General features: G+C 56.0%; 56 protein-coding genes and 1 tRNA gene (1 of these 57 cut by a window edge). 27 read left to right on the plus strand and 30 right to left on the minus strand.

The window, feature by feature from the left end; translation table 11 throughout:
- The first annotated feature begins 282 nt into the window (after positions 1-282).
- The 5 genes from RDV48_09490 to RDV48_09510 all read left to right on the plus strand — a co-directional run bounded on the left by RDV48_09490 (position 283) and on the right by RDV48_09510 (position 5,375).
- Entirely contained in the window at positions 283-777 is a 495-nt protein-coding gene (locus RDV48_09490; protein MDQ7823013.1) for a DinB family protein, read from the plus strand.
- A 153-nt stretch (positions 778-930) separates the two neighbouring features.
- The gene (locus RDV48_09495) at positions 931-1,479 is read left to right on the plus strand and encodes a hypothetical protein (protein ID MDQ7823014.1); all 549 of its coding nucleotides are present in this window, start codon (positions 931-933) and stop codon (positions 1,477-1,479) included.
- A gap of 462 nt (positions 1,480-1,941) precedes the next feature.
- Positions 1,942-4,533, plus strand: a complete 2,592-nt coding sequence (locus RDV48_09500) for an HNH endonuclease (GenBank protein ID MDQ7823015.1) — start codon at positions 1,942-1,944, stop codon at positions 4,531-4,533.
- Positions 4,534-4,746: 213 nt separating this feature from the next.
- Entirely contained in the window at positions 4,747-4,977 is a 231-nt protein-coding gene (locus tag RDV48_09505; GenBank protein ID MDQ7823016.1) for an AbrB/MazE/SpoVT family DNA-binding domain-containing protein, read from the plus strand.
- Entirely contained in the window at positions 4,974-5,375 is a 402-nt protein-coding gene (locus RDV48_09510) for a type II toxin-antitoxin system VapC family toxin (GenBank protein ID MDQ7823017.1), read from the plus strand. The genes RDV48_09505 and RDV48_09510 overlap by 4 nt, the downstream gene beginning before the upstream one ends.
- A 39-nt stretch (positions 5,376-5,414) precedes the next feature.
- Here RDV48_09510 and RDV48_09515 read toward each other — a convergent pair whose 3' ends face one another.
- Positions 5,415-6,632, minus strand: coding sequence for a GTP-binding protein (locus tag RDV48_09515; GenBank protein ID MDQ7823018.1), 1,218 nt, complete (start codon positions 6,630-6,632; stop codon positions 5,415-5,417).
- A gap of 28 nt (positions 6,633-6,660) precedes the next feature.
- On the minus strand, positions 6,661-6,843 hold the full coding sequence (locus RDV48_09520; protein ID MDQ7823019.1) for a hypothetical protein: 183 nt from the start codon (positions 6,841-6,843) through the stop codon (positions 6,661-6,663).
- A 102-nt stretch (positions 6,844-6,945) separates the two neighbouring features.
- Here RDV48_09520 and RDV48_09525 point away from each other — a divergent pair, with 102 nt between their 5' ends.
- Positions 6,946-7,161, plus strand: coding sequence for a hypothetical protein (locus RDV48_09525; protein ID MDQ7823020.1), 216 nt, complete (start codon positions 6,946-6,948; stop codon positions 7,159-7,161).
- An 88-nt stretch (positions 7,162-7,249) separates the two neighbouring features.
- Here RDV48_09525 and RDV48_09530 read toward each other — a convergent pair whose 3' ends face one another.
- Together RDV48_09530 and RDV48_09535 are read right to left on the minus strand one after the other, a co-directional pair.
- Positions 7,250-9,859, minus strand: a complete 2,610-nt coding sequence (locus RDV48_09530) for a diguanylate cyclase (protein MDQ7823021.1) — start codon at positions 9,857-9,859, stop codon at positions 7,250-7,252.
- 58 nt (positions 9,860-9,917) lie between these two features.
- The gene (locus tag RDV48_09535) at positions 9,918-10,787 is read right to left on the minus strand and encodes a hypothetical protein (protein ID MDQ7823022.1); all 870 of its coding nucleotides are present in this window, start codon (positions 10,785-10,787) and stop codon (positions 9,918-9,920) included.
- 256 nt (positions 10,788-11,043) lie between these two features.
- On the opposite strand from RDV48_09535, the gene RDV48_09540 reads away from it, so the two are divergent.
- Positions 11,044-12,108, plus strand: a complete 1,065-nt coding sequence (locus tag RDV48_09540; protein MDQ7823023.1) for a hypothetical protein — start codon at positions 11,044-11,046, stop codon at positions 12,106-12,108.
- A gap of 192 nt (positions 12,109-12,300) precedes the next feature.
- The gene (locus RDV48_09545; protein MDQ7823024.1) at positions 12,301-12,849 is read left to right on the plus strand and encodes a hypothetical protein; all 549 of its coding nucleotides are present in this window, start codon (positions 12,301-12,303) and stop codon (positions 12,847-12,849) included.
- On the opposite strand, the gene RDV48_09550 is transcribed toward RDV48_09545, so the two are convergent.
- A complete protein-coding gene (locus RDV48_09550) occupies positions 12,850-13,128 on the minus strand; it encodes a hypothetical protein (GenBank protein MDQ7823025.1) in 279 nt (92 codons plus the stop codon).
- 167 nt (positions 13,129-13,295) lie between these two features.
- Between RDV48_09550 and RDV48_09555 the strand changes: the two genes are divergently transcribed.
- The 4 genes from RDV48_09555 to RDV48_09570 are packed head-to-tail and all read left to right on the plus strand — an operon-like array spanning position 13,296 to position 16,635.
- Positions 13,296-14,333, plus strand: coding sequence for a serine hydrolase (locus tag RDV48_09555; GenBank protein ID MDQ7823026.1), 1,038 nt, complete (start codon positions 13,296-13,298; stop codon positions 14,331-14,333).
- Between the two features lie 9 nt (positions 14,334-14,342).
- Positions 14,343-15,503, plus strand: coding sequence for a homocysteine biosynthesis protein (locus tag RDV48_09560; protein ID MDQ7823027.1), 1,161 nt, complete (start codon positions 14,343-14,345; stop codon positions 15,501-15,503).
- Complete coding sequence (locus RDV48_09565; protein ID MDQ7823028.1) at positions 15,500-15,913, plus strand: 4Fe-4S dicluster domain-containing protein; 414 nt, start codon at positions 15,500-15,502, stop codon at positions 15,911-15,913. Before RDV48_09560 ends, RDV48_09565 begins: the two co-directional genes overlap by 4 nt.
- Positions 15,859-16,635, plus strand: a complete 777-nt coding sequence (locus RDV48_09570) for a UPF0280 family protein (GenBank protein ID MDQ7823029.1) — start codon at positions 15,859-15,861, stop codon at positions 16,633-16,635. The genes RDV48_09565 and RDV48_09570 overlap by 55 nt, the downstream gene beginning before the upstream one ends.
- 13 nt (positions 16,636-16,648) lie before the next feature.
- Here the strand turns inward: RDV48_09570 and RDV48_09575 are convergent, their stop codons facing one another.
- The 9 genes from RDV48_09575 to RDV48_09615 all read right to left on the minus strand — a co-directional run bounded on the left by RDV48_09575 (position 16,649) and on the right by RDV48_09615 (position 25,346).
- Entirely contained in the window at positions 16,649-17,965 is a 1,317-nt protein-coding gene (locus RDV48_09575) for a serine/threonine-protein kinase (GenBank protein ID MDQ7823030.1), read from the minus strand.
- Positions 17,966-17,972: 7 nt separating this feature from the next.
- On the minus strand, positions 17,973-18,659 hold the full coding sequence (locus RDV48_09580) for a VCBS repeat-containing protein (GenBank protein ID MDQ7823031.1): 687 nt from the start codon (positions 18,657-18,659) through the stop codon (positions 17,973-17,975).
- Between the two features lie 86 nt (positions 18,660-18,745).
- Positions 18,746-19,282, minus strand: coding sequence for a zinc ribbon domain-containing protein (locus RDV48_09585; protein ID MDQ7823032.1), 537 nt, complete (start codon positions 19,280-19,282; stop codon positions 18,746-18,748).
- Positions 19,283-19,317: 35 nt separating this feature from the next.
- The gene (locus RDV48_09590) at positions 19,318-19,698 is read right to left on the minus strand and encodes a hypothetical protein (GenBank protein ID MDQ7823033.1); all 381 of its coding nucleotides are present in this window, start codon (positions 19,696-19,698) and stop codon (positions 19,318-19,320) included.
- A 10-nt stretch (positions 19,699-19,708) separates the two neighbouring features.
- On the minus strand, positions 19,709-20,671 hold the full coding sequence (gene cdhD, locus RDV48_09595) for a CO dehydrogenase/acetyl-CoA synthase subunit delta (GenBank protein MDQ7823034.1): 963 nt from the start codon (positions 20,669-20,671) through the stop codon (positions 19,709-19,711).
- A gap of 57 nt (positions 20,672-20,728) precedes the next feature.
- A complete protein-coding gene (locus RDV48_09600) occupies positions 20,729-21,214 on the minus strand; it encodes a hypothetical protein (protein MDQ7823035.1) in 486 nt (161 codons plus the stop codon).
- A gap of 70 nt (positions 21,215-21,284) precedes the next feature.
- A complete protein-coding gene (locus RDV48_09605; protein ID MDQ7823036.1) occupies positions 21,285-23,180 on the minus strand; it encodes an ASKHA domain-containing protein in 1,896 nt (631 codons plus the stop codon).
- Position 23,181: 1 nt separating this feature from the next.
- Positions 23,182-24,528 (minus strand): acetyl-CoA decarbonylase/synthase complex subunit gamma, encoded by a 1,347-nt coding sequence (acsC, locus tag RDV48_09610; protein MDQ7823037.1) that lies wholly within the window; start codon positions 24,526-24,528, stop codon positions 23,182-23,184.
- A gap of 20 nt (positions 24,529-24,548) precedes the next feature.
- Entirely contained in the window at positions 24,549-25,346 is a 798-nt protein-coding gene (locus RDV48_09615) for a dihydropteroate synthase (GenBank protein MDQ7823038.1), read from the minus strand.
- Positions 25,347-25,448: 102 nt separating this feature from the next.
- On the opposite strand from RDV48_09615, the gene RDV48_09620 reads away from it, so the two are divergent.
- From RDV48_09620 to RDV48_09650, 7 genes are all read left to right on the plus strand, one after another.
- Positions 25,449-25,937: a hypothetical protein gene (locus RDV48_09620; GenBank protein ID MDQ7823039.1), complete on the plus strand. Its 489-nt coding sequence runs from the start codon at positions 25,449-25,451 to the stop codon at positions 25,935-25,937.
- Positions 25,903-27,342: a 23S rRNA (uracil(1939)-C(5))-methyltransferase RlmD gene (rlmD, locus tag RDV48_09625; GenBank protein ID MDQ7823040.1), complete on the plus strand. Its 1,440-nt coding sequence runs from the start codon at positions 25,903-25,905 to the stop codon at positions 27,340-27,342. The genes RDV48_09620 and rlmD overlap by 35 nt, the downstream gene beginning before the upstream one ends.
- Positions 27,343-27,447: 105 nt before the next feature.
- Positions 27,448-29,865 carry an AAA family ATPase gene (locus RDV48_09630; protein ID MDQ7823041.1) on the plus strand — a complete coding sequence of 806 codons (2,418 nt, stop codon included), beginning with the start codon at positions 27,448-27,450 and terminating at the stop codon, positions 29,863-29,865.
- On the plus strand, positions 29,855-30,145 hold the full coding sequence (locus RDV48_09635) for an FHA domain-containing protein (GenBank protein MDQ7823042.1): 291 nt from the start codon (positions 29,855-29,857) through the stop codon (positions 30,143-30,145). The genes RDV48_09630 and RDV48_09635 overlap by 11 nt, the downstream gene beginning before the upstream one ends.
- A 21-nt stretch (positions 30,146-30,166) precedes the next feature.
- Complete coding sequence (locus RDV48_09640) at positions 30,167-32,146, plus strand: tetratricopeptide repeat protein (GenBank protein ID MDQ7823043.1); 1,980 nt, start codon at positions 30,167-30,169, stop codon at positions 32,144-32,146.
- Between the two features lie 12 nt (positions 32,147-32,158).
- Positions 32,159-33,208, plus strand: coding sequence for a response regulator (locus RDV48_09645; GenBank protein MDQ7823044.1), 1,050 nt, complete (start codon positions 32,159-32,161; stop codon positions 33,206-33,208).
- Between the two features lie 109 nt (positions 33,209-33,317).
- Positions 33,318-33,830: a ferritin gene (locus RDV48_09650; protein MDQ7823045.1), complete on the plus strand. Its 513-nt coding sequence runs from the start codon at positions 33,318-33,320 to the stop codon at positions 33,828-33,830.
- A 29-nt stretch (positions 33,831-33,859) separates the two neighbouring features.
- Here the strand turns inward: RDV48_09650 and RDV48_09655 are convergent, their stop codons facing one another.
- Positions 33,860-34,273 (minus strand): PilZ domain-containing protein, encoded by a 414-nt coding sequence (locus RDV48_09655; GenBank protein ID MDQ7823046.1) that lies wholly within the window; start codon positions 34,271-34,273, stop codon positions 33,860-33,862.
- 223 nt (positions 34,274-34,496) lie between these two features.
- Between RDV48_09655 and RDV48_09660 the strand changes: the two genes are divergently transcribed.
- Entirely contained in the window at positions 34,497-35,414 is a 918-nt protein-coding gene (locus RDV48_09660; protein MDQ7823047.1) for a hypothetical protein, read from the plus strand.
- Between the two features lie 5 nt (positions 35,415-35,419).
- Here the strand turns inward: RDV48_09660 and RDV48_09665 are convergent.
- The 3 genes from RDV48_09665 to RDV48_09675 all read right to left on the minus strand — a co-directional run bounded on the left by RDV48_09665 (position 35,420) and on the right by RDV48_09675 (position 37,284).
- Positions 35,420-35,492 (minus strand) — tRNA-Arg (locus RDV48_09665).
- A 16-nt stretch (positions 35,493-35,508) separates the two neighbouring features.
- Positions 35,509-36,360: a class I SAM-dependent methyltransferase gene (locus RDV48_09670; protein ID MDQ7823048.1), complete on the minus strand. Its 852-nt coding sequence runs from the start codon at positions 36,358-36,360 to the stop codon at positions 35,509-35,511.
- Between the two features lie 33 nt (positions 36,361-36,393).
- Positions 36,394-37,284, minus strand: coding sequence for a site-specific DNA-methyltransferase (locus RDV48_09675; GenBank protein MDQ7823049.1), 891 nt, complete (start codon positions 37,282-37,284; stop codon positions 36,394-36,396).
- Between the two features lie 253 nt (positions 37,285-37,537).
- On the opposite strand from RDV48_09675, the gene RDV48_09680 reads away from it, so the two are divergent.
- Genes RDV48_09680 through RDV48_09690 form a run of 3 tightly spaced genes read left to right on the plus strand, consistent with a single transcriptional unit; the run spans position 37,538 to position 41,250 of the window.
- On the plus strand, positions 37,538-38,212 hold the full coding sequence (locus RDV48_09680) for a zinc ribbon domain-containing protein (protein ID MDQ7823050.1): 675 nt from the start codon (positions 37,538-37,540) through the stop codon (positions 38,210-38,212).
- A gap of 25 nt (positions 38,213-38,237) precedes the next feature.
- Positions 38,238-39,743: a hypothetical protein gene (locus RDV48_09685; GenBank protein MDQ7823051.1), complete on the plus strand. Its 1,506-nt coding sequence runs from the start codon at positions 38,238-38,240 to the stop codon at positions 39,741-39,743.
- A gap of 31 nt (positions 39,744-39,774) precedes the next feature.
- Positions 39,775-41,250: an aminoacyl-histidine dipeptidase gene (locus tag RDV48_09690; GenBank protein ID MDQ7823052.1), complete on the plus strand. Its 1,476-nt coding sequence runs from the start codon at positions 39,775-39,777 to the stop codon at positions 41,248-41,250.
- Positions 41,251-41,302: 52 nt separating this feature from the next.
- On the opposite strand, the gene RDV48_09695 is transcribed toward RDV48_09690, so the two are convergent.
- The 3 genes from RDV48_09695 to RDV48_09705 all read right to left on the minus strand — a co-directional run bounded on the left by RDV48_09695 (position 41,303) and on the right by RDV48_09705 (position 43,121).
- Positions 41,303-42,127: an alpha/beta hydrolase gene (locus tag RDV48_09695; GenBank protein MDQ7823053.1), complete on the minus strand. Its 825-nt coding sequence runs from the start codon at positions 42,125-42,127 to the stop codon at positions 41,303-41,305.
- 12 nt (positions 42,128-42,139) lie between these two features.
- Positions 42,140-42,607 (minus strand): hypothetical protein, encoded by a 468-nt coding sequence (locus tag RDV48_09700; GenBank protein ID MDQ7823054.1) that lies wholly within the window; start codon positions 42,605-42,607, stop codon positions 42,140-42,142.
- A gap of 85 nt (positions 42,608-42,692) precedes the next feature.
- Positions 42,693-43,121 (minus strand): hypothetical protein, encoded by a 429-nt coding sequence (locus tag RDV48_09705; GenBank protein MDQ7823055.1) that lies wholly within the window; start codon positions 43,119-43,121, stop codon positions 42,693-42,695.
- A gap of 213 nt (positions 43,122-43,334) precedes the next feature.
- On the opposite strand from RDV48_09705, the gene RDV48_09710 reads away from it, so the two are divergent.
- A complete protein-coding gene (locus tag RDV48_09710) occupies positions 43,335-44,003 on the plus strand; it encodes a hypothetical protein (GenBank protein MDQ7823056.1) in 669 nt (222 codons plus the stop codon).
- 30 nt (positions 44,004-44,033) lie between these two features.
- On the opposite strand, the gene RDV48_09715 is transcribed toward RDV48_09710, so the two are convergent.
- Entirely contained in the window at positions 44,034-44,597 is a 564-nt protein-coding gene (locus RDV48_09715) for a DUF1287 domain-containing protein (protein MDQ7823057.1), read from the minus strand.
- A gap of 182 nt (positions 44,598-44,779) precedes the next feature.
- Between RDV48_09715 and RDV48_09720 the strand changes: the two genes are divergently transcribed.
- Complete coding sequence (locus RDV48_09720) at positions 44,780-46,204, plus strand: amino acid permease (protein ID MDQ7823058.1); 1,425 nt, start codon at positions 44,780-44,782, stop codon at positions 46,202-46,204.
- Here the strand turns inward: RDV48_09720 and RDV48_09725 are convergent.
- From RDV48_09725 to RDV48_09735, 3 genes are read right to left on the minus strand one after another with little or no spacing between them, the layout of a single operon-like run.
- Entirely contained in the window at positions 46,162-47,700 is a 1,539-nt protein-coding gene (locus RDV48_09725) for a polysaccharide biosynthesis C-terminal domain-containing protein (protein MDQ7823059.1), read from the minus strand. The two genes, RDV48_09720 and RDV48_09725, sit on opposite strands and share 43 nt — an antisense overlap.
- On the minus strand, positions 47,697-48,365 hold the full coding sequence (locus RDV48_09730; GenBank protein MDQ7823060.1) for a class I SAM-dependent methyltransferase: 669 nt from the start codon (positions 48,363-48,365) through the stop codon (positions 47,697-47,699). Before RDV48_09730 ends, RDV48_09725 begins: the two co-directional genes overlap by 4 nt.
- A gap of 32 nt (positions 48,366-48,397) precedes the next feature.
- Positions 48,398-49,096: a PilZ domain-containing protein gene (locus RDV48_09735; GenBank protein ID MDQ7823061.1), complete on the minus strand. Its 699-nt coding sequence runs from the start codon at positions 49,094-49,096 to the stop codon at positions 48,398-48,400.
- Positions 49,097-49,305: 209 nt separating this feature from the next.
- Between RDV48_09735 and RDV48_09740 the strand changes: the two genes are divergently transcribed.
- Positions 49,306-49,944, plus strand: a complete 639-nt coding sequence (locus RDV48_09740) for a cyclic nucleotide-binding domain-containing protein (GenBank protein MDQ7823062.1) — start codon at positions 49,306-49,308, stop codon at positions 49,942-49,944.
- A 21-nt stretch (positions 49,945-49,965) separates the two neighbouring features.
- Here RDV48_09740 and RDV48_09745 read toward each other — a convergent pair whose 3' ends face one another.
- A complete protein-coding gene (locus RDV48_09745) occupies positions 49,966-51,063 on the minus strand; it encodes a hypothetical protein (GenBank protein MDQ7823063.1) in 1,098 nt (365 codons plus the stop codon).
- A 134-nt stretch (positions 51,064-51,197) separates the two neighbouring features.
- Positions 51,198-52,322 carry a hypothetical protein gene (locus RDV48_09750; GenBank protein ID MDQ7823064.1) on the minus strand — a complete coding sequence of 375 codons (1,125 nt, stop codon included), beginning with the start codon at positions 52,320-52,322 and terminating at the stop codon, positions 51,198-51,200.
- Positions 52,323-52,540: 218 nt separating this feature from the next.
- On the opposite strand from RDV48_09750, the gene RDV48_09755 reads away from it, so the two are divergent.
- Positions 52,541-53,002 carry a hypothetical protein gene (locus RDV48_09755; protein MDQ7823065.1) on the plus strand — a complete coding sequence of 154 codons (462 nt, stop codon included), beginning with the start codon at positions 52,541-52,543 and terminating at the stop codon, positions 53,000-53,002.
- A 9-nt stretch (positions 53,003-53,011) separates the two neighbouring features.
- On the opposite strand, the gene RDV48_09760 is transcribed toward RDV48_09755, so the two are convergent.
- The 3 genes in view from RDV48_09760 to RDV48_09770 are tightly spaced (at most 17 nt apart) and all read right to left on the minus strand, a layout consistent with a single transcriptional unit that may run on beyond the window.
- Positions 53,012-53,716: a hypothetical protein gene (locus tag RDV48_09760; GenBank protein ID MDQ7823066.1), complete on the minus strand. Its 705-nt coding sequence runs from the start codon at positions 53,714-53,716 to the stop codon at positions 53,012-53,014.
- A 17-nt stretch (positions 53,717-53,733) separates the two neighbouring features.
- Positions 53,734-54,456 (minus strand): HAD family hydrolase, encoded by a 723-nt coding sequence (locus RDV48_09765; GenBank protein MDQ7823067.1) that lies wholly within the window; start codon positions 54,454-54,456, stop codon positions 53,734-53,736.
- Positions 54,457-56,272, minus strand: the 3' portion of a protein-coding gene (locus tag RDV48_09770) for an autotransporter (protein ID MDQ7823068.1). It continues 623 nt past the right edge of the window; 1,816 of the gene's 2,439 nt are visible here — the last part of the coding sequence; its start codon lies off the right edge, out of view; it ends in the stop codon at positions 54,457-54,459.

The raw sequence follows: 56,272 nt of genomic DNA on the forward strand, positions 1-56,272 counted from the left end.
ATCAGTGATCGGCTTGCCCTGGAATTGGCGATCGATTATCTCTGGAATACGCAGCCATGAGGTGATGACTTGTGCTAGGATTCAAATAATTCAGTATCTCACTGTCGTGGCTTCCTGCGATCCGGCTCTGCGCATTTAATATCCGCTGTTCCAGCTCCTGTCTCCCGGCCAGTTCCCTCTGGAAGCGGGGAGCACTCTCCAAAATCCGGCAATTTGATGGCACATGGCGGGTATGATATACTTATCGGGCAGCACATGCAATAGAAGGTGGTGAGGAATGTGATGATGGATGATTCTTTGATGAAGCAGCTCCGGGAGCACCTGGTGAAGCTCCTTCGTAGCTCCGAGGCCCATATCGGTTTCGATAAAACTTTGGCCGACCTTCCTCAGGAGCTTCGTGGAGCCAGACCCGATGGATTCGCCCATTCCATATGGCAGCTTTTGGAGCATTTGCGTATAGCCCAGTGGGATATCCTGGAATTCAGCAGGGATGCCGGCCATATTTCACCGAAATGGCCGGAAGGCTACTGGCCGGAGCGTGAGGCTCCCGGCGACGAGGCTGCCTGGAATGAGAGCCTCGCGAAATTCCGCGCTGATCTGCATACGATGGAGGAGCTTGTTGCAAGTCCCGAAAACGATTTGTTCATTCCCATCACTCATGGCAGCGGGCAGACCATCCTCCGTGAGGCGTTGCTCGTTGCAGACCACAATGCGTATCATCTGGGGCAGGTGATGCTTGTGCGCAAGATGCTCGAATCGGGAGCCTTCATCACATGACTGAATAAGCTGCCACTTCAAAAGCCTTAGCTCTGAAAGAGGGCACCAACCACCCTTCACTGCTTCCTGAGCTTTTCTCTCCACGCATCCTTTTCCCCATGAACAGGATTGCCTGAGAGGGCAGCGAATACCTAATTGCTACGCAGGGGGGTAATGAAATTGAATGTAAATCCGTCCATCCATCCAAAATATTTTCTTTATCTCGGAGTTTTCTGTCTTTTGCTCGTGCTTTCAGGCGATGTGATTGAGTATCTTGCATGGCGGGGAGAGAAAGAGGTCACCGCGGGGACCGTTCTCCAGGATACCGCGGCGGGAAGACCCTCTTTTTTTTCCCACCCTGTGAGAAATGCCTCACAGGAGCGCTATGCCACGCTCATCCACGAGGTCACCTACCGCTTCACCCCGCCAGGTGGAAAAGAATACCGCGGTACCTCGTTTTATCACAGACAATCCAGAGTAAATTCGTCATTTGAAGAGAAATCCTTGGCCGGGGACCAGGTGAATGTTGAATATATGAAGAATCGTCCCTCCGTGTCGCGCATCCAGACCATGAGCAGGCGGAAAAGGCAATACTTTTATGATTTACTGATCCCCTGCATCATCGTCATCGCGCTGAGCGCCCATGGAATATACTGCAGGAACAGGGAGATCCGCAGCGGAATCAGGCCTTTATCTGATGGTCCCGGGCCTGAAGAGGTCTGATCATACAGTGGATCAAGCCCCGATTGCCGCAAGGCGGATCAGATTGAAATTACCTGAGGATCAACGCTGATTGACTTTCCTGGCAGGAGTCTTTTCTCTTGAACCGAAAGCCGGCAAGACAGGCATTTTGACTCATTGAGCACCAGGCTGTCCCTGAGGGCAGAGCCCGGAGAAGCCTTATAAAATATTTTTCAGCGCCCCACCTTTCACGGAGACTCCTTCCGGCACTCTCATATCAAGGGAAAATCCCCCATCTGGCAGGCTTTTCACGGCATTTGACAGAAAAAACTGCAAAAAATCACTTTCAGGCTCCCTGGAGGCCATCCTGTGAAGGCCTCAAAACCCTATAACCACAAGCAAATATGCTGCAAGCCATTTTGACTTATTCCTGATATTTCTGTATAATAGAATCAAGAGATACAAATGTTTCCCATAAAGATAACCTTTGAAAGGAGGATCATTGTGAATACCACGGCAGGAGGTCACCTCGGCGAGGTCTCTCACCGGGAGGCTGAAACAGCCACTCAGGCTGTTCTTGCCGCCCAGGCTGCTAAGCCTTATCCCGGGGTTATCCGCGAGTATCCCGGCTACGAGGCCGTCATGGAGGGCGGGCAGGTCTTCAATGCTTGCCCCGGCGTCCCTCTTGTCACGTACGGCGCCGACGAGGTGCTCTCGCGGTCGAACTGCCGCCACATTTTCCGCGACCTTACCGCCGAGGTCCTGGACTGGAACCTCTGGTGCCTCTCCCAGGCCGGTGGCAAGCTCGATCTCCTCATAGGGGAGGCCCTTCTCTCCCTCAACGGGAGGCTCGAGAAGCTCGGCTATGTGCGTGTTGGCGATTTTGTGCGCGAGGAGCTGGGCATCTCGTCAAGGAGCGGCTATGAGATGATGCGGAACGCGAAGGAGCTTCAGAAGCTCCCCCTCATCAGGGAAGCCCTTGAGAGCGGGAGGCTCCGCAAAAGCTCGCTGCGGTATCTTTTCCAGGTCGTCACTCCTGAGACTGAGTCAGAGTGGCTCCGAAAAGCCATGCATTCCACCATAAGACAAATTGAAGAGGAGGTGAAGCGTTTTAAAGCCGGGGAGGCCGGCACAGATGCTTCGGGGGCACCTTCGGAGGGCTCCGGAGCTCAAGAGGCAGGAGGCTGCCAGGGCAGTCTCGAAGGCGGCCCCGGGGGGAGCGGCATCAGGGCATTCGTCGCCGGGGATGACAACGAAGAGGAAACAGGGAGCCTCGCGGTGAGCGTGCGGGTTCCTTTTTCCGTTGCCGCGAAGTGGGACCGGGCTCTCGAGGTCTTCCGCAGGATGGAGGAGGCGGAGCTCCCTTCGGAGAGCTTCGTGGAGGCTCTTCTTGCCGAATTTATCGCTTCGGCGCCGTCTGAGGGTCAGGGCTCCGGGGCACAGGGCTCCGGTGAGCAGGGGACGGAGGGTCCCGGATTCCCGGCGGAGGGTTCAGAGCCCGGGGTTCCCCCGATGGCTTCTGAGGCCGCGGGAGCTTCTCTCTGCAACGCGCAGGGGGCGGGCTCACGGGGCACGGGAAACCCCGGCTGCTCCTGTAAAGGGGTGGGGCCCACCGTTGCACAAGGCGCTACGGCGGCAGCAGGCCACGGGCTTCAGCGCCATCACGACGCAGGGGAAAAGGTGCTCCTCCTCGGCGCACTGGCAGGGGCCATCGGCGCTCTTGATGACGAGGCTTCTCTCTCCAGCGAGAAAGATCTTGCCCGGCAGGTCCACAAGGACCTCGAAGAGGTCTCTCATCTTTGGGCGTTTTTGCCCTGGAAGCCCGTCACGGTGGAGCTTCCCCCGGAGTTCCAGGCTACCGCAGGCTGCTGTTCCGCCGCCGATACCGCTGTCGGGGCTCCTGACGGGGGTCCCCTGGTGCATCCTCCCGCCGATCCCTTCGAGACCGTTGCACGGCTCAGGAAGATGGCGGCGCTCCGCCACTCCCTCTCCTTCTACCAAGGAAGGCTCCTGCGGACTCTCAACAATTTCGGGCTATACAAGGACATGCTCTTCCTGAGCCTGGGGCACTACACCAGGGAGCGCCTGGGAATGTCCCGCAGCGCCGCATATTCTCTTATTTCATTAGAAAGGAGTTATTTGGAATATCCCGATATGCTCGACCTTGTGCAGGAGGGTAAGCTCACCCCCGAGCAGGCGCGGCATCTTGCCAGGGTCTTCATTGAGGGGACCCGCGTCAAGGGTGCGTGGCTTTCATACGCCCAGCAGGTCCCTGTGGCCACCCTCATTCAGGCCGTCGAGGGATTTCTACGCTTTGCGAAGAGGGCTGTCCACAAAAAGTGGGATATCGCTCCCGAGGCCTTCGAGGTGGCCGTCACGGGAAGGTCCGTCAAGAGGGTTTTCCCCGCACTCTCTAATGCCACGGAAACCTTTGGGGATAAGGGTTTTGATGCCGCAGTCCAGATGTTCGCACAGCAAAAAACCATGCAAGGAGGTTCTTGGTCTGCATCCGGGGAGACTCCCGCGGTCATCTGGAAGGTCACCTGTGGCGGTACCCACCCTGAGCTCCCCGAGATCCTCTCCATTCTCTCGGGAGAGACTCCTAAAGAAGGAACCTTCGGGTCAAACCCCCAGGACCGGAGCGCCCTTATCCGCTTCTTCCTGAAACGGGACCTCATCCCCCTCTGGAACCATGCCGTGAGGCTCTGGGAAGCATCGCGGGGCGCTCACGCATCCCAGGGAGACCTCGGCCCCGAGGCTTCAGATGCGGCTCTCCTTCCCCTCTTCATCGAGGCCCTCCTTGACACCTTCCTCTCAGCCTGGGACCAGCCCGAGAAAAAAGACCTCCACAGCCGCGTGCTCGCCCGGGATAACCACCAGTGCCAGTTCCCCGGCTGCCGGTGCCGGCGCAACCTCCACGCGCATCATATCAAATACCGCTCCCATGGAGGCCCCGATACCGAGGGCAATCTCATCACCCTCTGCATGGCCCACCACCTCAGGTGTGTCCACGAAGGCCACCTCGTCATCAGGGGCACGGCGCCTCACAGTCTCACCTTCATCTTCCCCCGCGGCAGACAGGTATTTGCCACCTGAGGCCAGGAGAGATTCTCCTTTTCCGCAGGTATTTGGGATTTGTGTCAGAACGGCTTTCAGAGCCGAGACAAATGCCCGCCGGCCGGGCGGAGAGCCCCAGGCCTCACGACTGATGCCGGCTGCCTGAAACAGGATCGATTGTAATACTCAAAAATTTTGACTTACTTTCTTATATATGATATAATAAAGAAAAAAGTAAGAAGGAAGTTCCAGATGCATACGTCAAAAGTGACTTCAAAAGGGCAGATCGTGATTCCTTCGAGGCTCAGGAAGAAATACGGGATAAGGGAAGGGACCAAGATCTGCTTTATCGACGATGACTCCAGGATTGTCATAGAACCCATCAGCGAGCGGTTTTACCGGGAGCAGCGGGGCTCCCTGAGAGGATCGGGCATTCTCGAGGCCCTGCTCGAGGAGCGGAAAAGGGACAGGGAAAAGGAATGAGCGGCACCAGGGTGCTTGACAGCTACGCGCTGCTCTCTTTTTTCCAGGGAGAGCGGGGCTCCGCGCAGGTGGAAGCCCTGCTGAACCAGGCGGAGCAATCGGGAGACAACCTGCTCATGTCGGCGGTGAACTGGGGCGAAGTCTATTATTCCATCATGCGGAAGCTTGGAGCTGCCGTTGCAGATGAAAAGGCCGCGCAGATCGACCTGATGGCACTCGATATCATCGACGCTGACAAGGTGCTGACCCGGACCGCGGCGCAGATGAAGGCCTCTCATTCCCTTGCCTACGGGGACTGCTTTGCCGCCGCCCTCGCAAAGCAGAGAAAAGGCGAGCTGGTCACCGGCGACCGGGAGTTCGAGGTCCTGGCCGATGAAATAAGGATACTCTGGATATAGTCGGGAGCGGGCCTCAAGAACCCCGCGGCGCAGCGCATCTCAGTCGCCGCCCTCCTCCAGGGCTCTCGTGATGGCCTTTTCAAGCTTCTCCTTGTCGGGCTTCTTTTTTCCCAGGGAGGTGAGGCGGGGGATGATCTCGTCGGTCAGTTTCTTCGCCATCCGGGAGAATGTCGCCGCCGATACCTTCTCTCCCTTTTCAAACCATTTCTCGGCGGTGAAGCCTATGGCGGCAGTTGTGGCCGATGCTATGGCGGCGGCGAGAATCCATCCCGGGATTCCCCCGAGCTTGCTGAGCTGCTCGAAAAGGGTCCTGGCCGCTATCCCCGCCCCAAAGGTGGCGATAAGCTCCTTGGCCCGCGCAAAAGTGATTTTATAGCCGTAAATCGAGGCGACGTTGAGCACCATGGCGCACTGGAGGGCGGTGAGGGGGATGAGGTCAACAAAGGGAATGGGGGTGAGCCCGATGACCCCTGCCGAGCTTGAGGCGCCCAGTATCCAGCGCTGGGCGAGCATGTGCCGGTACTGGGGCATGACCCTGCCCATGCTATGAAGGACCCTGCTGTCGGCTTTCACGATTGCCGAGACAAGGGATCCCATGTTTTCACCTTTTGCGGCGCTCACCGCGCAGATCTGCTCTTCCTGGAGGCCCAGAGCCTTTGCGGTATCGGCAATAATCTCCTTCAGGTCCTTTTTCACCAGGTCAATCTTGTTGAGGGCCACGACATGGGGCTTCCGGGCGGCGAGTATTTCCTTATAAAGCTCTCTGCCCGAAGCGGTGACTCCGTGTGATGCATCGAAGAGCGCTATTATGAAATCAGCCTGGGCGGCGGCATCCAGTGCCTTCATCTTTTCCTCGTCACCGACATTGGTGCCATGATCGGCTCCAGGGGTGTCCACCACCTGCCAGAAACCCGCCTCCGCCTGGCGGATCTCCCTGGTGGTCCCCGGGACGGGGCTCACCTTGCCCTTGTCCTCTTTTTTCTCCATGAACTGGTTGAAAAGGGTGGTCTTTCCGGCGTTGACGGGGCCGACAATGGCAATCCTGCTCCTGGGAAACAGGAGAGGGGTGTATTGATCCTCCATCAGCCTGAGAAGATCCCTGATGAGGCCCACCTTTCCCTGGACCAGGGGCTTCAGCATCTCCACCACACGGGCTGTTTCAGCCTTCTGCTCATCGCTCAGCAGGTTCCACCACCTGTCGAGCTCCTGCCTCACCGCCGGGGGGAACTCCTTGAACAACTCCTGCGCCTTGTCCATCTCTCCACCTCATCTGCAGATGATATCGTCATTTGGGAAGCGGCCCTGCCATCAGAAATCCGGCAGGTCTCTCCATGGATGAGCCTCCCTTGAGATATATCCCTGTGAAATCTTCGAGAGTGTCCTCCTGATACCTGCCGGGGAACCTGCACCGTTCTTCCCTGCCGCGGAGATATTCTGCCGCTTCGTGAAGAGAGAGATCGGTTTCCATGGGCTCCCTTGACAGGGATACTAAAGTATCCTATAATAAAGGTGGATCTCTGGCAAGGGAGGGAGTCTTCTGTTCGAGAAAATTGACGAGCCCGTCGAGGCCATGGTGCTTTTTTCGGCGCGGGGGTTCAGGCCCCGGTCGTTCCTCTGGCGCCGCAGGAGCTATCCTGTCGAGGGGGTGAACCTCGCCCACCGTGTGAGGGAGGGCGCCGACTGGTGCTATTACTTCGCCGTCACTTCCGGGGGCGGCTCCTACAGGCTCTCTTTCAGCACAAGGAATATGGCATGGAGGCTCCTTGAGTCTTATATTGACGGCTAGGGGAGGGGGCTTCCCGGAGCCACGCCCGGGAAGGCAGGCTGCGGCGTCAGGGCCGGGTCGCCACGGCTCAGGCACGGGTCGCCACGCCTCAGAGAAGCGACGCCACGATGACCTTCTCATCCTCGGTGCGGGTGCGCTTGAGGGCCCTCGAGGCTGACTCCATCAGCTCGTTTGCCGAAGAGGAGCACTCGGGGTATGATGAGAGCCCTATGCAGACCGATATGAGAACGCTGCCGGCCATGATCTGCTTTTTGTCGATGATGGCCTTGAGGCGCTCGGCCAGGATAAAGGCTTTCTCCCTTGGCGTTTCAGGCACAATCATGCCGATGGACTCGTCGGAGAGCCTCGTGGGAGTGTCAATTCCCTCGCGGAGGTTTGATTTCACCATGATGGAGAGCTGCTGCATCACCTCTTCGGCATGCTCCTCGTCAAGGGGGGGGGAGGGCCTCAGCACAAGGAGCGAGCAGGGAGACTTGTAGCGGTTCGCCCTCTTGATCTCCTCCTTGATGCGGAGGGAGAAGTAGGAGAAATTGAAGAGCCCCGTGGCATCATCCTTGATATTGAGGTGGTCGAACCTGTTCTCCAGCAGGAACTCGGTCCTGTAAGGCTTTCTCTGCTTCGCGGTGTCAAGCTCGCTGGCCTTTGAAATCCTGTTCTTCCCGGTCCTCTTTGCAAGATAGAGCGCCTGGTCCGACGTCTTGATAAGCTCGGAATCGCTGCGGGCATGGTCGGGGTACGTCGAGATGCCGATGCTCACCGTGATCCTGACAGGCTTGTCAAAGCCCTCAAAGCTGTGCTCTTCAACGGCAGCCCTTATCCTCTCGCCGACAGTGCACCCCAGGTCCATGTTCGTGGCAGGGAGGATGATGTTGAATTCCTCGCCGCCGGACCTGATTCCCACGTCAATGCCTTCCCTGATGCTGTTTCTCACGATTGCCCCGATCTCCTTGAGGACCTGGTCTCCCTGGGCATGGCCGTAAGTATCGTTGAGCTTCTTGAAGTCATCGAGGTCAAAGGTCAGCAGCGAGCAGGGCTGCTGGTAGCGATCTGCCCTCCTGAGCTCCAGGGTGAGGGTCTGGTAAAAGTACCTCTTGTTGTAAAGGCCGGTGAGCTCGTCGATGATGGACGTCTCGAAGAGGTAGAGGGTCTGGAGGGACTGGGCTGCAATGGTGGTGAGGGGGAGCAGCAGGTCATTCTGGGTGAACTGGAGGGCCTCGTCCTTTTTCTCGTTGCCGAGCACCACAAAACCGACACAGGAGTTTTTCTCCTTTAAAGTGACAATATAGCCCATGTCACGCTGCTTGAGACGCTCCATAAGGCTTGGAAAGGCCTCTTCAAAGAGCTTTGAGCGCTCTATGTCCCTGAGAGCCATGATTGGCTTCGATTCCTGGATAATCCAGTTGGTCACCTCATTCCCCGTGACAATCTGGAAGTTCCCGAACTCCTTGTCCTTCATCCTGTCGGCACTGAGGGCCGAGAGAGAGTTGTTCTGCCTGTTGTAGAGAAGCAGGAAGCCCTGCTTGAGCGACATGATTTTAGAGAAAAACTCCGGCAGGAAGAGGCCAAGCTCCTTGATATCGTATATCTGCTCTATTCTCTCGTTGAACTTGGAGATGATGGAGAGGATATAGTGCCGCCGGTGTGTTGAGTAGATATAGAAGCATAGAAGGCTTATGAGGAGAAGGATGAGGCCCACCACGAGAGAGGACTGGAGAACTCTCCGCCTCTTTTCCTCGCGGATCATCTCAATCTGGAATGAAACATCCCTCACATCCTTGCTGTTGGGAGCAAGCTTGTTGGCTTGCTTTACCTCATTGGAGGCCTCCTCGAGCTTTCCCATCTCAATATAGACACCGGCCTTTCCCAGGAAGCCCTGGACGGCGTACTGCTTGTCCTGCGAGAGCCTCTCGTAAGCGCCAAGGGCATTCTCATATTTTTTCTGCTTCAGGGATATCTCTCCAAGGCGGGCGAAGTTGAGGGCGAAATTGGGCTCAATCTTCATAAGGGCCTTGATCTGCTCCTCGGCATCCTTGTAGTACCCCATCGAGGAGAGGACCCTGTAAAGCTGGAACCGGTAATACCCCGAGTTGGGAAGGATATCGACGAGCTTCTTGTAATAGGTGATGGCGAGCTTCCCGTTGCCCTCGTCCTTGTAGGACTCGGCGAGCATCCTGAGGGCTGCCACGAACTTGGGATTGATGTCAATGGCCTCAACGAGGTGCTGTTTCATCCTGTCCATCTTGCCGTCAAGGAAATATTCGTTGGCGATGAAGAAATGGGCGGCCTCATTCTTGGGATTCAGCGAGAGTGCATGTTCAAGGCTCTTCACTGCCTCCCCGGGATTTCTCATGTTGAGATGGCAGTAACCGATGAAGGAATAAGCCTCGGAGAGGAGGAGAGGATCGCGGTGCTCCGCACTCTGCAAATGTTCCTTTATGCATATCTCAAGCTCTGCTATGGCTTTCTTGAACTGGAAATCGCTGAGGTAGTAGTAGCCGTTTGTGAGATGCTCATCCTTGTTGATAGAAGTCTTTAAATATTGAATATTATATATGCCCAGCGAGGGTGATGAGCGCGTGGCCATGAGGGTGTATATCTCGGCTCCGCGGGCTGCGGTGAGTGATGCCGCAAGGAAAATAACAAGGAAAAGAAGGGAGCCTCCAAGGGCGAAAAACCTGAAATTCCTCATTATTGTCATTGCCCCGCGTTCCGAAATATCAAGAAGAGTTCTACAGGAAGGGAAAAAAATCCTCGCTTCAGGGCTGCCCGGGCTCTTCCCGGGAAGGCATCTCTGCATGGCCTGGCTGTTCCTCCGGCGGCTTTTCCGCCTGCATTTTCAGCCTGTGGCTCCTGAGCGCAAGAAGCGCAATGAAGGCCCCGAGGGGGAGGGACGCGGTGAGCATGAGGCCGAAAATGGTGACGTTCCAGGCTACCCCGAAGAGGAACTGCACGGTGAGGTATGAGATAAAAACCTTCCCGGTAAACCAGTTAAAGGAGACGGTGGGAATGCCGGCAAGGGAGAAAATGCTCCAGAAGTATTTCCTTTTCATCGATGAGCCGATGCAGCTTTTTATCACGTAGAGTATGAAGATGACCTCCGCCGCCATGATGAGGAGGAATACGAAGTGAACCATGCTCTTTCCCTCGAGGGAAAACTTGTTCATGGCAATAAGCGAGGTGGCAGTGGGAGTGAAGGTCCAGCTCATCACCTGGTAGGAAGTGCCGTTTTTGAGAAGGTGCAGCTGGACAAGGGCGTATTTCCCTGAGTAGAACAGGCTGTACAGCATGGTGAGGAGCTTTGTGTCGCCGCCTTTCGTGGAATGCATGGTGAACCACCGGTGGCTGAAATAGTCAATCTTTAAATCCTGAAAGGGCCCGAACCGCGACTGCAGAAGTGTCACTGTCTCGTGGTGCTTTTCCCGGGAGACGGTCTCTCTTGCATTTGAAGCATAGAACTGGTATGATTCGCCGCTTTTCCCCTCCAGGAGCGCGGTGATGAAAGCCTGGGAGCACTCATCGGCCTTCTGATCCTTTTTGAGAGCGCCGCATCCCTGGATGAGGAGGGCCGTAAAGGCAATTATAACGAGGTATTTCCACGCGGTCGCGCCTTTTGGGACTTTTTTCATAGTCATCTCCTTTCACTGAGAGGTACTTATAAAAATAAATACCTATTCCTGTTTTCTGCAAAAAGGCGTTCATAGCCGTCATTATGGGGAAAATCCTTAATTGTAACCATGTAAGCTAATAATATTTAAGAATTCTTTTACAAAAGTAACATTTTTTTAACTTTACTCTCTTTACCATGGGTCTTTACTACGTGATAATGCTCATGAGAAGAGAGGACTGTGTCGGTAAATTTCATTTAAATAAGGAGGGCTCACAATGGATAAGATGTCAGCAATCGGCGGGTTCCCACAGAACGATATCATTGCCCAGGTGCTCAGGATGGCGCAGCAGGGCGGTATGCAGCAGGGAGCCAATATAAGTCCAAGTTTCTTCGGCCAGGATGGCCTCCAGCTCTCGGAAGGCGCCTTTGACAGGGGCGGCCCCATGAGAATGCCGGCCTTCGGCGCCCAGCAGGGTTCCCAGCCGATGGGCTACAACAACGGCATGGGCATGGTCCCCGGCTTCGGCTCGTTCGGGCAGACGGGGCAGATGGGGCAGATGGGGCAGATGGGCGGCGGCCAGCAGATGCAGCAGATGATGCAGCTGATGATGCAGATGATGATGATGATGATGCAGATGATGCAGCGCAACGGCATGATGCCTCCGAACCAGCAGGGCCAGCAGGGCCAGCAGCCCAACCAGATCCCCGGCCAGCAGGGCCAGCAGCAGAACGGTGAGGGCACCGTGGAGCTCCAGAAGGGCCAAACCTTCAAAACTCCCGGCGGGTGCGAGGTAAGCTGGAAAGGCGACACGGTGAAAGTCCATGAGCCGGGAGGCGGGCAGAAGGATCTCGCCGACGGCTTCGCGATGGCAGCGGCAGGCTCTGACGGCAAGGGCGCCTGGGCCAAGGCGGCAGCCTGGGGGAATGCCTCGGCGGCGGCGGCGGCAGCGGCAGGCGGCGGCGCGGCGGCATCGGCCTCTGCGGTGTCCGGGGCATCCAAGACAGCCCAGAGCCCGAGGGACTGGAAGGTATACGGCGATCCCCATATCCAGAACCCTGATGGCTCCAAGGATGAGTTCAAGACCAAGAATGCCTGCTTCACACTCCAGGACGGGTCAAAGGTCCTGATGTGCGCCGACAAGCCCGATGGCAACGTGAACAAGGTCCGCATCACCCTCCCCGGCGGGCAGATGAACCTCCAGGGCGTTGACCAGAAGCAGACCACGGTCTATGGCAATGACGGCGACAAGATGACCAACAGGGGCACGCTTGACACCTATATGCAGCAGTTCCAGAATGCCCAGCTGAACTACAGCCCCATGGGCAACCAGATGTTCTAGAAGAATAACCAGGGATGCAGCAAGGCCGGGAGTACCTCCCGGCCTTCTTTGTTTGCCGGGAGAGGCCAGCTTTTTCCCTGAAAAAGGATGAGGCCTTGCAGGGGAGAAAAAGGAATTGAGAGGGAGCGATGAAGAACTATTTACTGACAATGGTCCGTCAGATATTTGACGCTGATGAAGAGGAGAGAGCCTATGTGGTGTTTGAAATGCGGCGATAAGGAACCAGGTGGCGGAGAAAAATGCAAGACCTGTGAATATCCGATAGGGACTCCGGAAAACAGGCTTTATCTCTTGCAGCTGATGCGCATGACCGGTGATCTCCTCTGCGGGAACATCGACAAGGAAGCCTATGACAGGATACTCACCAATACGTCGCTGATGCTTGACGAGATGCACAGGGGAATACTCGCCATAGAGAGAAAGCTGAACTTTGACAAGCTCCCAGAAGGGGGGCAGTATGTCATGAGCCGGCCCCTTAACTCTTTCAAGGAAGGCATCGAGATCTTTTCCAATGCCATGGACGAGCTCAGGATGTACCTTGTCGATCCCGAGGAGGATCATCTGCGCAAGGGCCTCAAGCTCGTGGAAAAAGCCAACAATACCATGTATTACTGCTTTGAAGTCTCCCAATACGCCCTCAAGGAAATCAAGAGGTTTGTGCCTGAATCGGAGCAGCCTACCGAAGATCTGGTGAGGGAGGAGCTCGCAAAGACCCTCGGCGAATCCCAGGGGAAAAAATAATCAGTCCTTCTTTCCCGCCCCGAAAAGGTTCAGTACCGCCACGAAGAGGGCGGCGCCCGCTATGGCCCACAGCACGGGGAAATCCTGCCCATAGAGACGAAAAGACAAGAGCATTGGAAGATGGAAATGTATCGCCACGAGCTGCCCTATGAAGCTCCCGATGAATCCAAGCGCAATAGAAGCGAAGCACCCCTTTTTCGACGAGCCGGCGAGCTGGGCCCCTATGGAGCCTGCGATTGATGCAATTATAAGGAGTGCAAGCAGGCTGATTATTGACATAATCTCACCTCCTTTTCTCATGTACCGGTCCCTGCCCAAGGAGCCTTGTTTTCTCAATTCGATACTTCCGCCTTCTCTCCTACCTGGTGCGCTGGCAGTTTTCCCCGAAGAGGGGAAATGGCACCTGTGGAGAAATGCTCAGGCATTCACTGCGGCAGGCAGGTTCCATGGCCAGAGAAAAAAAACACCATATCTTTCTTTTGCCGCTTCTTATCCTCATTGCAGCGCTGACTTTCTGCTGCAGCTCAGAACGGCAATCCCTGCCGGAGGCCCCCGGCCCGAAGACGCCCGTGCCTTCCCGAAGCGTGCCCTCTCCCCAGGCCTCTTCCCGCTCTGACAGCGGACTGAGGGTCGAAGCCCTTGCGATGAAGATTGGCAAGGCCCTTGAGAAGGCTTCCAGGGAATTTCCCGGCATTCTCGGCGTCTCGTGGCGGGACCTTTCCTCAGGAGTCCACAGGGAGATAAGGGACACGGAGCTGTTCCCGGCGGCAAGCGTGATAAAAGTTCCGATCCTTGTGGAGTGCTATCACCGTGCCGACGAAGGCCTTATGGATCTTGACGGGGAGTGCACCATAAGGGAGGAAGATATCGTGGGAGGCTCGGGGGTGGTAGGCGACAGGGGAGCTGGCGAAAAATACACCTACCGGGAACTGGCCCGCCTCATGATAGTGAAAAGCGACAACACCGCCTCCGATGTGCTCCTTGCGAAATGCGGGATGGAGGGGGTGAATCGCAGAATGAAAGGCATGGGGCTCGAGAACACTGTGGTGAAAAGGAAAATATTTGAGTTTGAGGCTATGGACAGGGGGCTTGACAATATGACGACGCCCCGGGACATGACAAAGCTCCTCACCGTGCTTTATAAAGGGACTGACGGCCCCTCGAAGGAGATTATGGCAGTCCTGCGGGGCCAGGAGCGGAGGGATCTCATCCCGGCCGGCCTTCCTCCGGGGATTCCCATAGCCCACAAAACCGGCGAGCTCGCCGGAACCCTGCTGGACGCAGGCATTGTCTATTACCCCGGGAGGCCCTATGCCCTTTCCCTCATGGGCAGGGAAATCCATGACTCAGAGCAGGCGAAAAGAAGCTTTGCCGAATTGTCTGGCGCCATATACCGCGCGGTAAAAAAGGAATTCCCCCAGGAGGAGAAACAAGGTGACGGCAGGAAGATTGAGCATGGCATGCAGAGTATGGAAAAGAGGTGAGCTGGTGTCTTGAAGACTTATGACGAAATCAACGAGAAGATAAAGAAAGGGAAAGCCGTAGTCCTCACCGCGGAAGAGATTATCCCCCTGGTGGAAAAGAAGGGGGCTCAGGAGGTCTCCAGGGAAGTGGACGTGGTGACGACAGGCACCTTCGGCGCCATGTGCTCTTCCGGGGCCTTCATCAATTTCGGCCATTCCGACCCTCCCATCAAGATGCACAAGGTGTGGCTCAATGATGTGCCCGTATTCGGGGGCCTTGCGGCCGTAGATGCCTATATAGGGGCCACGGAGCCTTCGGACTCGCAGGGGATTGCTTACGGCGGGGGGCATGTGATTGAAGAGCTGGTGGCGGGAAAGCCGGTGCACCTTCTTGCCACGGCAAGGCCCACTGACTGCTATCCCCGCAGAAGGATTGACACCTATATTGATCTCGGCGCGGTAAACCAGGCATACCTCTACAACCCCAGGAATGCTTACCAGAACTATGTCGCGGCCACCAACTCATCTTCAAGGACCATCTATACCTATATGGGAAAGCTCCTGCCCTCCATGGGGAATGCGACATACTCCACTTCCGGCCAGCTCTCGCCCCTTATCAATGACCCGCGGTGCCGCGCCATCGGCGTGGGAACAAGAATCTTTCTGGGAGGAGGCGTGGGGTACGTGGTGTGGGAAGGAACGCAGCACAACACGGGAAGGGAAAAAAATGAAAAAGGAATTCCCATAGGGCCGGGCGCCACCATAGCCGTGGCAGGCGACCTGAGGGGAATGAATGCACGGTACCTCAGGGGCGCCACCTTTCACAATTACGGCGCCACCCTTTACGTGGGAATAGGCACGGCCGTCCCGCTGCTCGACGAGGAGATGGTTTCCTCGGTGGCGATAAGGGATGAGGATATCCTTGTGCCTGTCTTTGATTACAGCGTGGAGAAAAGAAGCCGCCCTGAGCTGGCAAGGTTCACCTTCAGCGAGCTGCGAAGCGGCTCCGTCACCATAAGGGGCAAGGTGATTAAAACTGCGCCGCTCTCAAGCTACAGGATGGCCAGGGAGATTGCCGGGACACTGAAATCGTGGATAAAGAAGGGCGATTTTCTCCTTACCACACCAGTGAGGCCTCTTGAAGAGTCTTTGACTGCGAAGCCTCTTGAGATAAGGGGGAGGGAAGCATGATGACCCGCACACAGCGTTTTATCCTCACCTTTCCGCAGGGCCTCATAGAAGAGCCCATCACCTACGTGCTTGTCAAGGAATATGACCTCAAGTTCAACATCCTGAATGCAAGGATCACGCCCACCGAGGAAGGAAAACTGGTCCTGGAGCTTAAAGGCGATGCAGAGAACCTCGAGAAGGCAATCGCCTTTGTGAAGCAGAAAGGAGTGCAGATTGAAGCCATATCCAAGGAGATCACCAGGGATGACGAGCGCTGCATCCACTGCGGCGCCTGCACTGCAGTGTGCCCCTCTTCTGCGCTCTCCCTCGACAGGGAGGACTACGAGGTAAAGCTCAATAAGGACAGGTGCATCATGTGCACCCTCTGTGTCGATGCCTGCCCGGTGAACGTGCTGAAGATATCGATCTGATGGAAGGGCGCTACAGGGAGAGGCATTACAGGAGGACCGTTTCACCGGGTCCTCTGGTTCCCTTCACGGTGACGTACAGGGAGTCGGATCTTTTCGTCCTGAGCAGGCCGGGACTCCCGCGGGAAGCCCTGGAAGCCCTCAAGGAAGCCTGGGGCATCATAGAGAAGTATGGGCTGAGCCATCCCCCCTTCCTTACGTCACTGGAGCCTCTCGCCACAGATTGGCAGGCCCACCCCCTCGTGACGGAGATGATGGAAGGGGCCAGGGCTGCCGGCGTAGGACCGATGGCGGCCGTGGCCGGCGCCGTGGCCGAATACGTGGGGAAGGCGCTCCTTTGCCTTTCAACTGAAGTGATCGTAGAAAACGGCGGCGATATCTTCATTTCCTCCACAAGGGCCAGGGCCGTGAGAATCTTCACCGACAACACCTGTTTCGGGGACAAGGTGGTGATTGAGGTTGACAGTTTTCCCGCGGGACTCTGCACCTCGTCGGGGGTGATAGGGCCCTCGCTCAGCTTCGGCAGGGCCGATGCCGCCTCGGTGCTCTCCCCTTCAGCAGCCCTGGCGGATGCAGCAGCCACGGCACTGGGAAACCTGGTGAAGACAGAGGATGACGTGGAGGAGGCCATTGAAAAGGCTAAGACCATCGAAGGCGTGAAAGGAATAGTGGTTATCATCGGCAGGAAGATTGGCCTCTGGGGAGACCTGCGCCTGGCGAAGTGAAGGGGCTGGCTTTTCAGCCCCTGGTGTAGATGTGGGAGCCGGGTGATTTCTGGCGGAGCTTCGCCCTCTTGATGATGAGCTCCGTGAGGGCTTCATGGTTTCTCAGCGAAAGCGATACCCCTCCCGGTGGCATCGGCGAGGTATCATAGGAGAATTTCCCGTTGCGCGTGCGGACCTCGACTTCAGCCACAAGAGGAGTGCCATGGGGCGATGCCTTTTTCACGGAAAAGACAAGTGATTCAACGTCATCCCAGGCTGCCTGGAGCTTCCCCCCAGGCGAGAAGAAGGTGATGCCGCTTTCGCGCGTCATAATCCTCACGCCGGAGCGCTTTTTCAGCTCACCGTAGAGGACAGGCGGCAGGGACGCCACAAAGGGCAGCATCCCGAAAAGGAGAAGGTCAATGGCCCAGACGGGGTTGATGACCGTGAGGCCCACGTCAATGGCGGCGAGGACAGCCGATGCCAGGGCATAGGGCTGCCACGCCGGGTCTCCCGCGCCATAGTCAAATACCAGCTCATTCACGACCGCCTCGTTCTTCCTGGCCAGGGCGTCTCTCATCTCCCTTGCGCTCTGGAACCGCAGGGCCGGATCGGTCATCACCGCCTTGGCGACTATGGCCTCAATGGCCGGCGAAAAGCAACTGTTCAGCTGGGTGAGGGGAGGGAAGGCAAAGGGGTTACTCCCCGGGTCGCGCCTCGAGAGGAGAAAATGCATGGTGGCTCCCAGGCTGAATATATCGGAGCGGGCGTCAGTCTGGCTTTTCCCGTACTGCTCGGGAGGCGAGTAGCCGGGCGTGCCCATGATGATGGTATCCTGGGTTTTCCCCGATGAGTAAATCCTCGCGATGCCGAAATCCAGGAGCTTCACCGTGCCGTTCTCCCTCACGATGATGTTGGAAGGCTTGAGATCGCGATACACAATCCCTTTCTCATGGATGTAAACGAGGCACTCGCAGACCTGGAGCGCCCAGCTCACTACTTCCTCCTCCGGGAAGGACTCCCTTTCATCGACAAGAGAGAGGAGGTTTTTGCCTTCCACGTACTCCTCCACGAGGAACTCCCGCTCGCCCTGGACAAAATAATCAAAGACCTTGGGCAGGTTGGGATGGGAGAGCTGCGAGAGTATCTCGGCCTCCTTCTTGAACTGGGCCTGGATGATGTTCTGCTCTTCCTTGTCCTGGGTCACCACCATGAGCTCCTTGATAGCCCAGCGGCTTCCCAGGCGCTGGTCCTCCGCATGATAGATGGTGCTCATGCCGCCGGAATCTATGATGCCGGTGATGCGGTAACGCTCGTTCAATACTGTTCCAGTGGTCAGCGGTTCTTTCATTGCAGCATTACTCTGATTTTTTCATAGGCTCGATCCACCGCACGATTTTGAACCCCCCCGGCGCAGGCTTCACCTCGGCCCTGCCGTAGGAGCACCCGTCAGTCATGTCATAGGCACCCACCAGCAGGGCGCTCCCGCTTTTCCCCTGGGAAAAGTTCATGATCCACCGTGTTTTGTATTCCTTGGTGCTGCTCCATTTATAGAGGCCTGATTTCGGTGCCGATTCGATGAGGGCCCTGGACTGCAGGAAGTCAAAGCCCTTCCCGTTCCAGCGGAAGCTCCGGTAATAGCATGGCCTTACGTCCGAGATGGGCTCGGGCACGAGCATCTCGACCTTGCCGTCGCCGTCGATGTCCGCAAGCAGCTCGGGGAGGCTCACACCCCAGTCAAGTGAGCGCATGACAAGAGGGGTTGAGTCCTTGACGTCTTTCCCCTTCGGACCTTCCCAGAGCACCTTGCCTTTCTCGTCCATGACAATGAGCTGCCCGAGCCATCCCTCGTCAATTACTTTCGTCACTTTCACGGCGATCTTTTCACGGACGCCGTCACCGTTGAGATCACATTGCATGGTCTTGTAAATCTGCCCCGCTTTGGGCGGCGTGTAGTCGTCCTGCGGGAGAGCTGATCCCCCCGTAATGAGCATAACCGCCGCAATTGCCAGCAGGAACAATGTCAAGCTTCTTTTATCCCGCATGATTCTGCTTCTCCTTTCATTCACTTACTTACCTCATGGTACTGCAATCGCACCTGTAAAGTGCCAGCAACGGGAGGTCCCAGTTCTCATGGCGAAAAGCGCTCGCCGCATTCGCCGCAGAAGTCGTCATCACCTTTTCTTGGTGTCCCGCATGAGGGGCAGAAAAGGGAGGGGCCCTCGTCAGAGATAGAGACAAGGCCTTCACCGGGTATGCTTATCGATGTTTCCCGCGGGCCCCACGTGTCTTCTTCAATGGTGATTGCCTGCCCCCGGGGGATACCGTATACCCGCCCGAGGAGCTCCACCACTTCTGAGGCAACCTCTCTCAGGGATGCCTCGCCGGCGATGTGCCACTGGCGGAAAGGGGAGCTGCCGGGCTCGCTCTCCTGCTCCCAGCCCTTTGAGAGAAGCTCCTCCATGCGGGACTCAGGGATCCTGTGCTCCTCTTTCAGGTGGGCATTTCCCACCGCCTCGCCGCAAAGAATATCTCCGGGAGCCGTGGAGAACTGCACGTAGTAATTCCTGGGCACATCGGCATTGATGATGACAAAGCTGCTTTCCTTGTCCCTGCTGGCCCAGAGGCGGGCAAGGGAGCCGAAGACTATCTCTTGCTGAGAACTCATAATAGTATCTTCTCCTTTTCCGGGGAATTTCCCCTTTATTTTGCCGACACATGGACAAGGCGCAGGGTGGCTGCCAGCGCCAATACTTCAACGAGGGCATAGAAGCCGTAGCAGGCAGGCGCTATCCCGCTCGCGAAGAGCTTTATAATAAGACAGAGCGATGCAAACTGTGCCAGGGCAAGCATCAGAGCGGTAAGCATGACGATACGGGCAGTGAAGCTCCCGGGTTTTTTCACGAAAAGGGCTATTATAAAGCATGGGGCGGTGAGCATTACCCTGATCGGCACGGAATGTGCCATGAGGGAGTTCCCCGAGGACCAGATGAAAAACACCTCAAGAAGGGAAAAAAACAGCACGGACCAGGCACTGAGTGCTATCGCCCTTTCTTTTTCCCGAGAGGTTTCTGGACCCTCCATGGTGCTCCTTTTATCGCGTGGAAGTCCCGCCTCTGAGGTCCAGAATGGCCTTGCGGACAAGGGAGACCGCCGCAGGATGGTGCATCACAAGGAGATCGGAGCCGGCCTGAAGGAATGCCAGGGCAGTCATTGCCTCCCAGAGGGCACCGCGGCGGTTTCTCTCTCCCCACTGGGGATTGTCGGCTTTGGCCTCTTTTGCATGCCAGGCCTCGTAGCCCACAAAGTTCACAAAGGGGCACCCCAGGACTCTGTCTCCCCCGAGGGCCGCTATTCTGGCCCGCTCCATGATTGAATAGGTGTATTCAAGGCCGTATCCGAGGCCGCCTGTCGTGGGATCCATCACGACCCTGTCGAGGGGGAGCCCCTCGTCACCGAGCAGTATATTTGTCTGCTTCGCGATATTGATGTCTATCGGGGACTCCGCTATGAGGCAGTGCCCGTTGGCAAGGGCGGTGCGCACGGCCTCCCTGTAATTCTCCTGCACTGCGGCGCCCAGAAGCACGCGCTCCCCCTTTGCCTCCTCGCTCACGGCAGGAATGATGAGGTTGTCCTTTTCCGCCACGCCGGGGCCCCTTATCACCAGGGGGACTTTTACCGCCCCGAGAACTCTGCGGACTGTCTCACGTGCCTCGCCGGGGCCGCTGTCTTCCTCGTCGGGCTTCGTGGAGATGAGGTTCAGGCATATCATCTCCGCTCCGAAGGAGGCCACGCATTTTTCCGCCCACCGCGCCGCGTCGTCCCAGACATCGGAAAAAACCTCCGCCAGGGCCCCGGGGGCATCATGGGGCGGCCTGTCAAAAATCTCCATGGCGATGACAGGCATATGGGGCATTTCGCCCTCAAAGAGATAGAAAGGAAGGGTAGTCTCTCCTCCGATCCTCACGGCGGCCACGCGCGTACCTCCTTCGGCAGCCGTGGCGCCGATGGTTACTTCCAGAACTTTCCCGGTCCATTGCTCCTTGTAAGTCTCCACTCGAGTTCGCTCCTTTTCCGGAAGGCGGTAACCGCCTTCCGGAGGATAGAGGGACTGTCAGGGAAGGCCCAGGGCGCTCCTGAGCTTCTCCAGGTATGCGGCCTCCCTGTCGCTTATCTTGTTTCCCGTGCCCATGAAGCCCTCGCCCGAGGCGTTCACTATTTCAAAGGCGATATTGTAAAGCATTTTCTTGAAGGCCACCATTTCGGGCTTTGAAGCTTTTTTCTGGAGGATTTCGAAGACCTTCACGATATCCTCCATGAGAGTCTGCGTGAGGGAATAATTCTGCTTTTTCGCCTCTTCGGCCCGCGCCCTCAGATCCGCATGCTCGCGGTGATGGTTCAGATCGTCAAAGATAAAGGAGATGAGCTCGTTGTCCTTGTAAGTTTCCATGGCATCGGCGAAGATTGTGGGAAAGGCTGAAAGCTCCCTTGAGTCCGCTATGAAGCCCCTGTCGGCGGCAGAGGCCATGAAAGCCACTTTCATCGGGGCGTGGGAGATAAGCTCCCATTCTTCTTTCGTGAAAGTATCTCTTCTATCCATTTCATCTCTCCTTATGAGTGGGGTGCGGGCAATCGGGCCCGGTGCCCTTATGGGTAATTCGTTCCAGCCTTTAAAGTTCCTTTGTGGCGATCCTCTTCAGACTCTCCAAGACTCCAGGGAAAAGGCTTTCATCGGTGTGGGGGAGAAAAAGTGATGCCGTGTAGCCGTTCATGAAATCGGGATCCAGGGAAAGCTCTATTGTGGTCATTCGACGAGCCACCTCTTCCGCCTCGCGCCTTGCAGTGCCGCTGACAAGCATGGCGATGGCCCCGCCCAGGGAGCTGTTTCCCAGGAAAACAAACCGCTCACGGGGGATATCGGGAAGAAGCCCTATGGTAACGGCATTTTCTATGTTCAGGAAGCTCCCGAAGCCCCCGCCGATGTAAAAAAGCTCCACATCGGCAAAGGAGAGGCCCATTTTCCCCAGAAGAACGCTGGCGCCTGAATAGAGGGCTCCCTTGGATCTTATGAGGTTCTCAAGGTCAGCCTCGCTTATTGAAAGGGAGCGGGCGGCGCCCTGGCGGCGGGAAATGAGGGGATATGCCTTCCCGCCGTCACCGGTGCACGACGCGACCAGGCTGTCGTCTTTCCTGAATCTCCCGGCGCGATCAATGATTCCATGGCGGAAGAGCCCGGCAGCGATATCTATAAGGCCCGAGCCGCAGATTCCCATGGGCTGCCCGCCTCCGTAAACTGAAAAACTGAACCGCTGTGAAGATCTCCGGAATTCCGCCTTCTCAATGGCGCCTGTGGCAGCTCTCATCCCGCAGGATATCCCTCCCCCTTCAAAGGCAGGCCCTGCCGAGCAGGAGGCCGAAAGGAGCCACTCGCTGTTCCCCAGGGCCACCTCGCCGTTGGTCCCAAGGTCCATGAGAAGGCAGACGGCGCTGTCCCTGTGCATTGCCGAGGCAATGATACCGGCGGTGATATCGCCGCCCACATAGCTGCTCACGCCGGGGACGGCTGCCAGGATCGCGTGGCGGTGTACGGAGATTCCCAGCTCGCCGGCTTTCAGGGTGGGAAAGGAAGTGGCGGCGGGGACATAAGGCTCCCTGCGCAGGTAGGCCGGATCGGCGCCGTAAAGAAGGTGAAGCATAGTGGTATTCCCGGAGACCATCACGCTGTATATGGATTCCTCCTCCGCTCCGCAGGCGGCGCAGAGGGATGCTATGAGCCTGTTGACGCCCTCCCTGATGACTGCCTGCAGTTCCTCAAGGCCCCCGGGTCTCGAGGCGTGGATGATTCTGGATATGACATCGGCACCGTAAGTAAGCTGGGGATTGAGTATGGTGGCGATGCGGCTTATCTGGCCTGTCTCCATATCGACAAGGGCTGATGACACTGTGGTTGTCCCGAGGTCCACCGCGAGCCCCCAGTGCCCGGCAGGCCCTTCAGGAGGGAGAAGGGCAATAAGCTCCCGCGAGGTCTGCGGGCCTGTGAGCACTGCCCTGGTCTTCCAATGCCATTTCCTGAGGCTTTCAGGCAGGTCCCTGAGGAATCCGGGAGCAGGGGAGAATGAGGAAGCCCCGTGGCACTTTCTCAAGGCTGCGCCGAGTCTCTCGAGGTCTGCTGAATTGTCTCTCTCCGAGGGGGGCTGAAGTGCAAGGGCACTTATGGAGGAGAGGGGCTCATCGACCCTGTGGGCAAGAATTCCGGGAGGCGCTGCCGGGATATCAACGGAAAGGCTGCCGGGTGGCAGCTCCACTGTAAGATCTGAAAGGACTTCCGCGCGGCATGCGCGGACATAAGGCCGTGCCATGCTGTCGCAGCCGTCGCAGTAAGGCTCGTTAAGCTTAATCTGGCCCTCGCAGACAGTGACAATGCATTTCCCGCAGGTTCCCTGGCCGCCGCAGAGGCTCTCCACAGGGATGGATGCAAGGCGGGCCGCGGCGAGAAGGCTCTCGCCCCGGGGGACATTCACGGTCTTGCCTGAAGGGAGAAATACCACCTTGCATTCTTTGCTCATGTTACTGCCACGAAGGCCCCCGCTGTTTCAGGTATGAAGGGATTCCCGAGGCTTCCCGCGGCCCCCCCAGGGCGTTCCACCCCGAGGCTTCATTGACTGCGCCCGAGAGTATCGCCACATGTCCCGGGAGAACGATGGTACGGTGCTTCACTTTTTCCCCTATGCCGTATTTCTCTATGGCTCCGCCAATAATGGGCCCGTTGAACTTGTCGGCGGCCCAGGCGGTGAGCACTGAAGTCCCGTCGGTATCAACGACCAGGAGGTATGAAGGTATCTTGCTTGCCTCTATCTCTCCTGAGACGACGAAATAAGTGAGAGAGAAGTTGGTGGTGACAAGCACGGGCGAACGATCTGACACGCTCCCGATCTGATAGATGCCTGGAGCTACCTGGATTGGCTTCTGGGGATCGGTGTAGATGTTCTGCCGCAGGGTGAGGAGGGGGAGAAGGGGAGCGGGATCCCATGAAGGCAGAATTATGACCGAAGCATACCTTGTAAGGCTTGCCGCCGACTGCAGGTAACCGTAGTCGCCGTCCCCGTCCCTGAATGAGGCAATGGTGGGATAGCCCAGGGACCTGAGGCTCTTTTTCAAAGCGAGCCTTCTCACGTGGACCTGGCCTGCCAGTTCTTCCGAGAGGGACAGGGAGGGAAGGGAGAGCACCAGGTCCCTGATGCCCCTGCCCTTGAGGCTCTCGGTGACGGCCGCCATTTCATCAAGCGCTGCGGCCCGCGCCACAAGAGGGCAGTGATGCTTCTCCGCAAGAGCTGCCGCCGCGGGAATCAGCTCAGGCACGAGGCAGTCGATGAGGGGGCGGCTTCCCCCTATGCGGTCAAGAGCTGATTCCATCGCGCCCATGTCGCTGCACATGAGGATGAGGGGGAGAGGAAGAGCCTCTCGTATTGCCAGGGCTGTCTCAGTGAAAGCCTCGATGCCTGCTGATCCATGGCGGAGCGCCACGAGGTTGACCTTCATCAGCGATCCGGCCCTTTCAAACTGGAGCATCCCGATGTGATCAAGGGCATGCCTGAGGTCGCTGATTTCCATGGTGTCTTCCAGCATGACCGCAAAGGCTGTGGGGTTGTAGAAGGTCTCCTCGTGGCGGAAGAGGACTGTCTCATTGCCCACGGTGACGGAATGTTCCCCCGTGCCAATCACCACGGGGCGGATAGGAGGCGATGACGCCTCTTCCAGGGTGTTCTCCGCGTCAGGTGAGAGGTGGGGGCAGAGCGAGGGATCGGCCTTGCCTGAAGCGACAGCCATGCCAAAGGCCAGGCACTTGGGAAACCCGCAGTCGCCGCAATTGGTTCTAGGCAGGAGCTTGAATACCTGCATGCCCGTCAGTGCCATTCCTCGGTTCCTCCTGGTCTTTACTTTGCGCAGCTCCGGTATGCCTCGAGAAAGGAGTCGCAGTAGATGTCCCGGTTCAGCAGAATCCTGGCGGTAACGGCAGTGTTGACAAGATCCCTGTCCAGGACATCGCAGATTACCGCGTCAAGTCCCGCTCCCATCGCCATCGCAAGATACGTGCGGTTGATGAGCTCCCTGTTGCTGCATTTCTGGGAGACATTGGAGAGGCCTATGATCACATGGGGAGGCGGCTCATCGAGGGAGCGGATGGTTTTTATCGACTCGAGGACCTTCCAGGGTGTGTCCTGCGTGACGTTTACAGGCAGTATGAGGGGATCAAGATAGACATCGCCGGGGGGAAGGCCATGCTCCTGCACGGCCGTGGCAAATATCGTCGCGGCAAGCTCCACGCGACCGTCAACGTCGGCAGGAACTCCCTTGGCGTCCATGCAGAGGCCGATAACTGAAGCGCCGTATTTTTTTGCCAGGGCAAGGAGGACCTCCATTTTCCCGGGATCGGCCGTTGTGGAGTTAATCATTGGCTTTGCCCTGCAGAGGCGGAGGCCTGCCTCAAGGACCTCGGGCTTCGGGCTGTCAATGGCGAGGGGGAACTCGCCGGCCTCCTGGATGGTCATCACCAGCCATTCCATGGCCTCGCGGGCATCGGCGGCCGCGGGACCCACATTCACGTCAAGGCAGGCTGCTCCATGCTCCATCTGCTCATGCGCCAGTTCCTGTATCGCCTTCTTGTCCCTCTCCTGGATTGCTTTCCGCACTCCCTTGAACATACCGTTTATTCTCTCCCCTATAAAGAGCATGGCGTACCTCCCCTGGCAGATGTTATTTTCTCATTTTCTTGCTCACCCCTTCCAATCCCTTCGTAAAAAAGCTCCCCCGGGAGAGGAAATTCCCTTTTTCCCGTGGAAGGACATAGTGCGGTAAAGCAAATATTTGAGAGGGATGGCATCGATTCCATGGAACAGCCGGAAACAGCTTATCTTGAGAGTATTCAGAAGGTTATTGAGAGGTTCGGGTCAATTCAGAACCAGTTTGTCCAGGAAAAAAATGGCGTGGTTTCACTTGTGAAGTTTATAGAGAATATCGAGGGCTCGCAGCCGTCGCTTTCTCTCAAGGATCCCGTCATGCAGAAGGGAAAAAGTGCCGCATCGGTGATGGTGCAGGCTCTTGAGCAGGAACTGGGGGCCCTCGAGGCAATCAGCCCCCCCGAGGTATGGGCCAAATTCCATGAGAACATGGTCACCTCCATAAAGCTCCAGGTGGAAGGGTACCAGGAGATGATGAAAGTCTTCGAGGACAACGATATAAAGCACATCGGCAGGGGTAAGGACATCGTTTCAAAAGGGATGAACATCCTTGAGGGAGGAACAAACGTCATCCAGGGGGCGTAAAGAAAGGCCTCTCAATGCAGGCGGAGCGCCCTTCAGGGAAGGTGAGCGCATCACCATTCAACTGGGATCGATAGCCTCGGGAGGCGACGCTGTCGGCAGGAATGGTGATTTTGTTTTTTTCGTGCCCTATGGTGTGCCGGGCGACATCGTCACCATCCAGGTGACGGAGAAGCGGAAGAGTTATGCCAGGGGAGAGATAGCCCTTGTCGAAAGGCCCTCCCGTGACAGGGTGGAGCCTCCATGCCCGCACTTCTTCCAGTGCGGAGGGTGCCAGTTCCAGCACATCTCCTATGAAGCCCAGAGAGCCATAAAAAAAAATCTTGTGATTGAAGCCCTTGAAAGGATCGGGAGGCTCTCACCGGTGAACGTGAGAGACCTCGAGGAAGGCACTGCAATCTGGCATTACAGGAACAAGGTGCAGTGCGTCGTCGGGGGCTCGCCGGCGAAGAAGGATGAAAAAGGAGAGTTCCGTCTCGGGCTCTATGCCCGGAAAAGTCATCGAGTGGTGGACCTTGGCGAGTGTCTCATCCAGCACCCCCTTAATAACAAGGTTCTCGCATCAGTAAGGGATCTTCTTCCTCACACAGGATGGACATGGTACAGGGAAGACAGGCACTGCGGCCACATAAGGCACGTGATGTCCCGTGCAAGCCAGTGGAGCAATGAAGTCGTGGTGACCCTTGTAGCCAGTAAGGTGAGCCTCGCCGGCATCGATGCCTTTGCCGGAAAGCTCCTCAAGAGAGTGCCTGAGATCAGGGGAGTGGTGCTGAATGTCAACAGCAGCAGGACCAACGTGATTCTGGGCCGTGAGCAGCATGTGATTGCCGGCAGTGAGACTCTTGTAGAGAAAGTGAAGGATCTCGAGTTTTCCATCTCGCCTCTCAGTTTTTTCCAGGTGAACATTCAGGGGCTCGTGGATATTCTTGAGGTGGTGGAGCGCTATGCATGCCTGGAGGGAAATGAAAGGGTGCTGGATCTCTTCTGCGGCGTGGGCCTCTTTTCACTGGCCCTCGCCCGGAAGGCCCGGGAGGTCCATGGGGTCGATGAAGTGGGTGAAGCCATTGAAAATGCAATTGAAAACGCAAGGCGCAACGGGATAGAGAACGTGCGCTTCACTGCAGGGAAGGCCGAGGAGACAGTCAGGGGCCTTATGAGCGGTGGCGCAGACCTTGTCATACTTGATCCTCCAAGAAGCGGTGCCCGGAGAGAGGTTCTCGAGGCCCTTGCCGATCCCGGTGTGCCAAGGATTGTCTATGTATCCTGCAACCCTGCGACTCTTGCCCGTGATCTTGGGCTCCTTTGCGGAAAAGGATATCGCCTTGTCGAGGTGCAGCCCCTCGATATGTTTCCCCATACGGGCCAGGTCGAGGCGGTGGCGTACCTTGAAAAATCTTGCCGATATTAGCAAGATTTTTGGCTGCCGCGGCGAATTTCCATATGGCCCCCTTCTGCCCTGGGCAGAGATAAATAAATTCTATAAATTGCAGCACGATGGTGCCAGGAGGTCCCCATGCCCTTGCTTTTTGACGAGCGGAGCAACACCGTGCACAGTGAAGCACGGAAAATAAGCAGCCAGGCGGGGCATTTCTACGTGGGCGCAGAGCACCTCGCCCTTGCCGCCGTCGAGGTGGATATGCCCCTCAGGAATGCCCTTACCAATCTTGGCCTTGACAAGAATCTCTTCAGGGAGAAGGTCATAGAGCTCGCCACGCCGGGCGACAAGGACTGCATCCCGCCCAACCCCATTGAGTCGCCCCGTTACAAGAAGGTGCTCAGGAACTGCGAGAAGGTGGCCATCTCCACGAAATCCTACAGGATTGAGCCCGCACACATCTTTATCACCATTCTCCAGGAGCGCAGGGGCGTCACCATCCTGGCCCTCAACGAGCTTGGCTTCGACAGCGCGGCCTGCGAGACAAGTCTCATTGAAGCCTTTAAAGGCGGTGTTTTTTCAGGGAGCGTCTCTCCCGGTGCCCACCACCACCACAAGGCGGCGGAGAAGAAGGATGAAAAGAAGGAGCCGAAGCTCCTGGCCCAGTATGCGAGGAACCTTATCGAGCTTGCCCGGTCGGGCAAGATGGACCCTGTCGTGGGCCGCAATGACGAGATTAGGCGCGTGCTCCAGATCATCACCAGAAAGGGCAAGAACAACCCCGTGCTGATAGGCGAGGCGGGCGTCGGCAAGACGGCGGTGATCTTCGGCCTGGCCCAGCGCATCGCTGAAGGGAAGGTTCCCGACATGATCAAGGACAGGATTCTGCTTGATCTGCCCATGGCGAGCATCGTAGCCGGCGCCAAGCACCGCGGGGAGTTCGAGGAGCGCCTCCAGCAGATAATGAAGGAGGTCTCGGAAAATCCGGATATCATCATATTCATTGACGAGATCCATACCATTGTCGGTGCCGGCGACTCCAAGGGCGGCATGGACGCGGGGAACATCCTGAAGCCGATGCTGGCCCGCGGCGAGTTCCCTGTCATCGGCGCCACGACCATCGACGAGTACAGGAAATATATTGAAACTGACCCGGCCCTGGAGCGACGCTTTCAGCCGGTCCTGGTCAATGAGCCCTCGGAGGAGGACACTCTCCTCATCCTGAAGGGGCTTCTTGAGCGCTATGAAAAGCATCACGGCGTGAAGTTCACCGACAAGGCGCTCCTCGCGGCGGTAAAGCTCTCGGTGAGATACCTCCCGGACAGGAACCTCCCCGATAAGGCAATAGACCTCATAGATGAGGCCGCGGCCAAGGTGAGGATGCGCTCGGTCTCCATCTCCGACGGGGAGTCTCCCACATTCGAGGTGAATGACGAGGCCATCGCCGAGGTGGTGGCCCTCTGGACAGGCATCCCCGTATCAAAGCTCACCTCTGAGGAAAAGGAGCGCCTCCTCAACCTTGAGGAGCACATGAAAGTCCGTGTGGTGGGCCAGGACGAGGCTGTGAAGATAGTGGCGCAGACCATAAGGATGGTGAGGATGGGGCTTGGAAATCCCAACAGGCCCGGAGGCATTTTCCTCTTCCTGGGGCCCACAGGTGTGGGCAAGACAGAACTTGCCAAGACCCTGGCCGATTTCATGTTCGGCAGTGAGAAGGAGATGATCAGGCTTGACATGTCGGAGTACATGGAAAAGCACGCCATCTCCCGGCTTATCGGCTCTCCGCCGGGGTATGTGGGCCACGATGAGGAGGGGCAGCTTACCAAGGCGGTGAGAACGAAGCCCTATTCGGTGGTGCTGCTGGACGAGGTCGAAAAGGCCCACCCCGAGGTTTTTGATCTCTTTCTGCAGGTTTTTGACGACGGCCGACTTACCGACGCAAAGGGGAGGACGGTGAACTTCACCAACACCATCATTATCCTCACCTCGAATATCGGCACCAGCAAGGTGGACAAGGACGGGAATACCAGGCTCCTGGAGACAGGTGATCCCCAGGTGCGGGAGGAAGTCTTCAAGGAGCTCAGGAAAGCCTTCAGGCCCGAGTTTATCAACAGGATCGACGAGATTATCATCTTCAACCCCCTGGGCCGCGAGAGCCTCAAGAACATCGTGGAGATAAGCATCCGCGAAGTGATGAAGCGCGTGAAAGAGAAGGGCATCACGCTTGATTTAGAAGAGAGCGCCTACGATCTCTTCCTCAGGATGGGCTACAACCCGGCATACGGTGCCAGGCCCCTCAAGAGGGCCATACAGACTTATCTTTCCAAGCCCCTGGCGGAGAAGATGCTCACCCTTGGCGAGGCCTTCACGGGCACGATTCTAGTCAGGGCCCCTGAAGGCGAAGAACGCGTTGAATTTGAGGTCCTCGGCGAACCTGCCGGTATTCCCGCGGGGACTATAGCAGGCGAGGGGGAGCCGCAGCGCCCGCCGGGAGGGCTCCCCGGAGACCTGAAGACCGATGGCGGCACCATGATAGGAGGTCCCGATGAAGGCTAATATCGAGGTTTTAAGCGGTCCCACTGACGGGGAGACCTTTTCATTCAAGAGCTCCTTTGATATAGGGAGGGACAAGACCAGCAACATCTCCCTGCCGATGGACCGCTATATCTCCCGGCGCCACGCCCGGGTGCTTCTGGCGGAGCCCGAGTGTTTCCTCGAGGATCTGGCAAGCACCAACGGCACCTTCGTGAACAACGCCCGTGTCCATGGGAGGATAATATTGAACAATGGCCAAATTTTCCGGGTAGGGCGTACGTGGCTGCAGATAGAGTGGTAAAATAGGAGCAGGGGGAATGCTATGGTAAGCGCGACAATAGGCCGGTATCACATAATCCAGGAGCTGGGACGGGGCGGTATGGGCATTGTCTACAAGGGGCATGATCCCATACTGGAGAGGCCAGTTGCCATCAAGATCCTCTCCCAGCAGCTCGTGCAGAACACCGAGGCCAAGGAGCGTTTCATCAAGGAGGCCCAGGCCGCGGCGCGCCTCAACCACCCCAACATCACGGGGATCTTCGACATCAACGAGCATGAAGGTATCTACTACATTGTCTTTGAGTTCATATCGGGAAGAAGTCTCGATAAGATAATAAAAGAGAAAGGCGCCCTCCCTCACAAGGATGCCCTCAACCTTTTCGTGCCCACGTGCCAGGCCCTTGACTACGCCCACCAGCACGGCATCGTGCACCGCGATGTGAAGCCGGCAAACGTGATGGTCACTGATGACGGCGTGGTGAAAGTCTCCGACTTCGGTATCGCCTGGGTGGAGGCCTCGCACACCATTACACAGCCGGGCGAGATAATAGGCTCGTTCTTTTATTTCTCGCCTGAGCAGGCCCGCGGTGAAAAGGTTGACCGCCGTGCCGACGTCTATTCCCTGGGCATCATGTTCTACGAGATGCTCACGGCGAGGCTCCCCTTCCTCGCAGACAACCCTGCGGCCCTCATCCAGATGCATCTCACCGCCGATCCTGAGCCGCCGTCAGAAATCAACCGCCATGTGCCAATGCAGATTGAAACAGCCATCCTGAAGGCCATGGCCAAGGATCCCTCCGACAGGTATCAGACGGTAAAGGATTTCATCAACGACCTCACCGTTGAAGACGTGCCCGTTGATCTCTACAAGACCTCCATCTCCCCCTCGGAGGCGGCCCTCCACAACATCCTGGGCAACAATTACTACAAGCAGGGGAAGCTGGACCTTGCCATCCTCGAGTGGGAGAAGGCCACGAACCTTGACCCTTATAATGCCCTGACCCACAACAACCTGGGAACGGCCTATGACGGCCTGGGAAACCTTGAGTGCGCCGTGACGGAGTACGGCAAGGCGGTAGACCTGAACCCCAACAATTTCGTGGCCCACTACAACCTGGGCTCGGCCTATTACCGCAAGGGCGACCTCGATCACTCCATTGAGGAGTACCGCAAAGTGACGGTGCTGAACCCCAAGTTCGCCCCGGCCTATTACAACCTGGGAAACGGCTACTACAAGATGGGCAAGGTGGACCAGGCCATCGAGGAGTGGCAGAAGGCCCTTATCCTGAACCCCCAGTTTGCCGAGGTGCACTACAACCTGGGGAATGCCTATTACAAGAAGGGCAAGAAGGACGAAGCGGGGGCATACTGGGAAAAGGCCCTGGAGCTTGATCCCTCCTTCGCGATCGCCACTTACAACATAGCAGCGCGTGAGATGGAGAAGGGGAACTCGGAAAAAGCCCTTGACATGTGGAACAAGGTCCTGGAGGTGAACCCGGAGTTTGCCGAGGCCCATTACAACCTGGGAAATTTTCACTATACGGGCGGGAACATCGATCAGGCCATAGAGTGCTGGGAGCGGGCAGTGAAGGCCAAATACGGCTTCTGGAGAGCCCATTACAACCTGGGCAATTCTTACTACCAGAAGCAGAATTATGACGAGGCCATCTCCCAGTGGCAGAAGACCATCCAGTTCAGGCAGGAGTACTGGCAGGCCCACTGGAACGTGGCCAACACATTCTACTATGACAGGCAGCAGCTTGAGCCCGCTGTCCTTGAATGGCAGGAAGTGACCCATATCAACCCATCCCACTGGCAGGCATACTACAATCTCGGGGAAGCTTACCTGAGCCAGGGGAAGATTGAGCTGGCCATACTGGAATGGGACAAGGTCGTGTCGCTTAATCCCAAGTTCTGGCATGTCTACCACAACCTTGGATGCCTCTTCTACAAGAAGGGGAAGATTGACCAGGCCATGGCCTACTGGACGAAGGCAGTGGCTCTTATGTTGTTCTCATTCTAGCGAGGTGCCAAGATGAGCAACGGGGAAAATGAAAAGAATCCCCGCATCCTTATTGTTGATGATAATTCGCAGAACCTGGCGCTTTTGAAAATCTATTTCAAATCGACGGACTATGAGCTTATTGAGGCCGAGACGGGCGGGGAGGCAATAGAGAAGGCCCGGTCGGAGAAGCCCGACCTGATACTGCTGGACCTGATGCTCCCCGATATCGACGGCTACGAGGTCTGCGCGACCCTCAAGGCTTCTGAGGATACGGAGTGCATCCCCATCATCATTCTCACGGCTCTTACCGACATCAAGGACAAGCTGAAAGCCCTTGACAGCGGCGCCGACGATTACCTCTCCAAGCCGGTGAACCAGGTGGAGCTCATCGTGCGCGTCCGGTCTCTTCTGCGCATGAAAAATCTTATTGAGCGGATCCGCCTCAAGGAGCGCGAGCAGATGGAGCTCACCATCTCGCTGGAGCGCGAAAGGATACTCCTTGAGAAGGAGCGCCAGGTCCGTCAGATATTCAAGGACGTGCTCCAGGCCATTACGCAGAACAAGCTCCACCTTCTCCTCGATCCTTCAGAGCTCTCCGTGGTGGCTCAAGGTGAAAAGAAGGAGCAGATAGAGCTGAAGGTGCCCCACGATACCGTGAAGGTCAGGAGAGCCCTCGAAGCGTGGCTCAGCAGGCTCGGCGTGGAAAAGAGCCGGCGCTACAACATGGTGGTATGCATCTCCGAGGCCACGACCAATGTCATCAAGCATGCAGGCCTTGGCACCGTGACGTTTTACCAGCTCAGGGACAGGGTGCAGGTATGGATTGATGACAAGGGGAAGGGCATAGATTTTTCCGAGCTTCCCCGCTCGACGCTCCTCAAGGGCCATTCCACCAAGGTATCCCTCGGAATGGGCTATACGATCATGCTGGAGCTGATGGACAAGATTTATCTCTTTACGAACCCCCGGGGGACCCTCGTGATTATGGAGATGTTCCTGCATCCCTGCGAGGAGGCACTCCCGCCGGGCCTTGAAAGGATGCTCAGGGAAGAGGGTGAGTGCTTAGGTGAAGACTCCTGAATCCCGGGGGAGCCTTTTTCATCTAATTGAAGAAACAGGACAGAGGAGTCCCATATGAGCTTTTTTTGCCGCCTTTTTACAAAGATCTGAAAGAAAGGATGTGGAGACCATGATGCAGGAAAAAGTGCAGGAAGCCATCAACAAGCAGGTGAACGCCGAGATTTACTCGGCATACCTCTACCTTTCAATGAATGCCTATTTCCAGTCCCTGGGGCTCAAGGGATTTGCCAACTGGATGCATGTGCAGTCCCAGGAAGAGCTTATCCACGCCATGAGGTTTTACGATTACGTGAACGAGAGGAGCGGCAGGATCAGAGTCCTGCCCATCGAGGGCCCCCCCGTGGAGTGGAAGTCACCTCTTGATGCTTTTGAGGCTGCCTACAAGCATGAGCAGCTCGTGACCAGCCTTATCAACGACCTCGTGAACCTCGCGACGAAAGAGAAGGATCACGCCACGGTGGCAATGCTGCAGTGGTTTGTCACCGAGCAGGTCGAGGAAGAGGCAAACACGAGCGATGTGGCGGGAAAACTCAAGCTCATAGGAAAAGATGGCGCAGGCCTCTTCATGATAGACAGGGAGCTGGCCACGAGGGTTTTCGTGCCGCCGCCACCGGCAGCGTAATAAACCGGGGACAGGCGGGAGTCTGTCCCCTAATTGCAGCCCGTCTTGTACCTCTCGATGAATCCCTTCAGCAGTACGTTATCATACTTGTTGAGCTGCTGGAACTCTATCCCTCCCTCAAAGAGCCTTTTCCCGTTGATGACCGCCTCCTGGCACCATCTCACTTCTCCCTTGGTGGTGATGTTCCTGTGGGAAGTCTGGAGCAGTATGGTCATGTCAAGGGTTTCGCCCGGTGCCAGTGCCACAGGGGAAAAAAACTTGATGCCATAGACATTGATATTCTCCGTGGTGAGGGTAAGGGATTCATTTCTAACGGATCTCAAGGCCATCACCGTGAGGGTCAGCGCGACCCTTGCGAGCCTCCTTTTCTCGGCAGGAAATACAATGGGCCTGTTCATTGCTGTATAGAGCTGCCGGATCGATTCCTTGACGGATTGCCACATAAAGGGGTATGCTCCTGTAGTATTCCCTCCCATACATTTTACAGGATTCTCCGGTGAATGTCGTCCATCAAAGGGCGCATGCTTCAAGGGAATAAAGAACTAGTATTCCATGCATCGAAGAGATACTTTACTGCAGAGAAATATTCTGATAGAATTATCCGGGAGAGGGGACCTCTCAAAGGGACCGATCTTCTGCAAGTGAAGAGTCATCAGGAGGTATGCGATGAAATATCTCATAACCCTTATCATGGCCCTGTTGAGCTCACTTTTCCTCAATGCAGATCACCGCTCAGCCCACCTCTCGGCAGCAGAGGTGCCGGCTCCCCCCGCCCTCGAGGAGGAGTTTTTTTTCACCAATCCCTCGAGTGGGGCGAAATTGTGGGGCAAGGTCTATTATCCCAGGGAGGTCAATGGAGGAAAGAAGTGCCCCGGCCTTGTCTTTGTCCCGGGAGGAAAGGGCTTCGGATCTCAGCTTCAGAGAGGGGGGCCCAGGGGAGGTCCCATGGACTTTGTGCGGGAAGGCTTTATCGTGATGATCTTTGATCCTGACGGCCGCGGCAGGAGCGGGGGAGAGGAGAACCTGGGCGGCTTCGTTCACCAGGACGGCCTCCATGCGCTCCTGCTGAAGCTTGCCGCCAGCCCTTATGTGGACAAAAGCAACATAGGGGTCTTCACCTCCTCACTGGGGATTGCCATCGGCGCCGGCGCCGTGGGAAGGTATCCCGGGAGCCCCTCGGTGCGCTACCTTATCGATGACGAGGGCCCCTGTGACAGGTTTTACATCACCAAATTCGATGACCCGAGGTTTGTGGGGATGCTGGGCCACACCACCAGCGACGGCGACTGGTGGAACGAGAGAGAGGCTTACCGGTACATCGCCAGTTTCCCCGGGATGTACCTCCGCATCCAGAAGGTGCGCGACCATGTCCACGGCGAGAACAAGGGTCATGCCCTCAAGATGATAGAGTATGCCACGGCAAAGAAATATGGGGGAAAGGGAAAGTGCTGCTGGACAAGGATGAACGGGAAAGAGAACAGGCCTGACACGCTCTTCACGGAGAAAAATCCCCCCCGGTGGCTCTCCAATGAAGAGGGAAGGGCCGCAGGCCTGAGGTTCGTGAAGGAGCTCCGCGGGAAATAAAAAAGCCTCCACGGCCGGAATCGAACCGGCGACCTACCGCTTAGGAGGCGGTCGCTCTATCCCCTGAGCTACGCGGAGGTGATTTAACTGTAATTCATATTATAGCGCACTGCCCCCTTCCCGTCAATTCCTCCGGAAAAAATCCCCCCGGCAGAATCATCCGGGCCACGAGGGCCGGCGGGATTTCTGCATGGACCTTCCAGAAAAAGCTTTTTTCTCTCATCTCCGGGCACACCGGCTCTTCAAGGCCGTTGAGCACGAATCCATGGATGAAAAACTGCCTGAAAAGCACCGAGAGGGACCGGTGAAAATAGTACTGCACCTCGGGCTGATCGGCCATGCCTATGCCCTTCAGCGTGAAGGGCGTGCTGTACTGCGATGTCATCACCGAGCAGGTCGAGGTAAGCTCGCCGTCCCTGTCCTCTTCTTCGATCACTCTTCTTGTTCTGCCCGAATTGAAGCATGGGTGCAGAATCGAGAAGACAAATCTCCCCCCCGCTTTCAGAACTTTTTTCAAGGCAATGGCAAGGGGCTCAATGGCGGCCATATCCATCAGGGCCATGGTGCACACGGCCCCGTCAAAGCGCTTATCTCCCAGCTCCTCGAGCTGCCCCCTGTCAGCGGCGTCCAGCACGCAGTAATGAATCCTGTCCCCGAATTCCTTTGATCGCTCCCGGGCAATCGCGATGAAGCTTTCCGCCAGATCGAAGGCGAGGACCTGTGCCCCGAGCTTTGCCATTCTCCTTGCAAACTGCCCGTTTCCGCAGGCAATATCAAGGATCTGATCTCCCGGCTTCAATTCCAGGAGCTTTTCCTGGGCGGGCTCGATGAGGAGACGATGGAACTCATTCCCCTGTGACCCCATCCTCTCATCCCAGAAAGCCGCATTGGCATTCCATATTTTTCTTACTTCGACGTTTATATTCTCAGTATCATGCGATGCCATTCTATGCCTCCAGCTTTTTGCCGGTATACTTTCTTATGCTTCTTCTGGAAATAAGGGCATCCACTTTTCATCGCTCCTTTTCTTAAGCCTCTTGATGGCTTCCAGGTAATATTCCTCAACAATCTCAAATCCCGTAAAGGGCACGCTGAGCTCAAGCGCTGCCTCTGCCGTGCTCCCCAGGCCCATGAAGGGATCAAGCACCATGCCCACCCATTCTCTCCCGTGGAGCCTGATGCACATCTCGGGGAGCTTCGGCGGGAACGTGGCAGGGTGGGGCCTGTCGGTGGCCCTGTGCTTGATAGTCCTGTAAGGGATGAACCACGTGTTCCCCCGGCAGTGCAGGTCTTTCCCCGCGCCCTTCCAGCGCGCCACGTTGCTCTTGTCCTGGTAGGGAACGCCGAGGGCAAGCCTGTCCAGGGGCACGTCGCCTGATAAGGTGAGATGGAAGATGTATTCATGGCAGTCGTTCAGGTAGCGGGGGCTCTGTATGGGCTTGTAATGGCCCACCGCCACATCCTTCACTATGCCGGGGTATCTGCCTACATCCTCCTTCAGGATGGCGATGGATTTCACCCAGTGGATGGTGTTCTGCAGCACAAAATGGCGGACCATCACCTCGAGGACCTGGAAGGGGATGAGGGGGTCCGTGGGCTTGGAGCCCACGTTGAGAAAAAACGAGCCTCCCGGGGAGAGAACCCTTTTCACTGCAGAGGCCCAGGTAGCTGTCCAGGCAAGGTACTCCTCCCTTGATATCGTGTCGTCGAATTCATGGTAATTGATACCGATGTTGTAAGGGGGGGAGGTGACCACTACATCAGCGGAGCCTTCAGGGAGGGCGAGGGAACCCTTCACGCAGTCGTCATTTATGAAGGTAAAGGCAGTCTTGCGAAGGGTGAGCCTTGTACTGCCTGGTTGTTTCAGCATGAAAGCACCTGGGAATCTGAAGTGGCACCTGGTACTTCTTTGCCTGGTGCCGGCATACCTTCAGGCTGTGAGAAAAAATAGGGATTTTGAAGGATTATGGCATTGTTCCCGGAGAATAAGAAAACTCTCAGGGAGCGACCTCTTCAGAGAAACATGCAATTTGAGTTCTCCCGCAGTATGAAATGCCCTTTATCCCGGCTCTCTTTTGTACTGTGATGATATGAAGGCTCATATTTTGATTGATGGAGGTGTGATGATGAAGCATGAATCCCATCGGTTGAGAAAAATCCTTGTGCTTTTTCTCCTCCTGTGTTTTGCTTTTGTCCTGTCGGCAGCGGACAGCGCATGGGCAAAATACTGCCCCAAGTGCGGCACGTACAACAATGATTCCAATGCCTTCTGCACCAAGTGCGGTGCCGATCTCAAGACAGCCGCATCAAGCACTAAGCCGAGAGTTGGTGTTCTCTTCGTTGCAAGCGTTTATCCATACCAGGATGCGCGTTTCACTATATACCATAAAGGTACAGTGACACCTTTCATCGTATGGAATTCTGAAGGGAAATATGAGCTTGGCGAAGTGACGCTCCCGGTGCTCCCCGATATCGAGTTCGTGCCCATCATGGAGAGGGAGATTCCCACGGCCACCTCGGTGCCTTATATCGCCAAGCGCTATAACGTGGAGAAGCTCATGGTCCTCAACATGAATGCGAAGAAGGTGGAGCGCGCTCCCCTCTTCTCCTCTCAGCGCTACGAAGTGTTCATGGATGTATCCAGTTATTCGTGCCCCGCAGGTGCACTGATCCAGGAGAAGCGCTATAAGGGATCGGTGAGCTCATGGCCCGACATCACGGTGACACAGGTGAAGGATGTCTGCACCAGTCTCTGGCAGCAGATGGTGCCTAATATATATCTGCTATTAAGAAGCTGACAAAACAATAAAAGGAGCGTGTAATATGGCAAAGACTGAAAAAAAAGTCATAGGAATCATGGATCCCAACTATTTTTCGTTCGTGGCGACGCTGGAGCACCTCATCAAGTTCTGCGCGCCCAGGCTCGAGCACAATGGCACGGAGTACGAGGTGGCCACCAAGAGGATGAAATGCCGTCCTTACGATACACTCAATGCATGGACCGAGACCTGCGTCATCATGAACAGGGGAGCCCACTGGAATCATCACCGGAACAGCTTTTTCTCCATCGTGGGATGGAAGGCCCACCTTATCTACAACATGTTCAGCTTCAAGGCCATCGATAAGAACGCCGGCTATGGCATGATGCACGAGCTGGGCCTCAAGGTTCCCACTACGTGGGCCATACCGCAGAAGGATTATACGAAGCTGAGGGAGGAGTCCACGACGGTCAACATGCAGTTTGACCTTATCTTCGAGGATCATGAGCTTTTTGACCTCGAGAAGATTGGCGAGGCCGTCGGCTATCCCGCCTTCCTGAAGCCCCAGGCAGGCGGCGGATGGGTAGGCGTCAAGAAGGTGAACAATTACCAGGAGCTCAAGGAGGCTTACGACAAGTCAGAAGACAAGCCGGTGAACCTCCAGAAGGCCGTGGACTACAAGGAGTTCGTCAGATCGGTGGGCATCGGGCCCCAGATAATGCCCATGCATTACAACGCCGATGCAAAGCACTCCCATGACCGTTACATGCGGACCGCCACGCAGGCAGTGGAGTTCAATTTCATCACCCCCGAGGAGGAGAGGGAGATCAACAAGATTACCAAGATAATCAATGCCTTTTACGGCTGGGATCACAACTCCTGCGAGTCCCTTATCACCGCCGAAGGGGACAATTTCATCATTGACTATATCAATGCTTACCCCGACAGCTCTCTGATATCGCTCCACTTCTACTTCCCCGGCGTCGTGAAGGCTATGGCGAAGTGGCTTCTCTTCTGCGCCGTCGTGGGGCGCCCCGAGGGCTATGATTTCATGAGGAACTGGCCCCGATTCTATAAGATCAGGGAGGAGTCCAGGAAGAAGAACTGGGACTATTTCAGGCTCCTGGATGAATATGAGAAGGTAGCCGATGATTACTGGGAAACGGAGAAGTTCAATGACTTCTGCGCCCACCAGCTGGCTGATTTTGACGAGAAGGCCCTTGAGTTTTTCTCCTCCGCGGAGTTCAATGCCATCATCGCCGAAGACGTGGAGCGCTACTTCAAGATCCCCGAAGAGCGCCCGGAGAAATACTCTCATTACCGAGGTATCCTGGATTTCTGGGTTCACTGTGAGCGCGACAAGATCGGCATGAACAAGAAAGGCGTCAGGCCGCCGCAGGTCGAGAAGGCCGAGAAAGTCGAGAAGGCAGTGAAAGTCGAAAAACCAGTGAAGGTTGAGAAGACCGTGAAAGCTGAAAAGCCGGTAAGGATTGACAAAGCGGCTGCACCAAAAGTCCATGGAAAGGTAGAAAAACGCGAAGCGGTAGGCGCCGGCCGCAGAAAGAAGTAAGCGGCGGGCGACCATAAGAAAGGAGAAAACGATGACCTATACGACACTGGATAACTCACCTGTAGCGGGCCTGAAGCCCGGGCTGTTCTGGAAGCATTTTTACGAGCTCACAAGGATACCGAGGCCATCGGGGAGCGAAAAGGCAGTGGGAGACTACCTCGTGGAGTGCGCAAAAAAGATGAACCTCGAGGGGAAGAGGGACGACGCGGGAAACGTTCTTATCAGGAAGCAGGCGACCAAGGGCCATGAGAAGGCGCCGGGAGTGATTCTCCAGTCCCACCTGGACATGGTATGCGAGAAGAACAGCAGCGTTTCCTTTGATTTTCACAAGGATCCCATAAGGATAAAGAGGGAAGGTGATTTTATCACCGCCGACGGGACGAGCCTTGGCGCCGATAATGCCGCGGGCATAGCGGCAAGCCTCGCGGTCCTCGAAGAGGAGGGGCTGGTTCATCCTCCCCTGGAATGCCTTTTCACCATTGACGAGGAGACGGGGATGACGGGCGCAAAGAACCTCAAGGGGGATTTCCTTCAAGGGAGGCGCCTTCTCAACCTGGACTCCGAGCAAATGGGCGATATCTATGTGGGCTGCGCGGGAGGCTCAGACAATGTGCTGCGGCTTCCCCTCATCATGGTGCCCGCCGAGGCGGGATCAACCTTCGTGGAAGTGAAGGTGACAGGCCTCAAGGGCGGCCATTCGGGGCTTGACATCCATGAAGGGAGAGCAAATGCCATAAGGCTCCTGGGGCGCTTCCTGTCAAACTGCCACAGCGATGGACTGGAGTTCCACCTCGTGTCCTTCAAGGGCGGAAGCAAGAGAAATGCCATTCCGCGCGAAGCCGAGGCCCTGATAGCTCTGAAGCCGCAGGCTCTTACGGCGCTGAAAGAGAAGGCAGCAAGCTGGGAGAAGATTTACCGCACCGAGTACTCGCCTGTGGAAGAGATAGTGGAGATATCCATCAAGGAAGGCAAGGCCCATGACAGGGTCTTCCTCCCAGACTGCACCATCAAGGCCCTCGATCTTCTCATCCTGATCCCCCATGGCGTGCTGGCGATGAGCCGGAGTCTCAAGGATCTCGTGGAGTCCTCGACGAACCTGGCCATCGTGAAAACCGAAAACCAGGAGCTCTCGATTGAGCTCTCCCACAGGAGCTCGTCGGGTACCTTCATCCGCAGCATCGATGAGCGCACCGAGGCGCTTGCCAGGCTCTGCAGGCTGAAATACAGCCGCGGCCAGGGTTATCCCGGCTGGCAGCCCGACATGGAGTCCGAGGTGCTCAGAATCGCAAGGGAGACTTACAGGAAGAGCTTCGACAAGGAGGCCGAGATCAAAGCCATCCACGCGGGGCTGGAATGCGGGCTCATCATCGAGAAGTTTCCCGGCATGGATGCCATCTCCTTCGGGCCCACCCTCAGAAATGTCCATTCTCCCGATGAGGTCATCAATATCCCCTCGGTGGAGGTTTTCTGGAAGTACCTGGTGGAGCTTCTCAAGGCTCTCTCATAGAGACATTCAACAGGTATCATACCAGGGAGAGCCTGAGGCTCTCCCTTTTTTTTCAGAAGCCTGCCGCAGTCTCCAGGAAGTCCAGGCAGAGCCTGTTGAAGAGGGGAGCCATCTCTATGTGGAGGAGATGGCTTGCATAGGGGCTTTTGAAGAGATGAAACTCCGCGCGGGGAATAAGGCCTGCCACCTTTTTCCCGTAAGTGGGATGAATAATGACGTCATCCTCTCCTGCGATGACCAGCGCAGGAGCTTTTATTGAAGGGAGCCGCTTCTCGGCGTCATGGGTGGTGACGGCTGCCATGTGTCCGAGAAGGGCAATGTCAGTGGGCTTCCACTGGTTTTCCACAAAGTTCGAATGATAGAAGGCGTCAAGAAACGAGGGCTTCGAGGAGAGGAGCGCCGGGCTGAAGGCAAGAGAGTAGATGAAATCTGAATAGGCTTTGAGGCTCTCCCGGGCTATCAGCACAGAGAGCACCGAGCAGATCTGGCTTATCCGCAAATCGCTCCGTGCCCATGTGACATCGAGGACAAGCGAGGCCACTCTGCCGGGATGCCTTATGGCAAGCTCCTGAGCCACCGCAGAGCCTAGTGACTGCCCGATCACGTGGGCCTTTTCAACCGAGAGCGCATCGAGGAGCGCTTTTATATCCTCAGCCATGAGGCGTGCCGTGTAAGATTCCTTCAGATCGGGCCTGTCAGATTGTCCCGTGCCCCGCATATCGGGCGTGATGACCCTGAAACCTCTGGAAAATTCAGGCACCTGGAGCACCCAGGCGGAATGATCGGCACTTGCCCCGGGGATGAGAAGAAGGGGCTGGCCCTGGCCCTCTTCCTCGTAATAGAGCGAGATGCCTGTCGAGAGGCGGAGGTGAGGCATTGAAGGCTCCTCTCAGGGCCGGAAGAGTGCCTTGTCGCTTTCCTTCCACTGGTCAAAAGGCTGGTTGTTCCAGTGCTCCTGCTGCATCTTCCATGCCCCGTCCTCTTTCAGGAACAGGGCCCTGCCATACTGCTGCGTCATTGCCCCGGGCTTCATCATATCAGGCCCTGTCCCGGAGAGCTCGAGCACGGCCCTGGATCCGGAAATCTTCTGACCGTCAATTTTCAGCGTGGTAGGCATGAATGCTTTCAGCACCGCCACGAGCTGCTGCTCCGAATAGCCCGGTTTTTTCGCCATGGCATCAAATTCCGCCTTTTTTGCCTTCGTGGTGTGAAGGTTCAGCTCCTTGAGGTCGCCTTTTTGAATGGCGTTCTGAATAGCCATGTACACGGCTGAAGGAGTGTCCTGCGCCTTGAGGGGCAGGGCGGATATTACAAGGGCACCGACCAATGTGACGAGAAGCAGAGTGATAGAACGCATGGCATTACCTCCAGTTAAGCGAATAGCTGCTCGTATAATAATTCTCCAGCGGCAGCAATTCCTCCTGGGAAATCAGGAGCAGGCTTTACTGGATGTTGCCCGTTCCCAGGCAGACGAAAAGGCGGTTGGGCCCGTAACAGACTGTTGAGTGCTCTGAGTCGATGCAGTAAAGTATGAATCTGTCGCATGAAGGATTGTAGTAGTAGCCGGCACTATAAGTGTTATGGCCTGCCGTAGGGCAGCGGGGTATGAATTTTATATACCCGGCTTTCCTCAGCTCCTCGAGAGAGGAGGGATAATTACGGTAGTCGGCATGGTAGCGCTCAAGTGAGCCCACAAGGCTCCTGAGATTCTGATCGCAGAGTGCGCAGTCCCCTCCGTCTGCACTCAGCCGGCACACATCTTTTGAGGCAATGCAAAGCATAAGCACCACAAAGAGAATCGTGAGCATTTCAACCGATGAGAAGGCAAAGCGAAGTTCGTCTTTTGTCTCGATGTGTTTCGTACTACTCACTCCCTTCCGAAAGCTCTCTTTTTCTATTGTAGCAGACTTCAGGATACCTTTCCTCGGGCATTCGGCATATTCTTATGAGCCGGAAGAACTATTTTTCAGTACTTCAAAAGGCCCACAGGCTTTGCGGTCCTGGAGGGGGCATTATTTTGTCTCAGAGAGGATTTTTTCCGGAAGAATCAAATTGACACAGAAAGAGCGTGATGGGAGGAGCCTATGGATGACCTGCTTCGTATGTTCGGCGGCGGGCAGAGAGAGCAGCCTCCACAAGAGGATCAGCAGGCGGCGGGAAGGGAGCCCGGGGGAGTCTGGGAATTTGAGATGCCTGTTGGGGGCATTCCCCCCCCCTCTTCTCAGCAGGGCCAGGGAGGGGAGGCTCCCTTTGTCATCCCCGGCGGGGTGCCCCAGGAGGCCCTTGATATCCAGGAATCGACAATCGAAGGGTATTACAAGCATCTGGGCCTGGAGTTCGAGAGGATGGACCAGGGCCTCTGGCTTGCCAAGTACAAGGGCTCGGCCAAGGATTACGACATGTACGTGGAGCTTACCCCTCAGTTTCTCGTGCTGGTGATCCCCGTTATCGAGAGGGTCCGCGACGTGTGCCGCGAGAAATTATGGTATCACCTTCTCAGGCTCAACTACCTGTCAAACCAGGTGCGCTTCGGCCTCAACAAGCGTGACGAGGTGCTCATATCGATTGAGATCCCTGCCCGTTATCTCTCCTTTGATGAGTTCAAGAATGCCTTCTCCTATATTGGAAATCTTGTCGATGACTCCTACCCCGAGCTTATCTACCTGAGCCAGAAGGCCGATGCGCTCTCGAGCTTCATGAAGCCTCCCGAGCCTCCCCCCGGCCTCTCACCGATGGCAGGGCCGCTGCAGTAGCAGGGGTTCTGTATGCAAGGACACCAGAGCTTAAAGCCTGAAATGCCCCATGATCACCCATCTTTCAAGCACTTCATCTTCTGTACATTCAGGCGGGAAGTTGTGAATGACGAGAGGGACGTCCCTGCTGTTTCTGCTGTCGCTTATTATCCCGCAATGATCAGCCACACCGTCGCGGAGCAGTGACCAGAACACGATATCGCCGGGCTTCCAGCCCGCAAGCGCCTTCCCATTGACGCTGACAGGGAGGCTCCTGGCATAGCGCTGGAACCATACGAAAAGGTTGGGGCACCAGCGGTAATCTATGTTCCTGTCACGCCTCGAGGGATAGCGCGAAGGCGAGCGCGCAATGTCCCTGGCAATCTCATCCTGGAGGTCCACGTTCACTTTTTTTAATGCGTAGTAAAGCACATCGGTGCATGCGCCGTGCCCCCGGGGAGGCGGCCCTCCCGCATAATAGCCTGAGTCATAGGCGTACCCGAGGTTTGAGCGCGCGCCTGAAAGCAGTGCCTTCTGCCTGGCGGTAAGCTCCGCTGCCTGAAGGAGTGACAAGGTTATCAACACAAGAATAAGCGCTGGAAGGGCTCTTTTCATTGCCTCATGCTCACTGGGAGATCATGGCGATGAATTCGACAGCGGCGCCAAATCCCCTTTGGAAGACTGCGGGGTGACCCTTGACGCCTGGAAGCGGAAGTTTGAGCTCTTGGAGGGTTTGCCGGGTTTTTCCCCGAATTTCCGTTCTGTGGCACGATGCCTCATAGAAAGAGAGGTGTGGCATGGCAGAGGAGAATAATGAGCCCCGGCATGAGGTAGGGTTCATCAGGGGGATTGACCTTATAAGCGCCACCACCATTGTGGTAGGCTCCATGATAGGCTCGGGGATATTCATAGCCCCATCCCTCATGGCTGGCTATATAGAAAGCCCCGGAATCATTATCCTTCTCTGGGTGATCGGGGGAATATTTACCCTCTGCGGAGCTCTCAGTTACGCCGAACTTGCTGCCTCAATGCCCCATGCCGGCGGGCAGTATGTTTTTCTGAAGGAGGCCTACAGACCACAGCTTGGCTTTTTATATGGCTGGACAGTTTTTCTCGTGATTCAGACAGGCTTTATCGCTGCAGTGGCAGTGGCCTTTGCGAAATATCTGGGCATATTCATCCCCTGCCTTTCTGAGAAAGTGATTCTTTTCAGCATCCCTCTCGGTGCCGGCGCGTTCTCGTTCAACTCGGCGCAGGCCGCGGGAATCATCAGCATCATAGTGCTTACAGTCATTAACTGCTTCGGGGTGAAAACGGGGGCACTGGTCCAGAATGTCTTCACCTTTCTCAAGGTGGGGGCCGTACTGCTTCTTATAATCTTTGGCTTTTCCATGGGGAAGGGGAACACCGCCAACTTCATGCCTCTCTTTGAGCCTGTCATTCCCTCGGCGCTGAAAATGGGCCTCTTTGCCGCCCTGGCCGTGGCTCTTTCCAAGGCCCTTTTTGCCTATGATGCCTGGACCACTGTCACTTTTGCCGCCGAGGAGGTCCATGAGCCCCAGAAAAACCTTCCTCTCTCATTGATTGTAGGGGCCCTCATCGTCACGTTTCTCTATACCGGCGCCACGGCAGTCTATTTCTTCCTGGTGCCCATCAAGGCGGCAGCGGCAGTGCCTGATAACCGGATCGCCGCGGCAGCGGCAGAGGTCATATTCGGCCCTGTCGGTCTCTATCTCATCTCGGCGGCCGTCATCATTTCCACGTTCGGCTGTAACAACGGCCTTATCCTCGGGGGGCCGCGCGTCTATTATGCCATGGCGAAAGACAGGCTTTTTTTCCAGAGCCTGGCGAAGCTCCATCCCCGGTATAGAGCACCTGTGAACGCCCTGATTATCCAGGGGGCCTGGTCATGTGTTCTGACGCTCACGGGGTCATACAGCAACCTGCTTACTTACACAGCCTTCGCCTCGGTGCTTTTCAACGTGCTCACCGTCGTGGGGCTCTTCATACTGAGAAAAAAGAATCCTGATCTCCACAGGCCTTACCTTGTCCATGGATACCCCTTTATCCCGGTGCTCTATATACTTATCGGCGTCGCCTTCCTCTTTTACGTAGTCCAGGGGGCTCCCGGCGATTCCCTCAAGGGACTTGCCATCATACTGGTGGGACTGCCGGTGTACTATTGGTTCAGATCAGTGGGAAGGGGCCCTTCGCCATCCTGAGTCCCCTGGGAGAGGCCAAGAGGAGCGAGAAGCCTTTTCCCGAGCTCTATCTCATTCTGCTCCACGAATTTTCCCCTGTGAAGTGAATAGAGAAAAAGGGCGCTGTAAAGCGCTGAGAGAGCAATCGCCACTCCATCAGTATTTCTTATGTGAGCGGGGATAATGATCCCCGCCATCCCGCAGAAAACCAAGGTTGCCACCACGGGTATATAGAGCTTTTTATTCCTGTAGAAATGGTAATTATAAGCCTTTACTGTCATACATGCCATTATCAGAAACAACGCCAGGTTTGCCGAGAGAGAGGCAATTGCGGCGCCATTGATGCCGAGACGGGGAATAAGGAGGATGTTAAGGACGGCGCTTATGGATGCAGCGCTCCCGAAGGCGAAAAGAACCTTCAAGGTATCCTTGGTGGTATAGAGAATCCTCTGGAACATGCAGGCCACGAGGAAGAGCGAAGTGGCAACGGAGAGGACGGGGAGCACTGCCGAAGCCCTTAAGAACTCCTTTGAGGCGAAAAGGTGCACGACGGGGACTGCCATCAGGTAAAGGATGCCGCTGGCGCACGAGGCCAGGCAGATAATCCATTTGAGAGCCGTCAGGTTGTAGTAAGAGAACTTTTCCATCGCCTTTTCGTTCCAGAGCTTGAGGATCGTGGCGCCGAAGGCAAAATCGAGCGCCGGGTTCACCATGAGGAGGAACGCGGCGATATTGACTGAAGCGGCGTAGATACCTACCTCTGAAGTGGTGAAATAGTGGGCAATGAGGTACTGGTCAAAGCCCTGGATGACCCAGAGGAAAAAGCCCACGGGTATTATGGGAAGCCCCAGCAGGGTGAATTTTACCAGCTTTCTGCCGTCAATGGAGAACTCGAAGCCGATATCCCTGAAAATGAGGCAGAGGAGCACCAGTGAGCCTGCCGTGTAGCAGATAATTGTTGAAAGAACAACTCCCTTGACAGAAAAGCCCATGAACAGCAGCGCAATGGAGATCGCTGCCGCAGAAAGCTCAACCGAGGTGGTGAACACGGCAATTATCCTTGCCTTCTGGAAGGTCTCCGGCATGGTGAGGCTGTATTCTTTCAGTATCATGGCGAATACCAGCGCGGCGATCCAGTACCGGTAGGTATTGAGAGACGGGCTGATGAAGGAGAGGTCGCAGAAGGTGAAAACCATGAGGTTCAGGGCGCTGAATGCCAGGGCGGGAAAGAGCGTCGTGGTGAAATTTCTTCTGATCTCGTCCGGATCGGTCAGGTGTGTCGAGTAAACCCTGAATCCGTATGAGAGCACCACTTTCACAAGGGGATAGAGCACTCCTGCCGTGAGGAGCACCATTGAAAGATCGCCGTACCCTCCCGTGCCAAGTATCCTTGTGAAAAAGAAAAAGGTGATGACGCCTTTTGCCTTTGAGAGAAAGTAGAGAAAGAAACCCACTCCCATTCTCCGGGCCACCTTCTCCCCCGATATCTCAAAGCCTATGAACCTGATGGGCTTCATTGGTTCCTCTGTCCCACGATGCCTATTCCCGGAGCATAGGAGCATATTGCCTTCACTGCCCTGTAGAGAACGGGAGGGAGAAGGTGCTTTAAGACCCTTGCAGAGCCCGCATCCCCCAGGGTGAACTTTGCGACAGTCTTGAGGCCCGCCGCAAAAAAAAGCCTCCCGAATGCCCCTGTGGTGTAAAGGCGCTCATCAGTGATGGGATCGCTCGAATGAGCCGTGGGGATTGTGGCGAGCACAAAGGGAGCGCAGCGCGCCTGCCTGCCGAGCAGCCCGATGGTGGTCTCTCGATCAAAATGCTCGACGACGCCGAAAGAGATGGTCATATCAAACTGGTCATAGTATTCATCAAGCTCAAAGGCCGAACGCACTTCAAACACGGCATCACTGTTGAAATGCGAGCCGATAGTGCGGGCCTCCTCTATAATGGTCTCGTCATTATCAACGCCCACGGCCTTGTAGCCGTATCCCGCAAGAAGAATGGCGCTGAACCCGATGCCGCATCCCACGTCCAGTATACGGGAGCCTGGAGGCACCCTGCGGAAGATCTGCTCATAGGCAGGCCAGCGGAAAGACCAGTGCTCGTAAGCGTTCTGCAGAAGCGCTTTACGACCTGTGTGCTCCAGAAAATAGTTTCGCCAGCGGTTATCAGGAGAATTCATTGCCCTGTCTTTCACTTCTGAAAAGGCTGCCGCTACATCGAGGGATACTCGGCAAGAGCTTCTATGAGATGGTTTTTTACCGCTTCAGGATCAAGAAACTCAAGGATTATGGCCAGGGAGTGCTCATCTCCAGGATGGGCGTCATCACCGGAATCATCCTTCTGGTAGAGTACCTGCACTCTTGTGACGCAGGGAGTGAGGGCCTTTGCAAGGCTGAAGGTAATCTCGAAGGGCCTGTTTTCAGGGAGCTCCCTGTGGCTCGTGAGCTCCATTCTGAGAGGGCTTATGGTTTTTATGTAGGCATAGAGGGTGTCGTTGGGCTCCCTGAGCCCTGTCGTGAGGTGTATTGTCGAGTTAATGTGAAATGATGCCCTTTCAAAATATGGCGTGGCCCATTCCATCAGCTTTGCTATGTCCTGCAATGACTCCGCCGCCATGGTGAATTCAAGTCCATAGGTATAATTGCTGATACCCAGCTCCTTTTTCCACTGCACCTTTGCAGGGATGAGCACAGGGGTATCGAGATGGAGCTTCAGATGGATCACTTTACGGGAAGGAAGCGGGATGTCGGTAGAGATGCGGATCCCCTTTTCACTCACATCATTGATATAGACATAGTGCATTCTGGGCACACCCGGCTCCCCTATGGAGATTTCCGCCAGGGTCATTTTTTTCACAATGAGAGTCTTGCGCGGGAATATTCTTCGCTCACTGCCAGAGGCTTTTTTCATGGAGACTCCTTGAATGGAATGGATGGAAAACCCTGGGCGCCGGTGCTACCACATCTTTTATAGTAATTTCCCGGAGGAGGTGAAATTCCTGCATCAGGCTGATGCGGGAACATCAATGAGACTCCCGGTGCCCCGGGGAGGAAGTTCTTCCCGGAGAAAGGAAAAACCGCCATTGATGTGAAACTTTTATCAGGCGGAGGAGAAAAGCGATGCCTCTTGACAAGCTGGGACAGATATGGCTCAAGGATGTGCTGGGAAAGATGGGGATCTACCAGGATCTTTCCAGAGATGAACGCGAGGAGCTTTTTTCCAAGGCACAGATGATTACCTTTGAGAATGGTGAGTATATCATCAGGGAAGGAACTTTCGGCGATGAGTTCTTTATCCTGGCGAAAGGCACGGTATCGGCGGTGAAGAAGGGTGCCGATGGCCGGGAGATCACCGTGGGAGAGATAGAGAGCGGTGATTATTTCGGCGAAACAGCCCTTATTTCTGATTCAGTGAGGAGCTCCTCCATCGTGGCGCGGGGAGAGGTGAAGGTTTTTTCCATCGGCAGGATGGATTTCTTCGATGTGCTGATGCGCAATGAGCACGTCAGGGAAAAAATAGAAGACAAGAGCAGGATGAGAAATAAAGCCACGCAGTCCAAATACCGCCAGAGCAAGTATCCCGGCTTCGACCTGGCGCAGAAGCTTTTATGCAAGCTCAGGGAGCTCTCCGCCCAGCGGGAGACTCCGCACTACCGCACCAGAATTCTTGAAAACAATGAGCCTTCCTACAAGACCGCGATGCTTGACGAGCACATGCGGGGGAAGGCTCCTGGCAGCAGGGATATCAACACCCTCTGACAGACTGAATGAAACTTGATTTTACTCGAGCTTTCCCCAGTAGATCTCGTTGCCGTTGAAGGTGACGTACGCTTTCCCGAAAGCCGCCAGTCTTAACTGGTTCATGGGCTGGTTCTGCAGCGCCGCAACAGGTTTGATTTTGAAATCATCCTTTTCCGTTGCATAGTAATAGCTCATCCTGTTTGCGCGCACTTCGATGTTGGCGATGACGGCAGTCTTCTGATTTTTGGAGATGAAGAGATACGAATAGAGCTTTTCATCAGGGTTGAGCTTCCATGATTTTCCGGAAGCAGCGTCCTTGAGATACACTTCGGTCTTGTCTTTCTGATGTGCCATGCAGTATACCACCCTGCTGCCGGCTGCCGCCGCCGTCTTGAACTGGGGGGCCTTTTCCAGTTCCTTGAGTGTGCCATTGTCATAGAAAGCCAGAGTCTGCTCCTTGGCGCCCTTCTTTCTGCCGATGACAAAACACTGATTCTTGGAAACCCACTCAATATAGCGGGAATTGTAATATCTTTTTTCGAAAGGCCCTGTATCAAAGGCAGGCTGGAAGACGTCGGCGCCTGTTTTTGCAGGATCAATCATGGCAATGGCGCGCTTGGTGACAAGGTCTTCATTGTTGTAAAAATAGCCCCAGCTCAGGAATTTTTCCTGCAGGTAGTTGAGGATACCCTCGTCGGAGCGGAAGCCGGGAGCGCCCTTCTTGTGGTCAAAGAGCACTGTCACTGTCCTGGAGGGAATGTCCACCTTCAGGAATTTTGCTCCCCTGTTGCCGGTGATGATGCCTGTCCTGCCATCGTCAGAGAGGGCCATTGTCTGGAACTCCGTGAGAGGGAGAAGGACCTCGCTGATTTTCACGTCATCGCGGGTTTCGCCCATAAACTCAAATATCCAGAGCTTGAAGACGAAGCCTTTCTGCTTGAGCTTCAGATCGCTCACTTTTTCATAGCAGGTGACGATTTTCCCATCACCTGAGATGTTCATTATGCCAAACTTGACAAGGTTTATCTTCTTTGAGGAAAGCTTCACCTGGCCGATTCGCACATCTGCCATTGCCGGCATACAGACAATGAGGATGGCGATGAGCGCTGAAAAGGCTGCCTGCTGAAATCTCCGCATAAGGGGATACCTCCTCCTGCAAGATAGGGTAATGGTATTGTTCTCTTCACTTTTTTCGATGAAGGAGGGGTGAAATCCTTTGAGGAAAAAAAGAAGGGCCTTTCGGCCCTTCCTGCACGCGGTGATAGGTGATGCTACTTTGAGCTGACCTTCTTGAGCTCCATTGCGCTCGGCCACCAGTCCCACATCTTGTAAGTCTTGCCGTTGCGCTCGAAGCTGCTCATGAAGTTCTTGGTCTGGAGGCTCAGCGAGGTGATGCCGACATCCTTGACGCTGACGACTTCGCCCTTGTCGGCTATGCCGTTCTGGTTCTTGTCCTGCCACACTGCGAGGCTCTTGAGCTCATCGTTTGAAATCTTGTTGTCGTTGTTCCTGTCATAGAGGGAGAGCTTCTCGTAGCCGTTCTCAAAGCCGCCGTTCGAGCCGAAGAGGCACGAGGCGTCGATTGAGCCGTCAGCCTTGGGAGTCACGAGGAGGCCGTCATTGGGGCCGACCCACTCCATCGCTATCTCGAAGCCGTTGCCGAAGAAGTCCATAAGCACCATGTTGGACCTGTCGAAGGAAGAGTGGGGGAGGTACTCGCCCTTGGAAGCCTCGAGCTTGCCTGAGCCTGTCATGTCAAGGACGATGGGGCTGACGTACTTGTTGCCTGATGTGTCATACACACTGTAGTGCACGCTGTTGGTGGTCATCTGTGATGATGAGCCCAGCTTGTGGGAGCCGCTGTCCTTGTCATAGCTTACGGCGACGGTGGTGTCGTAAGTGTAGGAGTGGGTGCCCGCTGAGTCGTCATTGCCGGTGATGGTTGCCGTTGATTCGTTGCCCCATTCATCATTTCCTGACCATGATGCCGTTCTGCCGGGCACCTGGTTCTGGGCCACCCATGCGAGGTTGGTCCAGTTGCTGCTGGCGTTCCATGAGAAGTTGCCCCAGTTCCACACGAAGCTCTGCGTGGTGGCGAGCTCGGTGCCCACCGAGGGGGCAACACAGTTAAGAGCTGCGGTATAGGGGTTGCCGAGGTCGGCGCTCATCATCTGGAGTATGGCGCTGTTGATAAAGAGACCCGAGCTGTACACATACTGGTAGGTGCCGCTCATTGCGCCTGAGACATTGACTGTCCCCTGGTAGAGGGAGCCGCCGTTGACTGCCGCGTTGTCCACCGTTGCCGCGTTGCCGCTCTGCACCTTGTAGCCTGTCGATGCGAATGCCGTGCCCACTACGAGGCACATAATCACCAGGAATGCCATCATTTTCTTCATTATGTCACATCTCCTTTACATAATTTTTGCTTCTGTATATATTATTTCACATGGCTGTTAACATAGTGTTAACAATTTATTAAGATTTTGTCATAAACTCTATTAAGATTTCGTCACAATCCGATCCGGAGTACCGGGGACAGCCGTCGCGCATGAAAAGGAATTGTGCCTTGCTGCGGTGAATCACTCGGGAAATAACCGGGGTTCTGGTGGAGAGCATGAAAGCCCAAACGGCCTCGTCAAGGCATTCGGATCTTTACAGGAGAAGCAACGAGCTCATAGAGCTCGCGAGAAAGACTTTTTCCATCGATCAGGAAGGGAACAGAGCTCTCCTCAAAGTGCCGAGGGAGATTACCCTTGACAACCTTCCCCTTGTTCTGGACACCTGTCCCATCATCAAGAGAGTCTATATCTACCGCGTGAAGCTCAATTCCATGGAAAAAGGCCCGCCCCTTACCGAGGGCCAGAAGCTGGGCCTCCTCATTGACTCGGCGAAGGGTATAGCCCAGCTTGCCCACCTGCTCATCAACAACGAGGCCGCTCTGAACAAGGTGAGGGAGCAGCAGGGGGTTCTCACGAAAGAGGAGGGGCAGCTTCTTGATGACCTTGTCATCGCCCTTTCACGGATACTCCTCTCTAAGAGCATCATCATCAGGCGAAAGGTCTCCCGCAAGGCATGACCGGCCCGCTCATTCTTTTTTCCTGAAAAGGTCCAGGAAGCGGTCCTCGTATTCCTCAAAGACCCCCCAGGCATCCAGTTCCTTTTTCAGCAGCGAGGGGTCTGTCTTTCCCGATTCAACCTCCCTGAAAAGCCTCTCTATGTGGAAACGGCTCTCACCTGTGACACCAGACCGGTCTACGGAGAGCATGCCGAGCGACCCGAGCTCGGAGAGGTTGCTTTTCAGAGATTGTCCTGTGAAGCTGTATATAAAGAGCATGAGAGAGACATCCCAGAGCTTTCTGTCACCTTTGATGACGGCCGCGAAGGGCTCGTTTTCCCTGTCCAGGTCTTCTCCGAGCTTTCGCGCGACTTCCTCGAGGGGCGTGGTGACTACCTCCATGGACTTGAAGTCGTTGGAATACTGGTACATGATTCCCGGCTCGCAGGGACCGTAGGCTTCGATAAGGTGCCGGGCATAAACGCTGCCGTGCTCGAATCCCTGAAAGATGTTCCTGAGGTAATTCGGCGTGATGATCCTGGGCTTTTCCGCAATCACGTACCCCTCTCTCAGGACAGTGTCGTCAGAGTTGTCAAGAAGCCCCTTGTACACGGGATCGGTGAGGATGTAGTAATGGATTCTCGTGTTTCCGAAAGTGGTGAGCACATTCCTGGGGGAGCGGAGGATCTGGGTGTTCTGTGCCGTGGCAATCAGTTCCATGTGATGTTCTTCCACTCTTTGAGTCCCCTCTCTCACTGCATTCCCTGGAAGCCCCTGTCAAGCCTGGCAAGAAGCTCCAGGAATCCCCCGGTGCTCTTTACGGTATATTCGGCCCTCCAGAGCTTTTTCCCCCTTGCCGCGCGGTAAATCCCGCCCCTCGCGATCCTTACGGTGAGCATCCCCATGGCCTTTGGCGTGACGAAATCCTTGAGGACATTGTCGCCGAGCACGGCGATTGAGCATGGAGGGATCTCCCACTCTTTCAGGATCTTTTCGTATGACCGGGGGTGGGGCTTGAAATATTCTCTGCTCTCATTGATGATGAGGGGGGAAAAAAGACTCCCGATGCCAAGAGCCCCGATCTTCCGCTCCTGCATGGCCCTGTCGCCGTCGGTGATGAGAGCCAGCAGGAAATTCCCGGCGAGATAAGGCAGGCTTTCTCCGGCGTCCTCATAAAGCCGGTAAGAGCCTGAGGGCCTGTGGCGGCGGTAGAGGGAGAGCAGCTGTGAGATGTCCTGCTCAGAGTAAGGCATGGCGTTTTCCTCAAGGACCCTGTTGAAGAGGAGCTTTCTTTCGCCGCGGTCAAAGAGCTCCCGGAGCTCTCCGAGAGCTCTTTCTGCAACCAGGCCGAACCGCCTCTCCATTTCCTCTGCAACGGCCATGAATCCGGAGTAAACAAACTCCTTCTCAGGCGCAAGGGTATCATCCAGGTCCAGGATGATACCCTTGAAGTGCTGAAAAGAGCCCGATACCACTTAGCGGCGCCCGCCCCTGAAGCCACCGAAGCCTCCCCTGAAGCCTCCAAAGCCGCCACTTCTGCCCCAGCCGCCACCGCCCCAGTCCCTGTCGAAGGACTCGGCCCTGTGGAAGCCTCCTCCCCAGTCGCCGCCCCACGAAGAAGCAGCAGCGCGCTGCTCGCCGGCCTGGCGCGACCACTGGTGATCTTCCAGGGAGTTGACGGTGCCGGCGTTCTGGACATTGTTCCATGAGCCCCTGTTGTCAACCTGCTGCCAGCCGCTCCCCGTATTGCGGTACACGCTCCCGTCGCGCTCGGCATAGTAGTTGTTACCTGCCTGCTGGACATGGGTGGTCTGGCCGCCGGGGCCCGTTACCTTCCCCGCTCCCACGGTCTCTTTTGACCCCGAGCCCGCATTGCCGACGTTGACGCGCTCGCCGGATGCCGAAGCGCCGGTCCTGGGGTTGTAGGTGCCGCCGCGGCTGCCGTAAGCATAGTTTCCCGTGTAGACATTCTCGACGCCGGCCCTCTGCCCGGCAGAGATCTGCCCTGTCACTGAATTGTAGGAGTGGCCGACCTTGCTTGCCCAGGCGTTCCCTGTCCACGCGTTGTAGCCTCCCGATGTCCTTGTCACGACGCCCGTATTGCCCCAGCGGGAATATACGTTGCCTGTCGTGGCCGACCAGCTGTTCGGCCCCCAGCGGGGATAATTACCTGCCCATCCGCCATAGCCCCACCCGTAGGGCATGGCTCCCCAGTAAGGAGCCACTCCCCAGCACCAGTCCGCCATAGCGTCGCCGTAGGCCCATCCGAGTCCGAAGCCGATTGCCCAGTTCGTCCAGGGAGTCCACGCGGGATTCGCCGCGTAGCCGTAAGTTACTGGAGCGGGGTACCAGCCGTCGTCGTCGTAGTAGTCCGTGTAATCATAGCCTGTACCGTACACGATGGTATTGTCGGGCGATACCGCGGTTCCCATGTAGCCTGGGGTATATCCCGAGGTCACGGTATCGGGGGTGGAGCCGTACACTTTGACGAAAGTGACATAGTAAAGGGGGGAACTGGGAGGGATGGAGTAAATCACCGCAGGGACTTTGGTGGCGGCGCTCCATGTGCCGGCAAGCGAGGTGGCGGAGAACCAGAGGCCGTTCACGCATGCGTACCAGGTTTTCTCATCGACGCGGATGAGGGGAGTCGCTGAGTTCAGCACATAGGAGAGGGGAGTCCCGGCGATTGTCTGGAGCTTCGGATCGCCGTTTATCTGGGGAGTGAACTTCGCCTGGCTGATGTTCACCGTGGCCGTCTGCGGTATCTGGTTTGATATGAGGGCCTCCTGGGCCTGCGGAGTTCCGGGCACTGAGGCCTTGGCATTCTCCTTGGGGCTCGCGTCGGGTATCTTGGCGAAATCGGCCGGGAGAGCAGACGCGGCAATATACTGCCAGGGGCCCTTGAAATCGGGGGCCCAGAACCAGCGGCCCGTGACCAGCAGATAGGTCCGCTGATCATAAAGGGATTTAAAGACATTGCCGGTGGTGTTCTTGAGATAGAGGAGCATGGTCCCGTCAAGAGGCACCCAGCTGGGAGTGCCGTCGGTCACCACGAGCTCCGTGGGAGTCGTGACTACGTAGATATCGGGTGCAGAAGAGGAAAGGGAGGGCTTTGCCTTTGTCTTGTCGTCAGGCTGGCCTTCCATCAGGTCAACGGTATTCTGTTTCGCCAGGCCCTGGGCGATGGCGTCGGCACCTTGCGGGGTGCTGTCCGACACTGTCCAGGGACCTGAAAGGGCCGGGGCCTCCATGAACCCGTCAAAGAGGTGGAGGTAGAGCTGGCCTGAAGAG

This window comes from Candidatus Eremiobacterota bacterium (assembly GCA_031082125.1).
Taxonomy (GTDB): domain Bacteria; phylum Vulcanimicrobiota; class CADAWZ01; order CADAWZ01; family Ess09-12; genus Ess09-12.

Coding starts and splice junctions, on each gene's coding strand:
- RDV48_09490 (MDQ7823013.1), top strand. CDS start 283: ATGATGGATGATTCTTTGATGAAGCAGCTCCGGGAGCACCTGGTGAAG.
- RDV48_09495 (MDQ7823014.1), top strand. CDS start 931: ATGAAATTGAATGTAAATCCGTCCATCCATCCAAAATATTTTCTTTAT.
- RDV48_09505 (MDQ7823016.1), top strand. CDS start 4,747: ATGCATACGTCAAAAGTGACTTCAAAAGGGCAGATCGTGATTCCTTCG.
- RDV48_09510 (MDQ7823017.1), top strand. CDS start 4,974: ATGAGCGGCACCAGGGTGCTTGACAGCTACGCGCTGCTCTCTTTTTTC.
- RDV48_09515 (MDQ7823018.1), bottom strand. CDS start 6,632: ATGGACAAGGCGCAGGAGTTGTTCAAGGAGTTCCCCCCGGCGGTGAGG.
- RDV48_09520 (MDQ7823019.1), bottom strand. CDS start 6,843: ATGGAAACCGATCTCTCTCTTCACGAAGCGGCAGAATATCTCCGCGGC.
- RDV48_09525 (MDQ7823020.1), top strand. CDS start 6,946: ATGGTGCTTTTTTCGGCGCGGGGGTTCAGGCCCCGGTCGTTCCTCTGG.
- RDV48_09530 (MDQ7823021.1), bottom strand. CDS start 9,859: ATGACAATAATGAGGAATTTCAGGTTTTTCGCCCTTGGAGGCTCCCTT.
- RDV48_09535 (MDQ7823022.1), bottom strand. CDS start 10,787: ATGAAAAAAGTCCCAAAAGGCGCGACCGCGTGGAAATACCTCGTTATA.
- RDV48_09540 (MDQ7823023.1), top strand. CDS start 11,044: ATGGATAAGATGTCAGCAATCGGCGGGTTCCCACAGAACGATATCATT.
- RDV48_09545 (MDQ7823024.1), top strand. CDS start 12,301: ATGTGGTGTTTGAAATGCGGCGATAAGGAACCAGGTGGCGGAGAAAAA.
- RDV48_09550 (MDQ7823025.1), bottom strand. CDS start 13,128: ATGTCAATAATCAGCCTGCTTGCACTCCTTATAATTGCATCAATCGCA.
- RDV48_09555 (MDQ7823026.1), top strand. CDS start 13,296: ATGGCCAGAGAAAAAAAACACCATATCTTTCTTTTGCCGCTTCTTATC.
- RDV48_09565 (MDQ7823028.1), top strand. CDS start 15,500: ATGATGACCCGCACACAGCGTTTTATCCTCACCTTTCCGCAGGGCCTC.
- RDV48_09575 (MDQ7823030.1), bottom strand. CDS start 17,965: ATGAAAGAACCGCTGACCACTGGAACAGTATTGAACGAGCGTTACCGC.
- RDV48_09580 (MDQ7823031.1), bottom strand. CDS start 18,659: ATGCGGGATAAAAGAAGCTTGACATTGTTCCTGCTGGCAATTGCGGCG.
- RDV48_09585 (MDQ7823032.1), bottom strand. CDS start 19,282: ATGAGTTCTCAGCAAGAGATAGTCTTCGGCTCCCTTGCCCGCCTCTGG.
- RDV48_09590 (MDQ7823033.1), bottom strand. CDS start 19,698: ATGGAGGGTCCAGAAACCTCTCGGGAAAAAGAAAGGGCGATAGCACTC.
- RDV48_09600 (MDQ7823035.1), bottom strand. CDS start 21,214: ATGGATAGAAGAGATACTTTCACGAAAGAAGAATGGGAGCTTATCTCC.
- RDV48_09605 (MDQ7823036.1), bottom strand. CDS start 23,180: ATGAGCAAAGAATGCAAGGTGGTATTTCTCCCTTCAGGCAAGACCGTG.
- acsC (MDQ7823037.1), bottom strand. CDS start 24,528: ATGGCACTGACGGGCATGCAGGTATTCAAGCTCCTGCCTAGAACCAAT.
- RDV48_09615 (MDQ7823038.1), bottom strand. CDS start 25,346: ATGCTCTTTATAGGGGAGAGAATAAACGGTATGTTCAAGGGAGTGCGG.
- RDV48_09630 (MDQ7823041.1), top strand. CDS start 27,448: ATGCCCTTGCTTTTTGACGAGCGGAGCAACACCGTGCACAGTGAAGCA.
- RDV48_09635 (MDQ7823042.1), top strand. CDS start 29,855: ATGAAGGCTAATATCGAGGTTTTAAGCGGTCCCACTGACGGGGAGACC.
- RDV48_09640 (MDQ7823043.1), top strand. CDS start 30,167: ATGGTAAGCGCGACAATAGGCCGGTATCACATAATCCAGGAGCTGGGA.
- RDV48_09645 (MDQ7823044.1), top strand. CDS start 32,159: ATGAGCAACGGGGAAAATGAAAAGAATCCCCGCATCCTTATTGTTGAT.
- RDV48_09650 (MDQ7823045.1), top strand. CDS start 33,318: ATGATGCAGGAAAAAGTGCAGGAAGCCATCAACAAGCAGGTGAACGCC.
- RDV48_09655 (MDQ7823046.1), bottom strand. CDS start 34,273: ATGTGGCAATCCGTCAAGGAATCGATCCGGCAGCTCTATACAGCAATG.
- RDV48_09660 (MDQ7823047.1), top strand. CDS start 34,497: ATGAAATATCTCATAACCCTTATCATGGCCCTGTTGAGCTCACTTTTC.
- RDV48_09670 (MDQ7823048.1), bottom strand. CDS start 36,360: ATGGCATCGCATGATACTGAGAATATAAACGTCGAAGTAAGAAAAATA.
- RDV48_09675 (MDQ7823049.1), bottom strand. CDS start 37,284: ATGCTGAAACAACCAGGCAGTACAAGGCTCACCCTTCGCAAGACTGCC.
- RDV48_09680 (MDQ7823050.1), top strand. CDS start 37,538: ATGATGAAGCATGAATCCCATCGGTTGAGAAAAATCCTTGTGCTTTTT.
- RDV48_09685 (MDQ7823051.1), top strand. CDS start 38,238: ATGGCAAAGACTGAAAAAAAAGTCATAGGAATCATGGATCCCAACTAT.
- RDV48_09690 (MDQ7823052.1), top strand. CDS start 39,775: ATGACCTATACGACACTGGATAACTCACCTGTAGCGGGCCTGAAGCCC.
- RDV48_09695 (MDQ7823053.1), bottom strand. CDS start 42,127: ATGCCTCACCTCCGCCTCTCGACAGGCATCTCGCTCTATTACGAGGAA.
- RDV48_09700 (MDQ7823054.1), bottom strand. CDS start 42,607: ATGCGTTCTATCACTCTGCTTCTCGTCACATTGGTCGGTGCCCTTGTA.
- RDV48_09710 (MDQ7823056.1), top strand. CDS start 43,335: ATGGATGACCTGCTTCGTATGTTCGGCGGCGGGCAGAGAGAGCAGCCT.
- RDV48_09715 (MDQ7823057.1), bottom strand. CDS start 44,597: ATGAAAAGAGCCCTTCCAGCGCTTATTCTTGTGTTGATAACCTTGTCA.
- RDV48_09720 (MDQ7823058.1), top strand. CDS start 44,780: ATGGCAGAGGAGAATAATGAGCCCCGGCATGAGGTAGGGTTCATCAGG.
- RDV48_09725 (MDQ7823059.1), bottom strand. CDS start 47,700: ATGAAGCCCATCAGGTTCATAGGCTTTGAGATATCGGGGGAGAAGGTG.
- RDV48_09730 (MDQ7823060.1), bottom strand. CDS start 48,365: ATGAATTCTCCTGATAACCGCTGGCGAAACTATTTTCTGGAGCACACA.
- RDV48_09735 (MDQ7823061.1), bottom strand. CDS start 49,096: ATGAAAAAAGCCTCTGGCAGTGAGCGAAGAATATTCCCGCGCAAGACT.
- RDV48_09740 (MDQ7823062.1), top strand. CDS start 49,306: ATGCCTCTTGACAAGCTGGGACAGATATGGCTCAAGGATGTGCTGGGA.
- RDV48_09745 (MDQ7823063.1), bottom strand. CDS start 51,063: ATGCGGAGATTTCAGCAGGCAGCCTTTTCAGCGCTCATCGCCATCCTC.
- RDV48_09750 (MDQ7823064.1), bottom strand. CDS start 52,322: ATGAAGAAAATGATGGCATTCCTGGTGATTATGTGCCTCGTAGTGGGC.
- RDV48_09755 (MDQ7823065.1), top strand. CDS start 52,541: ATGAAAGCCCAAACGGCCTCGTCAAGGCATTCGGATCTTTACAGGAGA.